The sequence below is a fragment of the Bradyrhizobium sp. WSM4873 genome, from assembly GCF_055811355.1.
In genome coordinates this window covers 1-41,628 of the sequence record NZ_JBVVPS010000048.1, presented here as the reverse complement: position 1 = coordinate 41,628, position 41,628 = coordinate 1, and the positions used below count along the sequence as shown (strand labels likewise).

The 41,628-nt window shown below is 59.3% G+C and carries 30 protein-coding genes and 5 pseudogenes; 19 read left to right on the top strand and 16 right to left on the bottom strand.

Features of this window, described 5'->3' with window-relative positions; translation table 11 throughout:
- Positions 1-21: 21 nt before the first annotated feature.
- The gene (locus tag AC0L21_RS35120; protein ID WP_473266350.1) at positions 22-1,371 is read right to left on the bottom strand and encodes a competence protein CoiA family protein; all 1,350 of its coding nucleotides are present in this window, start codon (positions 1,369-1,371) and stop codon (positions 22-24) included.
- Positions 1,372-1,859: 488 nt separating this feature from the next.
- On the opposite strand from AC0L21_RS35120, the gene AC0L21_RS35115 reads away from it, so the two are divergent.
- The 7 genes from AC0L21_RS35115 to AC0L21_RS35085 all read left to right on the top strand — a co-directional run bounded on the left by AC0L21_RS35115 (position 1,860) and on the right by AC0L21_RS35085 (position 15,412).
- Positions 1,860-3,155: an AAA family ATPase gene (locus AC0L21_RS35115; protein WP_473266348.1), complete on the top strand. Its 1,296-nt coding sequence runs from the start codon at positions 1,860-1,862 to the stop codon at positions 3,153-3,155.
- On the top strand, positions 3,145-5,661 hold the full coding sequence (locus AC0L21_RS35110) for a S8 family peptidase (protein WP_473266345.1): 2,517 nt from the start codon (positions 3,145-3,147) through the stop codon (positions 5,659-5,661). Before AC0L21_RS35115 ends, AC0L21_RS35110 begins: the two co-directional genes overlap by 11 nt.
- Positions 5,662-5,679: 18 nt before the next feature.
- On the top strand, positions 5,680-7,638 hold the full coding sequence (locus tag AC0L21_RS35105) for an nSTAND3 domain-containing NTPase (protein WP_473266343.1): 1,959 nt from the start codon (positions 5,680-5,682) through the stop codon (positions 7,636-7,638).
- Positions 7,635-7,979, top strand: coding sequence for a hypothetical protein (locus AC0L21_RS35100; protein WP_473266340.1), 345 nt, complete (start codon positions 7,635-7,637; stop codon positions 7,977-7,979). Before AC0L21_RS35105 ends, AC0L21_RS35100 begins: the two co-directional genes overlap by 4 nt.
- 279 nt (positions 7,980-8,258) lie before the next feature.
- On the top strand, positions 8,259-10,016 hold the full coding sequence (locus tag AC0L21_RS35095) for an SIR2 family protein (RefSeq protein ID WP_473266338.1): 1,758 nt from the start codon (positions 8,259-8,261) through the stop codon (positions 10,014-10,016).
- Positions 10,016-11,467, top strand: coding sequence for an argonaute/piwi family protein (locus AC0L21_RS35090; protein WP_473266335.1), 1,452 nt, complete (start codon positions 10,016-10,018; stop codon positions 11,465-11,467). The genes AC0L21_RS35095 and AC0L21_RS35090 overlap by 1 nt, the downstream gene beginning before the upstream one ends.
- A gap of 150 nt (positions 11,468-11,617) precedes the next feature.
- Positions 11,618-15,412 (top strand): CHAT domain-containing protein, encoded by a 3,795-nt coding sequence (locus AC0L21_RS35085; RefSeq protein ID WP_473266332.1) that lies wholly within the window; start codon positions 11,618-11,620, stop codon positions 15,410-15,412.
- Positions 15,413-15,759: 347 nt separating this feature from the next.
- Here AC0L21_RS35085 and AC0L21_RS35080 read toward each other — a convergent pair whose 3' ends face one another.
- Both AC0L21_RS35080 and AC0L21_RS35075 read right to left on the bottom strand, forming a co-directional pair.
- Positions 15,760-17,850 (bottom strand): hypothetical protein, encoded by a 2,091-nt coding sequence (locus tag AC0L21_RS35080; protein ID WP_473266329.1) that lies wholly within the window; start codon positions 17,848-17,850, stop codon positions 15,760-15,762.
- Complete coding sequence (locus AC0L21_RS35075) at positions 17,816-19,162, bottom strand: hypothetical protein (protein ID WP_473266326.1); 1,347 nt, start codon at positions 19,160-19,162, stop codon at positions 17,816-17,818. Before AC0L21_RS35075 ends, AC0L21_RS35080 begins: the two co-directional genes overlap by 35 nt.
- Positions 19,163-19,437: 275 nt before the next feature.
- Between AC0L21_RS35075 and AC0L21_RS35070 the strand changes: the two genes are divergently transcribed.
- Positions 19,438-21,063, top strand: a complete 1,626-nt coding sequence (locus tag AC0L21_RS35070; protein WP_473266324.1) for a hypothetical protein — start codon at positions 19,438-19,440, stop codon at positions 21,061-21,063.
- Between the two features lie 78 nt (positions 21,064-21,141).
- Here AC0L21_RS35070 and AC0L21_RS35065 read toward each other — a convergent pair whose 3' ends face one another.
- Both AC0L21_RS35065 and AC0L21_RS35060 read right to left on the bottom strand, forming a co-directional pair.
- A complete protein-coding gene (locus AC0L21_RS35065; RefSeq protein ID WP_473266322.1) occupies positions 21,142-21,279 on the bottom strand; it encodes a hypothetical protein in 138 nt (45 codons plus the stop codon).
- Between the two features lie 463 nt (positions 21,280-21,742).
- Positions 21,743-22,936 (bottom strand): HNH endonuclease, encoded by a 1,194-nt coding sequence (locus AC0L21_RS35060; RefSeq protein WP_473266320.1) that lies wholly within the window; start codon positions 22,934-22,936, stop codon positions 21,743-21,745.
- Positions 22,937-23,616: 680 nt separating this feature from the next.
- Here AC0L21_RS35060 and AC0L21_RS35055 point away from each other — a divergent pair.
- Complete coding sequence (locus AC0L21_RS35055; protein ID WP_473266353.1) at positions 23,617-23,712, top strand: DUF5334 family protein; 96 nt, start codon at positions 23,617-23,619, stop codon at positions 23,710-23,712.
- On the opposite strand, the gene AC0L21_RS35050 is transcribed toward AC0L21_RS35055, so the two are convergent.
- Both AC0L21_RS35050 and AC0L21_RS35045 read right to left on the bottom strand, forming a co-directional pair.
- A complete protein-coding gene (locus AC0L21_RS35050) occupies positions 23,709-24,329 on the bottom strand; it encodes a class I SAM-dependent methyltransferase (protein WP_473266318.1) in 621 nt (206 codons plus the stop codon). The two genes, AC0L21_RS35055 and AC0L21_RS35050, sit on opposite strands and share 4 nt — an antisense overlap.
- Before the next feature lie 8 nt (positions 24,330-24,337).
- A complete protein-coding gene (locus tag AC0L21_RS35045) occupies positions 24,338-24,874 on the bottom strand; it encodes a hypothetical protein (RefSeq protein ID WP_473266316.1) in 537 nt (178 codons plus the stop codon).
- 1,074 nt (positions 24,875-25,948) lie between these two features.
- On the opposite strand from AC0L21_RS35045, the gene AC0L21_RS35040 reads away from it, so the two are divergent.
- From AC0L21_RS35040 to AC0L21_RS35030, 3 genes are all read left to right on the top strand, one after another.
- A complete protein-coding gene (locus AC0L21_RS35040) occupies positions 25,949-26,245 on the top strand; it encodes a hypothetical protein (RefSeq protein ID WP_473266313.1) in 297 nt (98 codons plus the stop codon).
- Between the two features lie 77 nt (positions 26,246-26,322).
- On the top strand, positions 26,323-26,544 hold the full coding sequence (locus tag AC0L21_RS35035; RefSeq protein WP_473266311.1) for a hypothetical protein: 222 nt from the start codon (positions 26,323-26,325) through the stop codon (positions 26,542-26,544).
- Between the two features lie 2 nt (positions 26,545-26,546).
- Positions 26,547-26,768, top strand: coding sequence for a hypothetical protein (locus tag AC0L21_RS35030; RefSeq protein WP_473266309.1), 222 nt, complete (start codon positions 26,547-26,549; stop codon positions 26,766-26,768).
- Between the two features lie 819 nt (positions 26,769-27,587).
- On the opposite strand, the pseudogene AC0L21_RS35025 reads toward AC0L21_RS35030, so the two are convergent.
- Positions 27,588-27,937: pseudogene (locus tag AC0L21_RS35025) on the bottom strand (hypothetical protein).
- A gap of 949 nt (positions 27,938-28,886) precedes the next feature.
- Between AC0L21_RS35025 and AC0L21_RS35020 the strand changes: the two are divergent.
- Genes AC0L21_RS35020 through AC0L21_RS35010 form a run of 3 tightly spaced genes read left to right on the top strand, consistent with a single transcriptional unit; the run spans position 28,887 to position 30,574 of the window.
- Positions 28,887-29,603 carry a hypothetical protein gene (locus AC0L21_RS35020; RefSeq protein WP_473266307.1) on the top strand — a complete coding sequence of 239 codons (717 nt, stop codon included), beginning with the start codon at positions 28,887-28,889 and terminating at the stop codon, positions 29,601-29,603.
- A complete protein-coding gene (locus tag AC0L21_RS35015; protein WP_473266306.1) occupies positions 29,597-30,292 on the top strand; it encodes a PAS domain-containing protein in 696 nt (231 codons plus the stop codon). The genes AC0L21_RS35020 and AC0L21_RS35015 overlap by 7 nt, the downstream gene beginning before the upstream one ends.
- Positions 30,293-30,313: 21 nt before the next feature.
- On the top strand, positions 30,314-30,574 hold the full coding sequence (locus AC0L21_RS35010; protein WP_473266305.1) for a hypothetical protein: 261 nt from the start codon (positions 30,314-30,316) through the stop codon (positions 30,572-30,574).
- Between the two features lie 638 nt (positions 30,575-31,212).
- Here the strand turns inward: AC0L21_RS35010 and AC0L21_RS35005 are convergent.
- Together AC0L21_RS35005 and AC0L21_RS35000 are read right to left on the bottom strand one after the other, a co-directional pair.
- Positions 31,213-32,496, bottom strand: a complete 1,284-nt coding sequence (locus AC0L21_RS35005; RefSeq protein ID WP_473266303.1) for a type II toxin-antitoxin system HipA family toxin — start codon at positions 32,494-32,496, stop codon at positions 31,213-31,215.
- Positions 32,493-32,780: a helix-turn-helix domain-containing protein gene (locus AC0L21_RS35000; protein ID WP_473266301.1), complete on the bottom strand. Its 288-nt coding sequence runs from the start codon at positions 32,778-32,780 to the stop codon at positions 32,493-32,495. Before AC0L21_RS35000 ends, AC0L21_RS35005 begins: the two co-directional genes overlap by 4 nt.
- A gap of 346 nt (positions 32,781-33,126) precedes the next feature.
- On the opposite strand from AC0L21_RS35000, the gene AC0L21_RS34995 reads away from it, so the two are divergent.
- Positions 33,127-33,273, top strand: coding sequence for a hypothetical protein (locus AC0L21_RS34995; RefSeq protein ID WP_473266299.1), 147 nt, complete (start codon positions 33,127-33,129; stop codon positions 33,271-33,273).
- Positions 33,274-33,282: 9 nt separating this feature from the next.
- On the opposite strand, the pseudogene AC0L21_RS34990 reads toward AC0L21_RS34995, so the two are convergent.
- The 4 genes and pseudogenes from AC0L21_RS34990 to AC0L21_RS34975 form a co-directional block, all read right to left on the bottom strand.
- Positions 33,283-33,760 (bottom strand): annotated as a pseudogene (locus AC0L21_RS34990) (ABC transporter permease).
- A gap of 377 nt (positions 33,761-34,137) precedes the next feature.
- Positions 34,138-34,996, bottom strand: a pseudogene (locus AC0L21_RS34985) (ABC transporter ATP-binding protein).
- Positions 34,993-36,063, bottom strand: coding sequence for an ABC transporter substrate-binding protein (locus AC0L21_RS34980; RefSeq protein ID WP_473266297.1), 1,071 nt, complete (start codon positions 36,061-36,063; stop codon positions 34,993-34,995). The pseudogene AC0L21_RS34985 and the gene AC0L21_RS34980 overlap by 4 nt, the downstream one beginning before the upstream one ends.
- A 26-nt stretch (positions 36,064-36,089) precedes the next feature.
- Positions 36,090-36,623 (bottom strand): annotated as a pseudogene (locus tag AC0L21_RS34975) (TauD/TfdA dioxygenase family protein); the annotation flags it as partial.
- Between the two features lie 14 nt (positions 36,624-36,637).
- On the opposite strand from AC0L21_RS34975, the gene AC0L21_RS34970 reads away from it, so the two are divergent.
- Positions 36,638-37,090 (top strand): aminotransferase class III-fold pyridoxal phosphate-dependent enzyme, encoded by a 453-nt coding sequence (locus AC0L21_RS34970; RefSeq protein ID WP_473266295.1) that lies wholly within the window; start codon positions 36,638-36,640, stop codon positions 37,088-37,090.
- 18 nt (positions 37,091-37,108) lie between these two features.
- Here the strand turns inward: AC0L21_RS34970 and AC0L21_RS34965 are convergent, their stop codons facing one another.
- On the bottom strand, positions 37,109-37,777 hold the full coding sequence (locus tag AC0L21_RS34965) for a helix-turn-helix transcriptional regulator (protein WP_259219221.1): 669 nt from the start codon (positions 37,775-37,777) through the stop codon (positions 37,109-37,111).
- Between the two features lie 1,434 nt (positions 37,778-39,211).
- On the opposite strand from AC0L21_RS34965, the gene AC0L21_RS34960 reads away from it, so the two are divergent.
- Complete coding sequence (locus AC0L21_RS34960) at positions 39,212-39,901, top strand: methyltransferase (RefSeq protein ID WP_259219220.1); 690 nt, start codon at positions 39,212-39,214, stop codon at positions 39,899-39,901.
- 941 nt (positions 39,902-40,842) lie between these two features.
- Positions 40,843-41,142, top strand: a complete 300-nt coding sequence (locus AC0L21_RS34955; RefSeq protein ID WP_310473296.1) for a Dabb family protein — start codon at positions 40,843-40,845, stop codon at positions 41,140-41,142.
- Between the two features lie 192 nt (positions 41,143-41,334).
- On the opposite strand, the pseudogene AC0L21_RS34950 reads toward AC0L21_RS34955, so the two are convergent.
- Positions 41,335-41,628: pseudogene (locus AC0L21_RS34950) on the bottom strand (IS256 family transposase); the annotation flags it as partial.

Below are 41,628 nucleotides of genomic sequence, written 5' to 3'. Positions count from 1 at the left end.
TTGTGCCTCTTCCTGATCCAGCTATCGCATACGCTTGCCTGTCCGCTCCCGCTCAATTCGGCTTCTTAACGGACGACACTTTAGTGACGAAGCGTCGTTGACGGTCGCCCACCCCGGGAGCGCATCGAGGTAATTGAGTTCGTCACGGATCACGGGGTCGAGCGCTTCCGGGAGCAGATGTCTGAGAAGACGCCACTCCACTGATGATTTCTCGTCCTCTTGGTCTTCGGCGCCGTGACGGCGCAGATGGTCACCGACCCTGGTGGCAAGCAGATCTGCCATCGATGTATTCGTAATGAGCTGGATCAGCAGATTGGTGTAGGGCGCGAGCGTTCCAGAATGCAGGTAAGTGTTAAGCATTGCGCGAATGTTCGGGTGACCGCTCGCATAATTGCGTTCCTTGCCATTGGCCGTCGCGACGATCGAGAAAGCTGCGGCGACGAGCAGGCTCTGTGGGCGCTCAAGTTCACACAGTGGCGCAAAGTGATCCCAAGGCGCCAACGCCTCGAACCAAGGACGACGCCTTCGTTCGATCTCCGCCAAGAGGGGTGGCGCGATCCGGTCTTCGTGAAACGGAAGCTTCGACCTTGGGATCGACAGTTCGTCAAAGCGGACGAGCTTTGGCGCATCGAAGCCCTCCTCGTTCCGTAGATAGCAGGTCAACACGAGTGTTTTCTGCTCCTTGGACGCCGCGATTGCCGTGGGGTCGAGGACGAAGGCATTGCCACGATGCCGACGGATCACATCGCGAAAACTCTGTTGAATGTCGGCAGACGTGTCCATGCCGAACAGAATCCAGAGCAGCGGAATCCCTTCATACTCATAGTGCTTGCAGCGCGCCGAAATCTCCGTCTGGAAGGTGCCCGACAGCTGAAATTCAATTGCGAAAGCACCGTAGCCGGCCCATTCGACATAGATATCGGGGTAGCGGCCATGCTCGTTCTCTGTCGGCGGCAGATATTCGGCAATCATGTGCCTCGTATGGCGTCCATCGAGAGCGACAAGCTCTGCAATCTGCTCGCACATCAGACGGTGAAAATTTGATTCTTGGCGCCCCTGATACTGCGCGGCACGGACGTCGTCGGGCATGGCGTTACGCCCATGGTGCCAGGGACAGTCCGGATCGCTCCCGCTATAGTGCGCGAACAACGGACGGCTCGTTCCGCCTAAGCGTGCTGTTCGGATGTAGACCTCGCCCTCGCAGGCCATGCAGCGTGCAATAAGCCCGTCTTTGCCGTGACGCCGGTCCGTGATGCGGTCGCGCAGCAGACCCCATCTGTCTTCTGGCATAGCGAGCAGGTCTCGGGCCGTGATCGGTCCGATGCCTTCAAGCACGGCGGCTTCGATGATTCGTTGGGGCTTCCGCACCATCCGACCAATTACCCTATAGCCAATTTGCGCTGATCCAGACCATGGGCTCAGCAAGGATCTTTGACTGAGATGTCAAGCGTGAAAGCCTCGCGAACTGACGACAACGCAACATGTGCGTCGTCAAGGATGATGTCTCCGACCTTGGCGACCTGTTGCCCCCACCCGCGTACGCTGAACTTACTCCGACCATTGAATAGCGTGTTGTTGGCATCCACGAGCATGCCTTTGCAGTTGTGAAACTCGGCAGGCAGCGGGTGATCCTTTGCATATGGTGGAGCTGGGATCCCATGTTCCTTGCTTTCGACGAAACCTGCTCGACCAATTGTTGCGTTGGGATAGAGCCCTGGCTCTCGCGCCTAGCTCAGCGCCAACTGCGCCATCAGCACAGCCACAAGCGTTTGGCTAACTCCAAGCGCTCCGGCGACTGCGACCCCTAAGCCGTACTCGGCGCGCGCTTCGACCGGGGAGCTGCTCTGCCACATTTTGGCTTGGAGCCGGCGAATCAGCCTTTTTCTCATTGCATAATTTTGGCTCATCGCGCATATTTGCGCAACCTAAACGCATACGGTCCGCTATTGGTGCAACATTTCTCCGTCATCCAGTCCCTTTGCCGCCTAGGGCTCAAAGCTCAAGACCCGGCTTTTCGCCAGCAGGTCGAGCGGTTGCACGAGCGGCTGGTCAAGGCCGGCGATACCAAGGATGCCGAGACGTTGGCGCGGCTGCTCAATGCCGCGACGACCGCCACAGTCATGCAACCGACCAAGGTTGAGCTATCGCGCTTCCACATCACCGGCGAGCCGCTGACGCCGCAGGTGCACCCGCCCGTCGATCGCGAAACATCGCAGGCCCTGTGTCGCATCGTGCTCAAACCGTCAGAGATTGCCCGACATCCTGTCTTGAGCGAGCGCAGCAGCAAGGCGGTTTCCGACCTCTTAGCCGAATGGAAAACGTTCGAGCGCTTGAATGCGCTCGGCGTGCCCCCCGGCCGGTCGCTGCTGATTTTCGGACCGCCGGGCTCCGGTAAGACCTTGACCGCTTTTCACATCGCAGCCGCGCTCGGCCTGCCGGTGATCGACGCGCGTATCGATGGGCTGATCAGTTCGTTCCTCGGCACCACGGCCCGCAACATCGCGAACCTGTTCGCCTTCGCCAATCGCTACCGCTGCGTGCTGCTCCTCGACGAATTCGATGCCATCGCAAAGCTCCGTGACGACCCGCAAGAGGTCGGAGAGATCAAGCGCGTCGTCAACAGCCTTCTGCAAAGCCTCGATGCACGTGCCGATATCGGCATCACCATCGCCATCACCAACCATCACCGGCTGCTCGACACCGCTGTCTGGCGACGCTTCGACACGCAGGTGCAGCTAGGCTTGCCCGACGAGGAGGCGCGCGCCGAGATGCTGGCGCAGTTCCTGAAGCCTCTCGCCGTCAATGAGGCCTTCGTGCAGCTCATGACCTATGTTGCGGACGGCGCCTCGGGCGCCGATCTGAAACGCTACGCCAACGCCATCAAGCGACAGATTGCATTGCGGGGCGAGGAAGCTTCGCCAACCCATCAGTTCAAGGCGTTGTGCGAGGTGCTCGCTCGCGAGCCGTCGATGCGCGTCCATCCGCGCGCCCAGCTGATGATTGATGACATCGAGGCGTTCGTCGCTTCTGCGATGCATGATCCGGCATTCGCGGTGAAGCAGAAGCCGCTTGCTTCGCTCATCGACGTCAACCAGGCAACCGTCAGCCGCTGGCTTGCGCGCGCAGCGCCTTCGGAGGCGCGTCGTGCCCAATAATCCCGTCCAGTTTGTCACTAACGGTGAAGACTATATCCAGGATCGCGATCCCGGCCGCAAAGGCGCGGAGAAGGATTTTTTCGAGGATCGCGATGCGGACTTCCGAGCGCACCAGGATGCACTTGTGCAGACGTTGGAGACGATCAATCAGGCCATCACGCGCGCCGGCTATGGCCCCGCGACCTATGTGCGCGTGACCTTGCGCGAAGCCGCACTTGCAAAATCCTACCGCCCGAACTCCGCGCTGTTCACGCCCGACCGTTTTCCGTGCGTCGGCGCTGGCGCAATCGGTGAAATCTTTTTCTTCCTGCCGCAGGTGCAGTTTCCCGAACTCGCCGCCCGCATCCGCAGGGCCGAGGCCACGGTCCCCGTCAACACGTCCCGCACCGGACGCGTCTACCGCACGACCACGCGCTTGCGCTCCGAAGTCGGCGCGATCGAAAGCATCGAAATCCTGCCCGCGACTGATAAGCGCCTGTTCTCGGCTGCCGAGGCCGTGCAGGCCTTCGTCGATCCCAGCGCATTTCCCGGCTATCAGGTCGAGCTATTCGAGGTTCCGCCTCTTAATGCGATCGAAACCGACCGCTGGGGACGGCGGCAGCTCTTCGAGAGCCTGTTCAAGCTGCTCACCTCGCTCGGCAATGGGACACGCAGCTATTTGCTCCCCGCTGTCGGCCGCACTCCGATGCTGGAAGTGCAACTGACGCGCTCGCCTGACGAGCCCGCGCTGCTCGACCTCAGCCAGCTCGTAACGACCAGTGCTGATTTGCCGACAACGGTGCCGGAGGTCGATACCTCCCTTGATCGCCACGAAGCCGCGCTCGATCGCCTCGCCAGTCATCCGCTGGTGCGCAGGATCGATCCGCCCGTGCGCCTCACATTGGATCAGGCGCTTCGCCCGACCGAAGCGCGCGCTTTCGCTCTGCCCGCTCCAGCCGCAGGCAGCAGCTACCCCAAGATCGGCATAATCGACAGCGGCGTCGGCGCGGCCTTCGCCGCCTGGACACTCGGACGCTTCGATCACCTGACGGCTGACCAAGTCGACACCGCACACGGCAGCAATGTCGCTGGCATCGTCGTCGCCGGGCAGGCCGCCAACGGACCAGCTATCGCGCCCGAACGCGACGGCTGTCAGGTCTACGATATCGCGCTCTTTCCCAAGCTGCCCTTCAATTCTGTCTACAGCGGCGGCTTCAGCGATTTCCTCGAAGAAGTCGAGCAAGGCATTCGCGAGGCCAAGGACGAACACGGCATCCGCGTCTTCAACATGTCGATCAACACCTGGAACGCCGTCCAGCGTCATAGCTATTCGACACTCGCCGCCCGCCTCGATGCGATCGCGGATCGACTTGGCGTGCTCATCGTCAATTCGGCCGGAAATCTGAAACCTGCCGACGCCCGAACGCCGTGGCAGAACACGCCACGGGACAATCTCGCTTATTTTGCTGCCCGCACATCGCCCGACACGATCTGTCAGCCGACGGAATCGGTGCGCGGTCTCTCCATCGGCGCTCTCAATTGTCCGGGCGGGCCGCAAATCGCCGATACGCCCGCCCGCTACAGTCGCCGCGGTCCGGGTCTGCAAGTCGGCATCAAACCCGACCTCGTTCATTACGGCGGTAGTGGCGCACTCGCCGCAGGGCATCCGACCGGGCTCGTATCAAGCAAGGCCGACGGGGCAGCAATGCATGTCTGCGGCACATCCTTCGCAGCCCCGCTCATTGCGCGCACGCTCGCCGAACTCGACCTCTCGACCTCGCATTTTCTGACGCCGCGAACCTTGCGAGCGCTGGCCATTCATCATGCGGATACGCCAGAGCCGATGACGAAGCGTGGACTGAAAGACCTTGCGCGCCAACTTACCGGCTTCGGTCGCCCGCCATCAGCCGCCGAGATGCTGGAAACGCCGGATCATCGCATCACCATGGTCTTCGAAGGCAGCTTGCCCAAGGGCGCCGATCGTCCGCAGATCATGCGGTACGAATTCGCGTGGCCGGCAGCCCTCGTCGACGCCGCGACGCAGGCCTGTTCGGGACGCGTCCGCATGACGCTCGTCTATGATCCGCCGCTCGATCCTGCCTTCGGTGCCGAGTTCGCGCGCGTCAATCTCGATGCCGCGCTCAAGCAGCAGCAGCCCATCCCGCGCAAGGATGGCCAGCCGTCTTTCTCGGACCAAACAACGATGCTCGGATTGCCCCAGACCAGCGGCCTGCCTGTGCGCGAACGCGCTTTGATCGATCACGGCCTCAAATGGTGGCCGACCAAAAAATACGTGGCCAATCTCGACGGCAAGGGCACTAGCGCGAACTGGCGTCTAGAAATCTCGAGCCTGACTCGCGCCGAAGCAACCTATCCCACTGAGGGCGTTCCGTTCGCACTGATCCTGACGCTGGAAGACGAAAGCGCCACGAAGCCGATTTTCCAGACGTTCCGCCAATATCTGCAAACCCGTGCCACGGCCGTCTCCGACATCCAGGTCGCGCACCGTGTGCGCCAACGCGCCTAAAGACCTGACGAGACCACAATGGCTGACTACGACTTTCACCAGCTCTCGCCAGACGACCTCGAGATCCTCGCGCGCGACCTGCTGCAAGCGCATTGGGGTGTCACGATCGAAAGCTTCAAGACCGGCAAGGACGGCGGAATCGATCTGCGATATGCCGCCGGCACCGGCAAGATCATCGTTCAAGTGAAGCACTTCGTCCGAACCGGACTTGCGGGTCTGATGAGGGAGTTGGCCAAAGAAGCCGCGAAGGTCCGCCGCCTTAAACCAACCCGCTACGTTCTGGTCACGTCGGTTCCGCTATCGGCTGTCAATAAGGATGCCATCGTCTCGCTCATTGGAGCCGAGGTGCTGAAGCCGAGCGACGTTATCGGCCAGGAAGGTCTGAACAATCTGCTCGGTCAGCACCCCGAGATCGAAGGCAAACACTTTAAGCTTTGGCTCGCCAGCCGCGCCGTTCTCGACCGCGTCCTGCACAACGCCGCAGTCACGCGAAGCGAATTCAAGGCCCGTCAGGTTCACGACGAGGCCCGACGCTACGTTCAAAGCGGTGCGTATCCACAAGCCCAGAAGATGCTCAATGAGCAGCGCGTCGTCGTCGTGGCAGGGCCGCCCGGCGTCGGCAAAACCACACTGGCCAATCTTCTGCTCTACGAACACCTCGCGCGCGGCTTCCAGGCCGTGGTGATCCAGCGCGACATTGAAGAAGGGCTCTCCCTCTTTCAGCCCGGCACGCCACAGATTTTCTATTTTGATGACTTTATGGGAGCGACCTTCCTCGGCGACAGGTCGTCCGCGCTCACGGGCACCAGCGACAAAGCCCTCCTCGAATTCATCGCGATGGTGCGCTCGACGCCGACGGCGAGAATGGTTCTCACGACGCGCGAGCACATCTACTCGCTTGCGATGGATAAGTCGGAGCGGTTGCGCCACTCCGACATCGACGATCTGCGTGTCTACCTGCGTATGCCAAACTACTCCTTCGCGCAGAGGGCCCGCATCCTCTACAATCATTTGTATTTCAGCGACCTGCCGGCCGAATATCAGGATGAACTTCTTCGGGGCGACTATTACCTTCGCATCATCAAGCACGAGAAATTCAATCCGCGTTTGATCGAATGGTTGTCCAGCTTCCGCCGATTGCGCAGCGTTGCCGTCCGCGACTATCGGACCTTCATCGACAATTTGCTGCGTGATCCTTCCGAAATCTGGCGTCATGCCTATGAACAGGAAGTCACCGACGCCGGACGGTCAATGTTGCTGGTTCTCTTCTCCATGGGCGGCAAGGCAGCGGGGGTCGCGCTGAAGCCGGCCTTCATCAGACTGCACGAGCACCGCGCCCGGCGTTATGGGTTCGCGACCCGACCTGAGGACTTCAGGTCGGCGCTGCGAGAGATAGCAGGCACCTTCATCAAGCCGTTCGGCACCCATGGTGTTGAGGTCATCGACCCGTCCGTTCTCGACCTCTTGAACGCAATTGTCCGTCGAACCCCGGAGAATGCGATCGACGTGGTGGCCGCAGCTCACAATTTCGATCAGATCGAACATGTGTGGACCTTTGCGAAAGCGCAGAGCAGCGGCGCCGTCCTGGACGCTTTTCGGCACAACGACGGCCCGATTGCCGCCTCGCTCGCGCAGCGCATGACCGAAGGCCGCCGCATTGACATGGGTAAGGGCGCGGTCGGCTACCGAGGTCCGACATTCGAACGGCGATTGACGGTCGTCATCGACATGGCAGATCGGCTTGGGTCGTCCTCGATCGCGTCCCTCATCGCGCCGCTTTTCGCGCGTCTCCAACAAGAATGGATCACCGAGCGGCCCGACATCAATGACGGCGTTGACACGCTTCGCGCGCTCGATGGCGCGCGCTCTGTCGATCCCGTCACTTTGGATGCCATGACGGCCGCGATCAAAGCCGCTTTGCTCGAAGATGTTCAAGATGGGTGTCGCTCTGACGAGTTGCGCGAGCTGATCGTGTGATCGACACCTCCGACGCCGATGCCGATGCCGCGCTTTCGCCAGCCCGCGCGGCATTCGACGCATATTGCGCAGGAACGTTTCAGGACGAGCTGCGCGAATGCCGCTCGCGTGAACAATTCGACGGTCTCGTTGAGGATCTTGAGCTCTTCCGCGACCAGCTCGGGGTTGATGTGTCTTCGCTACTGACACGAGTGGAAGAGGCGAAAGGCGAATTCGAGGAGCATGAGGACGCCTATGCCGACCACATGCAGGACGAATATAAGGAGCGATGGCGTGACGAACGCGCCAGCGAGCGGAGCGTGTCCGACATGTTCGGCTCCCTTCGCGGGGATCGGAGCTGAAGCCGCGCAGCCCCGTTCAAGCAATAAAATTGGGCTGCGAATGGTGTTGACGAATAAGGTATGCGAATAAGGTACAAAGTAGTTTGAAGGGAATGACTTTACAGCCATTTGCCATCTTGAGCGTATTTCGGGATCGGTTGAAGGAATAACACCATCAAGCCATTTAAAACCATCTCCGCCGCGCAACTCGCGACCGCCTTCGATCTCAGGCCAAACCTGGTGGCGTGGTTCCTCGGCGCTGGTGCATCGGCCGCCTCCGGCATTCCGACAGGCTATGCCATGATCCAGGATTTCAAGGCGCAAATCTTCTGTCGTGAGAACAACCTGTCGAAGCGTGAGATCGATACGGGAGATCCAATCTGGATCGAGCGAATCGACGCCTTCTTCCGACGAACCTCGCTGTTGCCGCCTGACGGTGACCCGACGGAATATGCGAAAGCCTTCGAAGCGGTCTATCCGGAGCCCCGCCATCGCAGGCAATACATCGACGATGCGATTTCTCGGGGCACGCCAAGCTTCGGACACAAGGTGCTTGGAAGCCTGATGGCGGCCGGCAAAATCAACTGCGTTTTCACAACGAATTTCGATCCGCTCATCGAGGAGTCGGCGCTTTCGGCAAATGCAATTCTCCCAAACGACGACCAAAACCGCCCCACGGTGGCGGCTATCGATTCCGCCGACCGCGCCATGCGGTGTCTCAATGAATCCGATTGGCCGTTGGTCGCGAAGCTCCACGGCGATTATCAATCGATCGCAATCAAGAATACTGGATCGGAATTGGAGAACCAGGACGCCCGTATGCGGCATGTGCTCGTAGAAGCTGGTAAACGGTTCGGATTGATCTTCGTCGGGTATAGCGGACGCGACGCCTCGATCATGGAGGCCTTGAACACGGTTCTTGACGCGCCGTCGCCATTTCCCAACGGATTGTATTGGCTCACTTCGTCAGCTTCGCGCTTGCTGCCCGCTGTCACTGAATTCCTACGCCGGGCGCAGACGGCCGGTGTGGACGTGGCAACTGTCGAGTGTGCAACCTTTGATGAACTTGCGGCCGAAATTATCAAGACGACCGATCTTCCCCAACCACTCTTCGATCGAGTGATGGAAGCGCGCCCGACACCGCGCCTGGTGGCGGTGCAATTGCCGACCATCGACGCCCGGGCCTTTCCAGTCCTGCGCTATTCCTCGCTACTAATCGAAAACATGCCGCGTACTGCCCGTCGTGTGAAACTCGCACAGCATACGACCTCGCCTGTCGTCCGGGAGATATTGAAGGAGAAAGGCGTCAAAGCGATAGTTGCGGCGCAGGGGCGAGAACTGGCCGTTTTTGGCAGGGATCAAGACATGCTCGATGCGCTTGAGCCGCTTGGAGCAACGCTAGGCGGCGAAGTCGAGCTCGATCCGATCGCCGACAGTTGGGCCATGGGTCTTTTATATGACGCGCTGGTCAGAGGTTTGGCGCGCCGCCTTCCGCTAATTCCGCGCTACAAGCGCGCCGGACATTCCGTCGTCATAGTGTCACCACGCGAGGGAGACGATCCTGAACGAGCGCGCCGGAATGCACAGCTGCTGTCCAACCTTCGAAACGCCTACAAGAGCGACCTCACGGGCATTGTTCCCGGTCTCGGTTTTTCATTTCAGGAAGGTCTTTTCTTGAAGCTAGAACTCGTCAATGGGCGATGGTGGTGCGGTTTCGAGCCCTACACCTTCGTCCATATTCCGCGGCCAGAAATCCCCCAGCATGGCAATCCAGATCATACGGAATTCCCCGACGCGGATCCTATGGGTGCGCGTCCTGACCGGGGTGGCGATACGGCAGGCGACTGGCGCCGGGAACGCTGGGCACAGCGGTACAACAGGAACTGGGCGAGTATCATTTCGGAGTGGGCACAGCTGCTCAGCAACACCAGCGGCGGGACGAAGCGCGCATTTGGGCTGGACGATGGAACCGGAATCGATGCCGTGTTCGAGGTCTCATCTATCACGGGCTGGAGCCGCCCCGGCCATCACCACGTCTATTTCGATAGGACTACGTGATGAGCAGTCCAGCCCTTTTAACAAAGCTTCCTCCGTTCACGCTGCTGGACGAGCCGGACCTGTGCTTTTCGCCCTCTGATGCAACGCATGTCGATGTTCATCCGCTTCGCGGGCTTGCGAATTTCGGACCCTATTCGAAGGGGGCGTTCGGCAGCTTCACTTCGCGCATCATGATCGCAACCGTGGGCCCGGACAGCGCCTTCAAGCGACGTGGTGAGTTGATGTTGTCGCTGCGCAACGCGCATCGCCCGACCGACAGGTCCGAATATGTCCCGCACTATCCAGGGTTCGAGCGACTGTTCCATGTCGTGCTCGACGCGGCACCGCGCGACGCTCACATCAAATGGCCCGAGCATCTGCACGAACTGCCCGGTGAGGGCGATGCTCAAGCGAGGCTCTTTCTCGCAATGGAGGCCGCGCTTCGGCGTCTCGATTTGGTTCGCAATGAATTTGACGTTGTACTTGTCCACTTTCCGGACAGCTGGAACACGGCCACACGCGGTAAATGTTTTGACGCCCATGACTCGCTCAAGGCACTAGGCGCTAAGTATAATATTCCGACGCAGGTATTGAACGACCGGGCGTTTACATTCACGCACAAAGCGTCACTTGCATGGCGATTGGCAACCGCACTTTACGTTAAGGCCGCCGGCACCCCGTGGAAACTAGCTCCGTTGAAAGGCGTGCCTCCAGACACAGCCTATATCGGGCTTGCTTACGCTCTCCGCGGCGACCAGCGGGACGCGCATTATGTGACGTGTTGCTCGCAGGTGTTCGACATGGACGGCGGCGGCATGCAATTCGTGGCCTTCGAAGCTCAAGACCCTGTTGCCGATGTCATCGAAGCGCGCAGAAATCCGTTTCTCAGCCGCGACGATATGCGCGCCGTTCTCGCTCGTAGCCTATCACTTTACCAAGGGCGTAATGGAGGCAATCTGCCTAAGCGGATGGTCATACACAAAACTACGGCCTTCAAGGACAGCGAGATCGAAGGCGCGTTCGATGCGCTGGCTGGCGTCGCGGAGATCGAGTGCGTCGAGGTCAGTTCGGCATCCTGCTGGCGTGGCGTCTGGCTGATTGAGACGGGCGTACAACGAGCACCGAGCAAGCCGTCGGGCTACCCGGTGCCTCGCGGAACGATGGTCATTCGTTCCGGCAATTCTGCACTGGTCTGGGTTGCCGGCAATGCGCCAGAGGTCTCGACCAAGGGCGATTATTATCAGGGTAAGAAGAGCATCCCGCGACCGCTACAGTTGATCCGTCATGCGGGCAGAGGGCCGCTTGAATTGACGGCTCACGAGGCGCTGGCATTGACCAAGATGGATTGGAATAATGACGCTCTCTACGACCCGGTGCCAGTCAGCATCCGATACTCGCAACGGCTCGCGCGAACGATCGCGAACGTCCCGGACTTACCGCGCAACGTCTATCCGTATCGCCTGTTCATGTAAGCGTCGAAGTCACCAAACGCTCGTCTGCGGGCTCCAACAAAAGCAATCAACGGTGCTGTTTACTACACCTAGCAACCCCTTCCAGCGGCGAGATCGTGCATAAGCAAATAAATGGCACGGCAGCAATGAAATCTATGGAGCCGATGCCAGATGAGCGAAGATATCGAAAATCAAGAAAGTAATTCTGCCGACATCTCTCTCGAACACTTCTTTCGGCAAAACGGATTAGGTTTTGGTGGCGGAGACATATTCTGCATCGGCGGCGGATCAATAATCTCGCGTGTCGGTAAGATTATTCCTCTTCTTCTCTCGTTTTACGATGAGCATAAAAAGTCGCCATTGAGCCAGATCATTGTGATCGCACCCCCCGGGTCTGGTCGGCGGTTAGAACATTTGAAGGCGCAGCTGGATGCCGGAATTGAGAAGGGCGAACTACGTCCGCCCGAAGCCAACCATCCTGACCAACGATTTCGATTTGTCGAACTGTCCGACTTGCGATCTCAGTCAGTTATAGATGCGCTCCAGGAAGTTCCGGAGAAATGCGCGATCATTGTCTTTGATGCCGCTGAATTTAGAAACCAGAAAGTCGAAGCGGTATCTGCCGGAACAAGCCTAGCGGAGGATTTTTGGGTTCCGCAGGTTCAATCTCTGTGTTCGGATTTGCTTACGATAGCGACGAGTATGAGTTGCTACATCGTGCTCGATACGGGCGAGCTCGTCCCGAGACGATCAGCTAACATCGAACTCTTGAAATCGCTCGACAATGTTGGCCTCCTTGCTGGCGAAATGCCCGATAGCACGGAATCGGTCCTCGGCGACAACATCGCTAGGTGGGATCAGCTCATTGCAGAAGGGCGTATCGGTGTGGTCATCCGCGATATTGAAGCGTTCGATTTGAGCCAGGAAGAAAAGGCCTTCCAGCGCGTTCAAGTGTTTCATCGAGGCGGCTTGCATGGCAAAGCTCTCGAAGAGATCGAGAAATACCCCATCACTGCCACTGATTCATTCGTGCTGGCGAAGTTGGCTCGCATTGCAGCTGACGCTGGGGCGATCTTATTAGCTGCCAAATTCCTGGAGCCTGCGATCAATGGTCTCAACAACGTGGAAGGGCTTGCCCTTGCAGTCGATACGGCCGCCAAAATCTCGGAGCCGGATCTTGAAGCACAAGCGGCCGCTCGTCTTGAAACATTATTCCCGGAACACGCGATCCTAGTGGAGCGGGCCTGGAGGCAGCTTGGCCGTGCAGGAGACTATGATGGTCTTGCCGCTTTGGCGACGAGCCAAGGCAACGCGCGAACGAGCGATCTTTTTACCGCACTTTCCGCATTGCTGCCCAAACAAGGAATTCCTGACTATGCCGCGATCGAAGCGGGTTTGTCGAAACGCTTCGAAGACCGAGTCCAGCACATCAATGCTATCCTGACACGCGATGCGCGGCTGCGCCGCTTGCCGATCCACGCACTGGATATTGCAACGCGTCGACCGATTGTGTCGGCAATCACCGCGCGATCGGTTATTGACGTGGTTGAAGAGTTGGCGCTCGATCGTGACGAAAAAGGCCAGCTTCGGGTTTCAGCTGAAGAACTCAAGTCCCCGATTGCCCGCGTCATCGAATATCTAGCGAGCAATACGACCGACACGCATACCCGCACGCGTTTGCTTCATGTTTTGTCGCTCGACGTCACCGGCACTCTAGGCATAGCTTTGGTCGCAGCTATAGTGCTCGATTTCCTAGGACGGCCGCTCGATCTGATCGATGACGACGATGAGCAAGGCTTTTCTGCTGAAGAGTTCTCGACAAAAATTGGCGCACTCAAGCAGGTTTTCCGATGGCTATCCGAACAATCGCCGATCTCTCTCGACCGTATCGTGCTGCCAAAAGAGTTGCTAACTGAGCCGGCGGATAAGCTGGCACCCGCGGTCATGCGGATGATTCAACATACAAGCGGTCAGATTCAAGACGATGCTGACGTCAATCAAATGATGATGTGGGTGGGCCTTGGCATCGGGATTAACGTCCACACAGCGTCGCAAAGTCACGACCTTCCGATGATCCGCGTCGCGGCCGGCGCTTATGCAACGGCTGGGCGCGTTCAACTTGCGCGAGACATGGCCGAGCAAGCACTGAGGTTGGGTCAAAACACCTCAGCCCGGATGCGAATGAGCTGGTTTGCCGTAGCCGATATCTACCAACGGTTGGGAAACAAACTTGAAAGCTTGATCGCGTTCGCGTGCGCCGTCGCCGGCGATACAACTGTGACTAGCGAGGAGGCGTGGCACGAGATCAACGGGTTGGTACGTCTGTTGAGAGACATTGGTTTGATACCGACGGCCCGGCAGATTCACGCCAAGGGAGGTGAAGTTTTAGAGCGCATGGGATTGGCCAAGGCTAATGCGCATCGCCATGAGTTTATGTCGTTGTCTTTGGATGTGACAGAAGCAATAAGGAAGCCCGACGATCTTGAGGCGAGACTTCCTAGCCTTCTAGACCGGGCGGCACAGGCTGGCCAACAAGCTATCGACCGCTTTGATGTCGTCGATCCAGCAACGATCTTACTGGGACAATTGATAGCTTGGTCGCGGTTAGCGAACGTGGAGATCTCGAAATCTGTTGTCGGTTTATTCGAGAAGCTTTTGCCGAAGGCAAGTCAACCCGTCGCAGCGATAGCCCTTAGTCTTTCATCGAACCAACCTGATGCAAACGGCATCCTAAAGATCCATCGAAATATCGAAAGCGCACGCTATGCGGACGACAGTGGCTTCGATGCGCGTTCTACTGCAATCGCGGCACATCGTCTGTTAGCCACGGACGCGGCGATAGAGGATGTGGTCATATCGACATTCGCCGTGGAAATGCTCGCCGACAGAGCGATCCCGGCGCCAGGTTGGCAAATCACGTCCAAGCCACTTCCCGGACTGGAGAAGATCGAGGATGCAGGGGATATCGCGAGAGGCCTCTCTCAGGAAGGTATATCGGTTGTCTTGTTAGGAACTGATACCGAGCAACGTTTGACGCGTATCGACTGGGTTGATGGGCATGAGAGCGTTACGAAGGAAGCGAGCGATGTTTTCTCCGTCAGTGATTATCGTGATTGGACCAGTGAGTTTCCTTTTCGCTACGGGATCGACGAAAGGACAGTCAATCTATTTTACAACACTACCGATCGTCTGCGCGTTACTGACATGCCAGACGGCCCCGTCGTCGTGGTTGCCGATGCAGAGTTGCAACAACTGCCCAGTAATATCATTCGGATAGGTGACGACTTTGCGGGCCAGAAACGACCGATGGCTTCTGCGCCTTCGCTTTCTTGGCTCAAGGCCGCGCGTGCAAATCCACCCGCTACAAACGGTCGAATGGTCGCCTGGATTTCTCAAGAAGATAGGCTTGGCGAGACCTTCGTTGCAATCGCGGCGCGAATAAGCGAGGCGCTAGAGAAACACGGGATCGGACTTGATACCGGGCCAGTCATTCCAAGCAATCTCGCAGAATCCGAGCTTGTCATAGTCACCGCCCACGGAGGACTTGGTCTTGATGGACGTTTTTTCCAGAGGGTCAGCGATGAAGGTCGCCTTGTCACGACCGGCCGGGAACTTGCAGCGTCACTCCGTAATGTCGGTGTTGTCGTTCTCTTCGTTTGCAGTGGTGGGCGGGCGGATAAGGTGCCCGACGCTGTCACCACGACAGGACTGGCGAAGGCCATTCTCGATCAGGGTTGTTCAGCGGTCGTGGCATCGCCTTGGCCATTGGATTCTGTTGTTACCTACCAGTGGCTGCCAACATTCCTTGATAACTGGATGACCGGTATGACTTTGATTGAAGCAAACTTCCTAGCAAACCAACATGTTGCAAAGGCACTCGGTGCTGAGCCAGCTAAGGCCTTGGCCATGCACGTGTATGGTGATCCTCTGAGGCTTCATCGCAGTAAGTCAAAGGAAGTCGGATGATTTATCTGTGTGGTTGATTTTCGGCTCGATGGCGAGAACGCTACCGCCCGCGCGCCAATACAATACGATTCCAGAAGAGAAGAATGCGCTTCGGCGCTCATAGCGCGGAATGGCCATTTTGCTGATAGCCTGGAAGCGTAGCAGGCCGGTAGGACGACGCACGCGCCGCCCAGCTCGCCTTCGGTGCGGCTGTAAATGCCGTCCACTATCTTGAACTCATCGGTTCCGAAATCTGCGTCCAGCAACGGCTTCGCTGGTCGACGCCGCTCAAACTGCCGGCGGAATGGCCGGGAGATGAGCCTGAGCCTTTAGCTCGGCCTGATCAAGTAGTAGGCTAACGTTGCTTTTCACGAACGCTTTGGCAAGAGATCCAGATATCCCGTGTCACCGATGGAAGCGAGGTAATTGATCGCCTCTATGATGAGGTTTGTGATCTCGGGCGCATTCACCGCGAGGCCGTTGACGAAGATGGCCCGCATGCTGGCTCCCTGCGTCATATACGTCCACGCGTCGGCATGCTTGCATTTGATGAGGGCAGCAAGCGCACGCGCCGCACGATCCGGGAGCTTGGGCGAGGCCTTCGCCAGCCGGTCGAGAACACTGTAAGGATCGCTTGGTGCAAAGCCGGCCTCAGCCGCGGCGGCAATTTGGCTGATAAGCCATTCATCGGAGATGCCCTTCCTGAAAACGAATTGTCCGAGCGCGCCGATTTCCTCGCGGAAGCTGTCGGGTGTAGATGACGCTTTGGCCGCGGCAAGGCGCCTTTCCCAGTACGACACCGCACGCGCGCGAAGCGGCTCGGGCAAATTCTTCGGCGGCAGTTCGAACTGCCCGCCCAGAAACCACATGGCGTGCTGAAGCGCACGCGAAGGCGCCGTATTCCAGAAGCGCTCAAACAACGCGTCGGGCAAGGCATCGCCAATGTAGAGAATGACAAGATACTCGGCGAGCCGGTCGTCAACATGCCGCTGGTCGCGGGCGTAGCCAGGATCGTTTAGCGCATCAATCTCGGTCTCGTAGCAGCGCTGCATCGCGCAAGCGAGGACACTCACCGGGCCATTGTCGGCGCTAAGATGCGCATGCCATGCCGCGTCGCTTAGCGTACGCGACTTCTCCGGAAAAAGCGTTTCGAGGTGACGCTTGAGCCAGTCTTCATCGAAAAAGAAGAGCCATTGGAGAAACCGCCCGAGAATGGCGCGTGGAATGCGGCCATCGGCCGACATATCGGCCAGCTCTGCTTCCAGGACCCGCCTAACTGCCGGCAGCTTCTCAATCATGCCGCGCGGCGGTTTGCCGATAGCGGCTTCATCGACCTTGCTCATCCAGAACAGGAAGTACATGAGGAGCTGCACGGCAGCGCCGCGTGACGTCGATCGCGCGCCGTGATGCGGGAACTGGCGATAGCCCTCTTCGAAGTCATCGGAATCCGGTTTGCGCGGCGCGCTGCGGTAAAGCGCCAGAATGAGACTTTGAACACGCGACGCGTCGGCGGCGGCGATTCCCTCGTTGCCCCGCCCGAGGCCGGACGTAAGCACGTCGATGGCAGCCTTGCGGGCCCAGGACCAGTCGGGATCGTCGCCTTCCATGCCACTTGCGCCAGACCGGGAATCTGAATACGTGATCGCCTCAACGAGGTTGAGCACACCAGCCCACGCGATGCTGTTTCCATTGTTTGAAGCAAGTGAGAGTCCTTCAAGCAGCCGTCGCACATAGATTGGAGCCAGGCTGGCAAACGTTGCTGCATCTGTGGAATAGCGGAGCGGGTCGGCATTGACCGCCTCGCGCAGTTGCTGAGCAAGCGCGGTCGTCGTTTCGCGTTTTTCTTCCGCAGTTGGTCGCCATGTCTGAAGAAACGCCACGATCTCTTCGATCGGACGCGAAGAGAAATCAGGTGCAGTCAACGGGCTCACATCGGGCTCGTCAAACTTACGCAGCCATGCATCCGGGTCGCCAAGCTTTTCGGCGGCCAGCCGCCGCTCCTCGGGCACCACGTCGCGCCAATGCCAGATGATGTCCCTGACGATAGAGGCGTCGCGCGCATTCTGCTCTTCGGCCGTCGGCGGTCGCTTTTCGACTTCCTCGAAGCGCTTGTTCATTGGTTCACGGAAGCGCTCAGGTACAGCATCGACGAAAGCGAGCATATCCGATTGTATCTTGGGTGATAGCGATGGAAACCAACTGCGCGCGAGTTCCCCGTACTCCAGTCGCGCCCACGTGGCGTCGATGAGCTCCTTGTCCGCCAGAAGCGCTTGCGCGGTCTCTGGCGCCGAGCCGGGCCCGAACGAAAGCACGTGCAGTGCGATGCGGATGAAAAGTTTCCATCCATAGCCTTTGATGCAGGCTACCACATTGGCCGTGTTTGACGGCTCGATTTCGATCACAAGCTTGGCGGCACGGGTCAACTCACCGACGAGAGCATCGATGACGTCGTGCTTCACGCCGTGCCGTCACGCCGCCAGACAGGTAGTAACTGTAGTCGTGCGGGGGCTCGTTCGACACTTTACCTGACGCTCGGAGCGCTTGATCGAGCAGCCAAGCGAGCAAATGCACGGCTTCCAGTTTGCAAACGGGAGCAATGGCGCGGACGGTCTCGGGCAGAAAATGCTCGTACATGTGCCGGCTGAACAGCGTGGCGAGCCGGCCATTCTCGGAAAAAACCTGAAATAGCGCCTGCGCGATCCGTAGCGCCGCATCGCCCTGGCCGTCCGTTGCGAGATTGCGGATCAGATCGTGCGGGCTCTGCGCCATGATAAAGCGCGCCTTTGGCGTCAGCCACCCCTCGGCGACGTCAACGAGAGACGCGGCTTCAGCGGCAGGAAGGGCGGCCAGGATTTCCATACCCGCCAGTTGCACATCCGGATGGGTGGAACGTGCGACGCGTTTGAGCGCTTCAGCGACTTGCGCCCGGCCAGCATCGTCGGCTGTCTTGGCCATGCGAAGCAAGTAGCGGCCTGCCGGCCACTGGCGCAACGGGAGGCTGTTGCCGGAAGTCTCGTCTTCCTCGGACGAAGGCGCAGTCAGCAGATTTCGCTGCATGAGATGCGGGAGCCAGTCCGGCGTTTCGAGCTCGTTGAAGAAATGCCACAGCAACGGCAGCGCGCCCGGGATCTCCTTGGAAAAGCTGGTGACCGCAGCGCTTCGGTTCGGCATCGCCACCAGTTGGTCGATCCTGTGCATGAAGGCGGCATATTTTCCTTGGAGAGCAATCATCAGGCCGCGAAGCACCACATCGAACGGTGCCTGCCACGCGGCGCGAAAAGCGTCATCGACCGTCGTGGAGTGGTGCAGCGCGCGCCCCCCATGGGCCTGCCCGTGGGCTTGCGAGATGGATTTCCATGCCCGCGCGATATCGCCGTCCGGTGCGAGGTCGAGGCGCGTGACGATTTTCTCTATTTCTTCCTTGTGACTGAGGCGCGGCCTCAATTGGCTTGAGGCGCGCAGCACAAGGTCGTCTCCATATCCAAGCGTCCGCAGTGCCGTTTTTGCTGCCTCCAATTTCTTGAGCTCTTCTTCCGTCGGCTGAATAGCTACGTCCATCGGGACATCGAGCGTTTGCCGGAGGATGGATTCGAGCTCGCGCAGGGCGTGCGCGGCCAGCGGGGCAGAAACGCGCAAGGGCAAGCCGCCAGCCGCGAGCCGGCAGAAATCGACATAGCGGTCTGCGAATCGCTTGCCGAGAAGTCGTCGAACCAGGGCTGTCGTGTCCTGCTGCTCGCGCGAAAGATCTGCTGTTTGACTGGGATCGTCCATAAGGGCTCAAAAAGGCATCGGTCAGACAGCGGAGAATAGCGCTCGCGGGTCCGGAAGACTAATTTTCGAGGCTGCCTCTTGTTATTGCGGCCGATGGATAGCCCTTGGCTGCAAACCGGCCTGGGCTTGCGCATGACTGGTCACCCCATCGCAGCGGGTGCGCTGAGCCATGACCGCCACTGCCGATATCTGCCATTGACTCTAGGGCCGGGAAAGCGCGGGATTCTGGATGCGAATCAGTAGGCCCGCCGGCGTGCCGGGAGGAGTTTTTGCGTATGCGATTTCGCAACCTTGAGAAATATCAGACCGGGAAGACGGGCAGCACGCTTCAGCTAAGCATCCCGCTACCTCAAACGCCTGACGGTCGGGTCTATCGATACTCGCCCAATGAAAATGCGCATCCGCGCCATTTTGTGCTCGGGCAGCGGGTCGACGGCTTTCCGTTGCCTGAAAGCATGACGCCGAGGATGACGCACCAGCCAGGTATTCCGGAGACGGTCTGTCCTTACAGCGGCATTGTCGCAGAGGATGATGACTTTACTCACCCCGACGATCGCGCCGCTGCCTTAAAGCTGGTGGAGCACGCGTTTCATGCCGACGCTGCTGCGCAATTCCATGACATGTTTGCGGATATCGGAAGGAAATTTTCGAGCAGCAAATTCATCAAGGTCGAGACGGGGCCGCGGCCGGTCGCCAAACCCGTTCCGCGCTTCGCGCGCAGCGATCTTTTGCGCGAACTGGTTTGCGACGAGTGCGGACGGGACTATGGCGTATTCGCCATCTCGCTCTTCTGTCCCGATTGCGGCGCACCGAATATCCATCTCCACTTCGCCCGCGAGGCTGCGCTGGTCCGCGAGCAAGTGAAGCTGGCTGACAGCCTTGGCGAAGATCAGAGCGAATTAGCGTATCGATTGCTGGGCAACGCGCACGAGGATGTACTGACCGCTTTCGAGGCCACGCTGAAGACGATCTATCATCATAACGTGGCGACGCGTCCGGAAGGCTCGCCCGAGGTGAAGCCAGTCGGAAATGCCTTTCAGAACATCGAGCGCGGGCGGAAGCGTTTTGGTGAGTTTGCGTTCGATCCGTATGGCGCTCTGTCGCCGGACGAGTTGGCGGTACTGACGCTAAATATTCAGAAGCGTCATGTCATCGGGCATAATCTTGGCGTCGCGGATGCCGCCTTTGCCGAGCACGCGGCCGATGCCCGTGTGGGCGAGACGGTCCCGCTGGTCGGCGATGATATTCTTCAATTCGCGGAGATAGCCCAGATGGTCGTCAACGGCATCGATGGCTGGCTGGCGAATGGCGCGCAGCCGCCAGTCGAGAACGTGACGAGCAGTCCGGTGGTTGCGCTCGCGGCCAGGGAGTCTGCGCCGTTGAAAATTGGTGAACTCAGCCCGCTGGCTATCAAGATAGGCTTGTGGGCGTCTAAGGAATCTACGCATGGCTACAGCGATTTTGTACCTGAAGACGAGTTGATCGCCGCATTTCCGAACGTCACGATTGATGAACTTGGTTTTGCGGTCGCCGAGCTCGCAAGGGACGACTTCGTGAACACGACGTCGTACATCGGCCCGCGCCTCCCGCGCATCACCACGACTCCCAACCTGTACTTCACGTTCGATCCTTATGCACTTCAGACAGATCCGGCCGTCGATGCCGCGACGCTCGTGGATCTGGTAAAGGACAAGAAGGATTTCATCGGTGCGGCCGCGCTCCATGAAGAATCTGGATGGCCGCTCCGCCGCTTCAATCCCGCATTCGCCTATATCCTCACGCAGATCGACGACCAGCGCGTGTCGAAAACTAATGTCCCTGACTATCCGGCTTATGGGTTCGTCATGATGGACAGTGACCGCGTCGATCTGCATCGCTTTGCGTCGCGCATGCGCGGATAGGCAAATCGGTAGGCATAGACCCGGGTCAGCGCAAAAACGGCGGCCACTGCATCTCCCAGTGACCGCCCGCAACAAGGCCTAGAAGCGGCTCATCTGGCCGTTTACACCCAATACGCCCCCGCCGCGCTGCCCGCGCTTCTTGCGCTGTTCGGTCGCAACCGCAACTTTCAGCGTCTTCAGGGCTTCGGCGAGCTTGTCGAGCTCATCGAGGCTCACGGCGGGCAGGCGTTGCTTGAGGGCTTCAGTTCTTCAGTCATGGCGATTTTCTCCTTGCCATCCGGCGCAGCCAAAGCGACTGCGAACCAAATTAGTATCCGACGAAAAGAAATCGCCCCGTTCGGAAGTCTAATCATAAGATATTGATGTTATTTAGCTTTATGGGCTAAACGGGCGTTCGTCTATTACATCGCGCCAGCGCAGTTTGGACGATCCGGCGCTGCCGCGAGGCGCTTAGACGGTTTCGCGGAACACGTTCGCCCCGGCGGGGCGGGCACCAGATAATCCGCACAGGTTATGTTGTGACGACGGCAAGGGCGTCCCCGCGCGCCTCGGCGCGCGGTCAGGTCCTACGGCGCCGAAGGCGGAGCCCCGGACGGGTCTCCGCCCTGGCGGGTAACGGCCCTTGACGCAAGCCGTGGTAATGCAGCGCTCCGCGATCCTACGTACCTCACCCGCCAGACTAAACCGGAGTCGATTGCGCTACCGTCAGCACATGGCTGATATAGGCAAGGGCAAGTTGACGTGCGGCGGTATCGTTCAGCCCAGTGACATGCTTCCACCACGGCGTCGCACGATCGGCAAACAGCTCCTTTAGCTTCTCCAAATGCTCCGCGGTCAGTGGTTGATCCGGCACGCCGCCGCAGTTTGCCCAGGCGAAGTTCAGGCTGTCGCGGATCACTCTGTCACGCTCGGCTGCTTGGTGCGCTTCCAATGCTGGTCCGAACACAGCGCCGAAGGCTTCTTGCCGCTTTTCCGCGTCGTCCCGCTCGTAGTTATAGATCGCCTGGACATCCGCGACGTCGAAGTCGAGGCGAACCTCAACTTTGAGGGTCTCGCTGGTGCGGGGATCTAACGCGTAGACGGATGTCCGGCGGTCCCCGGAATAGTTGCGACCGAGGCAGACGACGGCGCGATGGATGCCGAAGTATTCTACGTAGCCAAGAATCAAACCTGTCTCTGGATTAGCATCAATCGCAACGCAGTGTAGGGGTGTCCCCGGTAGCCGGCCACTCACCAAATCATCGGCGTAATAATATCCGAAGCAAGGCTCCGCATCGGCTTGGCGTAGATAAGACAAGGCATCGCGGCATAGATCGATAGGAAGATGGGCGTTGTGGGCCAGCGCCAAGGCACTTTTGACGAGAGACCTGCCAGACAATGGGCCCCCAAAGTCCAGATCAATGCGCATCACACCATTCGCGTATGATTGTCGGGTCTCGGCGCCGGCCAAGGCCGCTTCGACGTCCAACTTCGGATATTTGCGCTTTATCCCATTCAGAACATCGCGCGCTTGGGCGACCGACCCCGCCTTCACCTGGATACTCTCACCGCTCGGGGTCAGCGTGCGATTGATCTCCGGCCGAGCCATTTCCAGCTGACCGCCGGCATTCAGCAGGAGGTTCTCACCGGCAGTGGTGATGACCGCCATGCGCAAAGTGCGTCCGCGTTGACGCTTTACGCCGAAATGGAGAGCCAGAGGCCGAAGCTGCTTCTCAAGCGCCGCATCCCAAGTGTGACCTGAGCGGTTATTGCAGTCACCGTGCAGGAATGCGCGAACTGTTTGGCGCCCGCCGATCGCGCCGGGAAGAACGTGCTCCTCGGAGTCGTTGTCAGGCTCAATGTCCCGGCCGCAAATGGCGCAGATGGGTTGCACTCGCTCTCCAATACGCAAACGACGTTCGGGCATGGAGCTTGCAAACGTACCTGCCTGCTCTCACCTTGGTGCGCTCTCCGCCTAAAGTGACGCGCACATCGTCACACAGCGGCTCCGACCTCACCAAAAAAACAGCCCCCGGGTCTGTCTACGCCGTCCACGCGCGCCCCGGGCGGGGCAAAGGCGCGCGACGGCCGGCTCCGAAAAAACAGCCCCGAATTCGGGACGCTTTCCAATCAAACACAGCGGAAGCAACACGCAGAATCCATAGGGCGAACGAGATTAACAAAACGGACGTACAATCTACAAGAAAGCTCGTGATAAAGGATTAGCGCACGCGAGGGCGTAGTCGCTCCAAAAATTACATCGCAATTTCAATTACATATGTGTTCGCACTTTTATTCACTCCGGCGCGCCAGTAAAATCAAGCGCTTAGTTGATTTCTGATCTTCTTCCTCTCCGGCCAGGTAAGCACCGGGTAAGCAGCAGGATTGCCATCGTGATACGCGGAAGCTTTTTGCTCGCGGTTGTAAGCGCGTCCATTACTTGCACTCAAGCATTCGCATGGCACGGCACCAACGCAACCACCGGATCGAGCGTGGAAATCGAACGAGGCCAACTTGTTCGATCCGTCGAACGATCGAGGTGTACGACAGCGAGCGGGCTACAAGGAGTACGATGTGGACAGCATTCGACGGTCCGGCCGATCCGTTGAGATCGAGGCCACGGATACCGAGACTGGAGAAAGCACCACTCTCGAAATGGACGGAGACTAGTTTTTGTAGTCTTCCGGCCGCTCCAGGGCTTTTCTACAGGGCGGCACCCACACCAATCGTGGAGGGTGCTTGGCCCTTTTCTCCCAAACAAGCCAAGCATAGCCTGTCGCGGTGGAAGCCTTTCGGTCGAGCCTACCCTTTACCATCGGAACGCGCTCAGTGAATTGGGCGAACTTGTTCGGGGGCGTTTGCTCAAAAATCTCACGGTAGCGCCCCACGCTCTCGATAAACACCGTTCGCGCCAGGATGGCCACACCATGTCGGGCCCCGATTAGTGCTCGCTTAATGAAATCCTCTGCGAGCCTGAACGGAGGGTTGGTGATGACCCAATCGACAGAGCCCGCCTCCAAGGGAGACGTCAGGAAGTCGGCAACAGAGCCATAGCCGTACGGATGGACATCCGAGGCCTTCACCTTTCCGAAGTACTCTTTGAGTGTTCGAGCCATATGACCGGCGCCACACGCCGGCTCCAAGCAAGTCAATTTTCGGAATGGACCTACGTCGCCAATCACATGCTCCATGAGAGCGCGAGTTGCCCAAGGTGGTGTTGGGAAGTTGTCAAGACTGTCTGCTGCTTCGATCCGCTGAGCCATCACGGCGTGCGACGTATTCTGCATTTTGCCCCTCAGATCCGCTCAAGCAGCTCATGAAGCTTCTGGCGGAAGTAAACATTTGCAGTCTCAACCAGATCGTACACAGCGAAGCCGAAGTGATTGTTAAGCTCGGCCCCAATCAACGAATACGGACGAGGCAGCGACCGAATCCCGTAATAGAAGATAACACGGGCTTCTGCTTTCACGGGATTTAACTTGAAGGTCTCCCCATAGCTCTTGAGAAGCATCTGTGTAACCGTGAGGTCGCGGCGGATCGATCGGATTTTCCCAGCATCGAACGCGCCATTTCCGCGCTTGATCTCATAGGCGCGAAGCGTCTTGTCTGCGTCGTCGAATGCTATCATGTCGACCTGCAGCGTGCGGACCGCCTCGCCATATGGAAGGGTTGTGGACGAGTACGCTTCGTCAGTCTGCTGCCCACCGATCTGATCAGCAGCACGGGAGACCTTGAAAGCGTCCTCCCTCCAAACCTGATGTCGATTGCTTTCCCGAAGACTCTCTCGGATAGGGAGCGGGACGCTCGGCATACGGATGCTGATGCTAGCCAAGGGCTCCGCGCACACTGCCGCAGGCAACGCTAAAGACGCGGTGCGGCTGATGCAAAGAAGTTAGAAGAGAAGGAGTAAGTAAACTAGACAAGCAAACTGACCGCCTTCAGGCGGTTTTTTGCTGCCCATGAGCGGCGCTGATGCAGCAGGAGGCGTGCTGCTTGGTTCCCGCCCCGTTCGGTGCCCCGCAACTTTTTGTACTTAGGCTGTAGGGGGCGCCTAACGTGGTTTTCCGCCGGAACCCACTGGGCCGGATGGTTACTGCTTGCAGTGTCGCATATGGGAACCGATCGGGGCATGCTTCGATTAAAGTCCCGTCGTCGAATTCTGCCGGGTTTGGTCAAGATTCCGATTTAGCGCTGGTCGAAGGCGTCGCGTGCTGGAACAGCACAGTTTTAAGTCCTGCGATGATCAAATTTTTCAACGTCTCACAATCGTTCGGCGACAGGTGGGAAGCTGGCGCGAAGTCTTGCACTGCTAGGGACAGCGGCGCGCAATTCGTCATCAGTCGGGCAGTCATCGGTCGACCTCAATGCGATCGCTTACAGCTTGTCAAAGTGGATGCAATTCGACCTTCGATGTATCGGTTGAGGGTTACTTCAGCACGGGCGAACGGACGATGCGATCGGATCGCTACCTTAATTCCGCTGCGGATGTGATCCTGCGACCTTAGAGATCGATCGCCATCGCTCGATCACTCTAGCAACTGAGCAAAGAATTTCCCGCTCGTCCTGCTCGCTCGCCCCCGCTGTTTTTGAAAGCGCTGCAAGCGAGCGTAAACCGCTTGGCAGGTGCGGCCTAGCCGTTCGCCGACCTGCTCAGCTGTGGCACCTGCGCCAAAGAGCGAGAGCACTTCCGCCTCTTCGTCCGGCAACCACGGACGCGTCGATGTGCGATCGTTCGTCATTCGCAGTGCCTGCAATGTCTAGATGCGCGGCGGCGCCGGCGAGCGGCTCGGTTCAGGCGCACGATTAACGCGCGTCATCCACGCTGCTAGACGAGCGTACCTTCGCCTGAGAGCCGGAACGAACCAAGCAGATGCGTCCTCGTGATCCATGCTGCGGAACAATATCCATGAACCATTTAGAAAAGATTGCCGGCCGTTCCGGATCCGTAACTGATCGTAAACGATGCGATGGCAACAAACGACCATGGAAATCGAACACCCGCTTGAGACGATACGTCAAGGTCGGCAGGAAAAGCGCAGGCCGCTTTTTAATCAGTATCACCGGCAAATGCTCGATGCTCTTCGTGACCGCCATTGGGTATCTTCTGCGAAGCTTCCCGATCACCCCGGAACAACGCTCGCTCTTTTGCGAAACGGATGGATGGAGCGACGCTCAACCGGCGAAGGTCTCGAATATCGTATGACCGCGGCCGGTCTGACAGAACTTAGCCGTCCCCGATAATCCGCAAACCGGTGGGAAACGACGGACGTGTCAAAGGCCATGGCAATGATCGTCGCCAGTTACGTGAAGGTGCGGGACCAACGCGCTCTGGTCGACTTGCTGGCGCATCGGCGCAAGGTGCTCGCCCAGCTGCAAGCCGCGTCGGGCATCAACCCAGAGAACGCGGCCAAAGCAATCCAAGAGGAATTGGCGGTGATCGAAGCTGGCCTCGAAGAACTTAGACCTCCGCCCGGTTCGCTGCCTGAGAACGAATGGAGCTAGCGATGCGCGTTAACAAGATCAATTGGGACAAAATCGACCGGGTGACGGAGCCGGGTCGATACAAGTGCTTTTTCGGGTATCTGACCGTCACTTCAGAGGACATTGAAGTGTGGACGCGCTATCCCGACGCGACATTCACCTTGATTGCCCGGTCGACGACTGAGCAATCGGTGGGCGAAGATTACCGTCTAGGCGCGTTCGACATCGGCAATCCCGATCAGTAGGACGGCCCGCGGTCGTCGCCTGCGGCACAGCCCGACGGGCGTTGTCGCGAAGAGATCCGCGCCGGCGCTATCTCGCGGGTCGTGAACAAAAGCGGTAGCGGTCAAGAACCCGAAGCGTTTGGCGAGGCTCGCGCAGTCACAGCTCACGATGCATCTCGAAGTTTCGCAGCTGTTGCTCGTCAGGAATTCCGACGCAAGCCCTGACGTTCCTCCGTGGCCATTCACCGGTAAGTACATTCCGGTGCGGCTTCTCGGTTCCCGAATTAACTTCCGGCGAGGAGATCAAGCTTAACTTGAAGATTTGATTGCAGCGGCGCATCGGAGCGTTAGCTTTGTGCACCGGACATTGCCCCCGTCCGGGTCCGCGTCGCGCCATCATATTCGGCGTTGCGGCTTCGTTTGCTCGGCCACGCGCGCGAGTGTGATTTTGAAGAGGCTGTCAAAACACGAAACGCTCGTCCTCGTCGAGATGCGTCGACAGATTATCGCTCTGCGAACCCGGCACTTTGACAACCCCGCGTCACGTACCTGTTGAACCGGCTGCTGATCAAGACTGCATATCTCACCGAAGCAGAGAGCGCCGCTCAGGCGAAGCGGCTGTCGGACGCATTCACTGAAACGATGGCAGATGTCGAGAAGATCATCACAAAGGGCGATCAGACCCCATCGAGTAAGGCTAACAAGTAGATCCGATTGCGTAAGGCGAGCGCTGCGCTGATGCTACCCGTCGCCGCGGAGGTGGCTATGTCTCGCGTAACCGCCGCCTTCGCGGGCAAGGGGCCGCCGCCGTCACAAGCGGCGGCCCCGCCCGTAAGCGGCCTAGTAAGCACGCCGCGCTACTCGGGCAGGGACGGTAAGTCTCGGGGAAAGCCGGTGGGCAAACGCGAGCACTGCGGCTTCGTCGGTTTCGAGCGCGATCTTCTGGGCGAGCATCACGTCGCCAGCTGCCAGAGCCCGTTCGGGAACGAAACACCACCCGATCTTAGGCTGTCTTTCTTCATCAAGCTCCAAAACATTGTTCATGGTGCCCTGATGAATTCGATATTGTCGGCCAGTGTGAGAGCCCGTGACTTCGAAATAACCGCGGCATCAAACTGCGCACGCTGATCCGGAGATAGCCAATCGCGCAAAAGACGCCGCGCACGCGCTTCCGGCCCATTTTGCTCCATGAAGCTCCAATACAGCGAACGCAGGGCGCGCAAACGCGCACTACTGCCGACGCGGTTGCGTCTGAACAAAAACCTTTGCTGTGCCGTACGGCCGACATCGCCGGCCGACGTCCGAGTAGCAGCGGTAAATCCACGACCCCGAGGGGGGCTGGCCAAGGCTGAGCGGTGTCGAGCGACTCACATCGGCGCGTTTGAGTGCACAGCTCTGAATTCCCGCGCAAATTCTCACTCAGCGTTGGAGGGAGCGCGATCCGTTTGCAGGCGCCATAGCATCAAACGAGGATGCCGCCGGAACGCGGCGAACTGTCCCTCGATTTTGCTGGAAACGTGAGTCCGATCGCGGGACCAGCAGGAACTCGAGATTGGCTAGAAAGGGAGCGAAGCGGCGATTGCCGATCTCTATTCCTCGCGCAGAGGTCGTTCATGGGGAGTCATGATCTTGTCTCGAGCAGTTTCCTGGGGCTGACCGCAGTGGGAGTTGCGCTACTCTGCTCGAGCCTGCTTGTGGTCGTCTTCACATGAAGTGAGCCGTCGCTCGCGTGGCCCCTGTCTGCTCATCTAGTTCATAGGCTGGACGGGACTGCCTCCCTGGATTGGAGGCTCGCATCAGCGATCGCCGCTTGAACTGTGTAACCATGTACGTCAGTAGATTGAACCTGGCGCAATCTGCGGCTATGGCGCCGGAGAACATGGCATGCAGGTTTTCACTAAGTTCGGAATAGAAAACCTGATCGAACTCGTCCGGATGTATGGGGAGGCCCGGAGCCGCCTAAGCGCTCGCCGCCAGAATAATCCAATGAGCCCGCGGCCTACGCTGGGATGCGTACGCCCCAGTCTCCCCCGAAGACATGCTCTCCGACGCCGGCCGATCCTCAACTCACATTGCGCCCCGTAAACGCGCACAAGGTTGGAAAATCGGATAGTTTATGTTGCGCAGGTTTAAGCTGGGATGTGTCATGAATGCTGCGATCGCAGGTCTTGGAGCCGGGCCGGTCGTGCGGCCTTTGAAAAAATCTATCCGCTTGCCCGCGGAGTCGACGACCTGACAGTAGCCGAGAAACTCTATGCGATCGCCGGGTTTCTCGGAATTGTTACGGCCTTTCTTCTGGTCATGTCTGTCCAGACCGTGCGACTGCAGAATTCCTATCGCAATATGCAAGCCTCTACCGCTGCGGCGGCCATCAATTCCGGACTGGTCAACGCATCCATCTATGCGATAGTGATGGACTCACGCGGCATCTACATGTCCACCGAACGAGCCAAGGTGAAAGAGTTCGCGGACGGAATCCTCAAGCGCAACCACGAGCTTGCGGAGGTGATGAACGGCTGGGAGCCTACGGTCCGTTCTGAAGAGTTCGAACAGTTCGCATCCCTCAAACGGCGGATTGCCCAATTCATCGATTTCCGCCAGGAGTTGGTGCGCCGGGCGGTGGAGATTAGCCCCGCAGCTGCCCGCGAGTTTGAGGACACCGAAGCCAGCAGCACGGTTCGCAGCAGGTTGAATGCGCATCTGGAAGCGTTGCAGCGCGGCTACAACGAACGCACTCGCGAAGCAGATGGGCTCGCCGAACAGAATCGCTGTGCGGCAGGGTACCTGTTCATGCTGGGTTTGGCTGCGCTGGTACTTGCCGCGCTCAATGTTCTCGTGATCCGGGATTCATGCTAGCGCGTCTCTCAGACATTGGCCAGGCGACCGATCGTATCAGAACCGGGGACATCGGAAGCGAGGTGCCACATCTGCGAGGGCACGACGAAATCGGCCACCTGGCGCGCGCCGTGCAGAACTTCCGCGCTGCTGTCGCTAAAGTTTTTGAACTCGAACAGCTTGAATTGGACCTCAGCAAGCAGCGCGACGCCGCGATGGCCGAGCGCGACGCGTTCAACGAGAAGTACCAGGCCAAAAAGTGGCAGCTCTCCGCCGCTATCAACAGCATGCCGCAAGGCCTCATCATGCTCGACGGCAAGGCACGTGTGATTGCAATGAACAGCAACTACCGCCGGATGTATAATCTGCCCGAGACCATCGAGCCAGGGTCCTCGCTCGAGGAGATCCAGGAGCACGGGCTGTTCAGCGGCGACATCAAAAAGTACGTTTCGGCCATTCTCGTTCGCATCGGAAAGAAGGAGCCAGCAGCTTACGAGGTAAGGCTCAACGACGGCCGGATCGTCAGGATTCATGAACGGCCTATGGATGGAGGCGGCTGGGTCTCCGTCCAGGAGGACGTCACGGAACAGGGGCAGAAAGAGCGTATTCTCGGGCGTACCGAACGGCTGCTCGCCACGGTCGTCGAGAACGTGCGCGAAGGTATCATCGCCAAGGACGCGCGCAGTCAGCGCTATCTGTTCATCAACTAGGCGGCCGAACAGCAGATCGGCATGTCGCGTAGCGACCTCGTCGGCAAGAGCGCGCGAGGATTGTTTTCCCCGGAAACGGCCGAGCTGATCGAAAAGCGCGACCAGCAGCTACTTGCACAAAGCCAGCAGCTCGAGCCTATTGTCGATACGATCTGCAATCCAGTTCGTGGCCGCCGGGTGATCTCGTGGAGGCGTTTGCAGATTGGCGCCCCCGGGGAGGACTCGCACATGTTCGTGAGTATGGTCGAAGACCTCTCCGACCAGGTTGGGACCGCCGACTAGCAGCCCGCCTTACGTCACCCCGCGCGCAGGCGAATGCGGGCACTGTCGCTCACTTCTGTGCCAAATGGTTGGCTTCCGCCCGAGGAAGAGCTCTCCACCAGTGCTGTGCCTAGCTTGTCAGGTGTGTCGCTCTCGCAACGTCACAATTGTTGCATTGGCCTTCGAATCGTTTTTGACTTCACAGGGCGGCGAGTCCGGCGTTTGATTATGGCGGACCCCGGGGTAAGGTCTTTTATCTCGAAGATAGTTTGAGGCGGGTCCAAGAGGCCGCTGTCCAGCGCCAGCGGTCTCTTCGTTAGCTTCATCGGGAAAGTTCGTCCGATGCCGACGCAAGTATGGGCTCTCGCCACGTCAATCGGCTGGACAGTCGCCGTCGCCGTGATCCTGCTCTATTTGATCTTCGGACCTGGCTAATCCGGCGCCCAAAAGGGTGCGAACCTAAAGGTCATTGATTTGGGGCCCTGCCAAACAGCGAATTAGAAAAGCCCGCAGAGGAGAATCGCTGTCTGCCGGAGCCATGTCGTAAGGTGATGCTACCCGCAGCGACTACGCGGCTGCCATGGATCGCGAGGACCCACTGACATCGTCGACGTCGACAACGACATGTCTATCATGCTGCTGGCGGCCGTCCCCGGAAACTATGCCTGACCGAGCACTCGACGGCATTGCCCGGCTCTTGCGATCAGGTGCTCGGCCAGACGCCCGATGATGGCATCGTCCAATCCGTCTTTCCGCGCTTGCTTCCGTACGGCGGCTACAATATCCGGAAGCTGCTCGGCCATGGCAATCAGTCCGGCGATCACCTTGTCAGAATCGAGGCGCGTTTCGCGCGCGAACTTCTGCCAATCGCGCAAACTAATCTGGCCGAGCTTGTAATCACCGCCGATTTTCATCGCGAGCTTGATCTTCTGCAGATTGACGTCATCGTAGGGAAGAATGCTGGCGACGTCGTAGAGCGGGGCGAGCCGCACGTGAGGGCCTCCGGCCAGCAGCAGCGAATAATTTTTGGCATGAGCATCCGTACCCGCAATCAGCCAATTGAAGCCTAGAGCGTCGACAAAGGTGTCAACGTCGGCGACGCGATCCGTGGAGTAGGTGCGCAAAAGCTCGATCACATCGGCAGGGCTTGGTCCGCCATCGTTTTGATACTTCATGGTCGGCAGGATGCCGAGCGCCTGGCAGATATCTTCCTGGTGGACACGGACGATCTCGTTTCCAGTGAACTGCCGGTCGTAGCGCTCGATGACGATGGCGATTTCCTTTCCGAAATGCATCACCTGGGTGTCGGCGACGGGCAGACCGAGATTGCGCGCAAGTATGAGGCAGATATGTTCGTTTTCCGCGTGACCATCGAAATGGCCGGTCGGTGGTTTGAGGATATGCGTCGTCGGAATCCGCCCAGAGGGAATTCCCCATTTCCCCTTCTGCAGAAGCAAGGCGGTTTTAGGTTGGGCGCCCGCGAGGCTGAATTGTCCGGTATCGCGCGGCAACCGCCATGCGGCGTGATCGTCGCGTAAGGTTTGCAGGCGTTTGGCGATCGCCGCCTCGTCAAGCCATTCGACCATGTCATCAGCACCCCTTCGCAAGGCCTCCAGCCGATCGGGCGTGACGAACTGAACGGCACCCGCGCAGTCCTCGCCGACATAGGAAATAAGGGCAAACACGTTGCGCGCGGACACCTGAAATCTCCGGGCCCATCGTTCGAGCACGTGTTCGTTGTCGGGCAGAAGTCCCCAGAGGAAAGCCTGCACGGCGGAAGGACCGTGCTCTTCGGCCGCGAGCGGCATGGACAGCGACAGCGGATAGGCTCCTTCGGCCTGGCGCCAGTCCTTGTCATAGACAAGGGTGAGCCGGCCGCGGGCGTCATTGCGCACGCGGCCGATTTCCCGACCATCCAGCAGAGCAACAAGTTCGCTCGTCATGCCTTTTTCTTCCTGGCCTTGGCCACGATGGCGTTGATATCGACGGCTGGCCTGCTGGCCCCGCGGGCGGGCGCTTGTTCGGTGCCCGCATCCAGGCGAATGTCCAAGGCATCAAGGGCGCGAAGGATCAGCCCGAGCTCAGCGCGCGCGTGACCGTGCTCAACCTCGATCACCCATTGGCGGCTGACGCCAATGCGTTTGGCAAAAGTCGATTGATCGAGTTTGAGCTTCTTGCGCCGGTCGCGAAGGACGGCGCCGAGTTCGGCCGGTGTGCGTATGAGCATGGGATTTCCAAATGTCAGCCTTCGCTTACTTTAACATATGTCTGCGTTCGTTGACAATTCTATAATGTCAGCGCTCGATGACATTCTCGCATGTCGTCGATCGCTGACACAACGCGCAGGCGCAATTTACCAGCCAATAGAGCTGGATCGCATCGATATGGCCCCCAGCGCCGGCATCGGCTCCGGCTTCTTCACCGATTACGCACCTGGGTCGTGATCGGCCATTATGGGGGACAATTGTCTTCATCTATCAGGCGGTCACCCTCGAGGCGCGACTTTCCGACGGATGACAGGGGCAAGGTAATCAGGGGGCGACACCCACCATCCGATCCTGGACGACGGCGTCGTGATCTACGTCGGCGAGACGATCCTGGGCCGAATCACGATCGGCCGCGGACCGACCATCGGCGGCAATGTCTGGCTGATCCGTGACGTGCCGCCGACCAGCATGGTGAGGCAGGTCACCGCGCGGAACGTTCCGAGCAGCGCCTGATCCCATATCTCATGCCGTCACTGGCGCTTTCCACCGCATGAAGCGGCGCTCGAGTGCCTGCAGAATGGCATTGAACGCCAGACCGATGACGGTGATGCTGAGAATGCCGAAATACATCTGCGGAATCAGGAAGCTGTACTGGCTATTGATGATGAGATAGCCGAGGCCGGCCTTGGCGCCGACCATTTCGGCCGCCACGAGCACCAGCATGGCCGACGCGCTGGCGAGGCGTATCCCGACAAAGATGGTGGGAAGTGCTGCTGGCAGGATCACCTTGCTGCGGGGTTGCCCCCATGGTGCGCGCCGACTTGATCAGCAGCGGATCGACCTGCTTCACCGCGGCAACGGTGTTGAGCAGGAGTGGCCACGCGCAGCTATAGATTACCATCGTGATCTTCGACAGCTCGCCGATTCCGAGCAATAAGATGAAGACCGGCAGCATCGCAAGCGGCGCCGTGTTGCGGCAGATCTCGATGAACTGGTTCACGAGATTGCCAAGTCGCGCATACCAACCGACGGCCACGCCGAGCGGAACGATCAAGGCGACCGAAATCAGAAATTCGCTCAAGGCGCGCAGCAAGCTGGCGGAGACGTCAACGTAGAGCTCGCCGGTTTGCACAAGCTGCCAGCCCGCAGCGATGACCTCCGAGAAGGGTGGCAGGAACACGGGATCGATCAGCCCGAGCCTCGGAACCGCCTCCCACGCCGCCAACAGGGCAATCAACAGCAATGAGCGGTGCCCGAAGGCAGTCAGCCCGCGAGCCGCGGCGCGGATCCGGTCCAGCACCGGCGGGCGGGCTTTCCACGCGGGTGAGCGGCTCTCGGCGCCCGTGCGCAACCTCCAGCAATGTCAGGATCTCGAGGCTAGACATGGGTGACCTCCTCCACTTTTCGGTCGGCGCGCGCAACAGGGCCGGCGGCCAATTGTCCTTGCTGCGCTTTCAGCACTTCCTCGCGTAACAGGCTCCAGACCTCGTGGCGCACGCGGCCGAACTCAGGCAGCGAGCGCACGTCGTCGGCCTCGGTGCGCAGCACGTCCGGAATCTCGATGATCTGCTTGATCCGGCCCGGGCGTGACGTCATGACCGCCACCCGCTGGCCCAGCACGATGGCCTCATCGATACCGTGGGTGATGAAGACGATTGTCTTGCCGGTGGCGCGCCAGATCCGCAGCAGCTCGCCCTGCAGCGTCTCGCGCGTCTGGGCGTCGAGCGCGGCGAACGGCTCGTCCATCAGCAGCACCTCGGGATCGTAGGCGAGGCTTCGCGCGATCGCGACACGCTGCTTCATGCCGCCGGAGAGTTCATGCGGATAGCGGTCGGCAAAGCCGGACAACCCGACCAGGTCGAGGAAATGCCGCGCGACGTCGAGCCGCTGCTTGGCCTTGAGCCCGGCGATATCAAGGCCGAACTCGACATTCTGTTCGGCGGTGCGCCAAGGAAACAGCGCATACTGCTGGAACACGATGCCGCGGTCGCGACCGGGTCCTGCAATCGGCCGCCCATCGAGCAGAATACGGCCGCTGGTCGGCAGCGTGAGCCCGCCCAGCAGATCGAGCAAGGTGGATTTCCCGCAGCCGCTTGGGCCAACTAGGGCGAGGAATTCGCCGGAGATCCAGCGTGATGTCCTCCAGAGCGGTGAAGTGACGGCCTGGTCCGCCGCCCTCGCCGCGCACGACGAATTCCTTGCGGACATGCTCGAAACGGATCTTCACAGTGGTCATCGGGCCTCCACCGTCCTTCCAGGACGGAAATAGTTGAACGCATTGGTGTAGGTGTCGGAAGCCTTGACCTGGCCCGGCTTGAACAGGCCGTCCTTCACCAGCCACTCGATCCACATCTGGATCTCGCTATCCGAGATCAGGCCGCCCTTGGTCACAACGCCGGTGCTCTTCCAGTATTTGATCGAGGAGGCATCCTCGTTGCGCTTGCGCTCGGCGATGATCTTGTCGAACCGGGTCCGGACCTCTTCCGGCGGTGTGGTCTGGGCCCATTCGATGGCCCGCGAAATCCCCTCCACCAGCTTGCGCGAGGCATTGGGATTATCCTTGATGAATTTGTCTCGCAGCACGTAGGCACCGCCGGTGAACTGGCCGAACAGATCGGTGTCATTGAAAAGCGAGCGGATGCCTCCACGCTCGAGGGCTTTGTCGCGCAAGACGCCGCTTAGCGCACTCACCTCGACCTGGCCCTGGCGCAACGCTTGCTCGCTGCTCACCGGTGGGATCGCCACCAGGGTGACCTGCTTGGCCTCGCTCGCGCTGATGCCGGACCTAGCCAGGTACTCGCGCAATACGAATTCCAAATGTGCGCCCAGCGTGTTGACCGCCACCTTCTTGCCAATCAGGTCGCGCGCGGTCTTGATCGGGCTGTCGTCCTTCACGAAGGAGCCATAATAGGTATTGGCATCGGAGCCGTAATAGCCGACCACCGCCTTGACCGGGGCCTTCGCCGCGATCAGCTTGAGGATCGCCCCATAGAACGCGCCGCCGATGTCGATATCGCCGGTGACGACGGTCTGGATGTCCTGCGGCCCGCTGATGGTATTGCCGACCCATTTGAGCTTGAGCGGCGCGAGATAACCAAGGTCCTCGGCCAGCTCGATAAACGTCACCTGCCCGGCCGATCCCTGGTACCGGATCTCGGTCTTCTCGAGCGGCGGCTCGGCGAATGCCGGGGCCGTGAGGCCGAGCGCCACGGCGCCGGCCAACAAAACCCGCAACGTCATGCGGGTGGCACGTCCCAACCGGGCGCGCCTTGCGCGAAGCAATCGAAGTATAGCGTTCATCATTGCGAACTCTCCTGAGCGAATCCGGATCAAGCGGCTTTGGCGGTCTGGGGCTTGGATGTCTTGACGCGCATCACGCTGCGGCGACCATCGACGCTGAGCGGTACATCGCCATCGATGGTGACGCGGCGCACAACGCGGTGCTGGTCGCCATAGTCGTTGACCGCGTAATGTTGCGTGGCGCGATTGTCCCAGATCGCAACGTCGCCGGCCTCCCAGTTCCAGCGTACGGTGTTTTCCGGCGCCGTGATATGCGACTGGAACAGGTCGAACAGCTTCTGACCGTCGTATTTGGGCAGGCCGATGAAGCGCTGCACGAAATTTCCGAGCACGAGCGTGCGTTCGCCGGTCTCGGGATGGACGCGCACCACCGGATGCTCGGTCTCAAAGATCGTTCCGGTGAACACCTCGTCGAAGTGCTTCTTGTCCGCCTCGGTTGCCCGGGTCTTCACGGCGTAATCGTAAGCATTGCTGTGCACGGCCCACAGCTCGTCGGCAAGCTTGCGCAGCGGCGCCGGCAGGTCGAGATAAGCTGCCGCCGTGTTCGACCAGACGGTGTTTCCCGCTGGGCGCCACGATGATCGGCGATAAAATCGCCGAGGCGTTCGAGAGCGACGAGACGAGCTTCGGCTCGATCGGCCATGGCTACACGTATTCCGGCCATCCCGTCGGTTGCGCGGCCGCCATCGCCGCGCTTGCCGAAACAAAGCGGCTTAAGCTCGACACCAGGGCCGAGGCCTCCGGCGCCATCCTCAACGAGGCGCTCGCGGCTCTCAAGCAAAAGCGCGAGATCGTTGGCGACGTGCGTGGCAAGGGCTTGATGGCGGCGCTTGAGCTGGTCGCCGACCGCGGCAGCAAGAAGGCGCTCGACAAGAAGCGCGTCGGAAAGATCGCCGATTCCATCTACGATGCCGGCGTGATGGTGCGCGTCTCCGGCAGCAATATTATCCTCTCTCCGCCGTTGATTATTACGGCCGAGGACGCCAGGACGATCGCTCACGCGATCGACCACGGCCTTGCGACTGGTTGATGAAGGCAGGCGTGGCCGCTAATTCGGCCGCGCCATCAGCGCCACCACCGCGGAGCGCGTCTCCACGCCGAGCTTTTGAAAGATGTGGATGAGGTGCGTCTTCACGGTCGCCTGGCCGATCTTAAGGCACTCGCCGATCTCGCGATTGGTGCGGCCGCAGCACAACAGCCGCACCACATCCATCTCGCGGCTGGTCAGCGCGTAGCGCTGCCCGTCCTCGGACGCGGCGGCGCGGCCGACCAGGTTGAACTGGAGGTACTGGTGCATCTTCTCGGCGATGGTCACGGCGCCCTCCGGGATCCTGGCCTCCCTGTCCCATACGACGCTGATCCCGGCGACAATCTGGTCGTCGCACCGAAAGAAGAAATCGAGCATGTCGACGATGCCGCATCGGCGGATGAACGAGCGGTAGAGTGCTGTCTCGCCTGCTTGCTGGCCGGCCATCGTCTTACTCAGGCGCGCCACCGCAAGGTGACCCGCATGACTCGGATGCTGCGGGTCGAAGGCACTCATGCCGTCGAGATACTGTAGATGAAACGGCTCCGGAATGCGCGACAGGAGAAAGCGCCGGAGGTTGTAGCCCTCGTCGACTTCGTAAAACGCCGTCGCCGAGCCCTCCAGCATGGAATGGGCAAAATGCACGGCTTCGTTCGTTGCGGTGTCCGAGCGGCCCATGAGCATCAGCATGGCCAACCCTCCTCGATTCCACTCCATTCGGGACATCTGGTAGTCCCTCGCGCAGGCGACGCCGGGAGAGGCACTGCTCTTACTTAGGCAATTTCCGGGCCACAGATTTCAGTTGCCGCCGAGCCGAGGTCCGAGCCGGTCTGCTCCTCCAGCGATTGGCCGATTGACTGGACAGCGGCACCGGCACGTTCGCCGCATCCGGTTCGATCCTCGCACCAATTGCCGGCCTCGACGACCGATTGATTGCCGGACGCACAAGCCGCATCACATCGTGACGCCCTGCATTGAGACAAAACAAAATGAATTCGCATTGCGCGACGTTGCACAATGCGGGCAGCATCGATCTACTCGATCTTCAATTCGCACGCCACCTAGCGGGACCATTCCGACCGGTCCGATGGACATGCTCATCAGAGCGGAGAGCGCGACCATGGAACCTCGTTGACGTTCGACGAGCGCCTGCTCGCCTGCAGTGCCCGGGGCGGGATTGCTCGGATTCGCATCAGATGTGTCGCCCATTCCATGCCAGTTCGGGCAGCCCGATCGGCAACCAAGCCGGCGGCCGTGACGATCCGCGGCAACCGATCGGAGCCCCAGCCTTGGAGCCGCCTCCCACAGGAGCAATAAGGCGATGACCAACCGGGAGCGTCGTCCGAGGCTAGCCAATTGCGAGTTTTCGGAACGAAGCGGGCTCAGGAATGGCGCCGCTCCCCGGCGGCGGCGCGGCAGCTCCTGTTGCTTATCCGGGAATTGCCGTGCCGCTCGCGCAATATGGTGCGCTCCGCATTTCAAACACACGTACGGCTCAGCCCTTGTCCTATTCCGACATTTTGTTCTCAAGCGTACATTTATGGCGCGACAACCAGGATGAGAACGCGTCTCTCGCCTGATCGTCGCCGTCCAGACATCAGCGGCACGACGATGTTACGGAAGATGATGCCGATCGAGTGCTCGGGGCCTTCTGAAGGCTAAGCAGACAGCCGGACCGTGTGGCGAGCTCACGGTAGGGCGCTTGTGATCAGCGTCCCGGGGGCCGCGGACTTGTGCGCTCGATTGTATGGTTGGAACAGCCCGTAAACTGCGCTCTTCTGTCGCGTGAGGCACGATGATTCACGTCAAGGAGTTTGCAGCACTTCAATTTCAGCCGCCGTGCGGCCGCATGTCTAGACCCCGCTCGAAATTAATCCGGCCAACGCTTGGCATGGACGTTGCTATTGAGGGCTACGACACCAAGCGAGTGGGCGCGGCCAGATGAGCGATATCTTCCTTGGGCCATATCCGAGAGGTACAACACCGCGCCCGAGCGGATCAACCTTCTCAGCCCGATCATCGAGCTTAACGTTGAACGGCTTGCCGGTTTCGCACGCGTCTGGCCCCACCGTGTTGCTGCCCTGGACTACTGCCGCCGCGCGCTAAGCACTCATGGAGGTTGAAGTGATCACCCAACTCGGCGCATCCGTACGCAGCCAAACAACAGACGTCGATGCAATGTTGGCCGAACTGCGTTTGAACAATGATCCGCACGATGTCGAAGTCGGCGGCATGTCTTTGCACATCCTGCCCGGGGTTTTGTCACCGCGCCTAAGTCACGCACCGGACGCACTGATCTCGAAATGGCACATCGAGCCCGGCGCGGCGGTACTCGATCTTGGGTGCGGATCCGGTGTGCTGGGCCTTGCAGCACTCCGTGCCGGGGCAAGACGTCTAGTCGCTCTCGACATAAATCCGCAGGCGGTTCTCTCGACGAAGATAAACATCGAGCGATTAGGCTATGGGGATCGAGCAGAAGCCCTCGAGAGTGACACCTATGCTGCGCTACAACCTGGAGCACAATTTGATACCATTATCTTTGCCGCCCCCTATTGGAACCGCAAGGCCAATGACGATCTGGAGCGTTCGTGTTTCGATGAAGATCACAAGGTCATGGCCGCCGCGGTCGGAGGGGCGCACGTCTGGTTAAGTCCGAAGGGCGCGATGTATGTGATTTTCTCCGATCAAGGAGACGTTGGGCATGTCATGAACCTGATCGAGGAGAGCAAACTGCGCGTCAGAGACATGCATATTTTCCGACCGACCATTCCAGGCGGGCACGTCCGCATCGTTTGGAAGCTATCCGCACGATGAAAATCTATTGGCCAAGAAGCGCGCGGGACCCATCACGTCAGCGCTTGCCGGTGCAGTAGATCAGGCCAATTTGCATGTTCCCGACCGAGCTGAAATCGCTTGGCCGCGTGCAGCGAGTGCGCATCTCGATCGCGACCGTCGAGAGACATCGCAGCTCCGGTGCCGTGATCCAGACAATAGCCTCCCAGAACACACCGGTTGGCTTTACCGCGGAGTGCTAGGTGAGCATTAATCCCGCCCGGGCTCGAGCGGTTCGGCCGGACGCGTCTTGGGGAACGGGCACAATTCCTCGCCCTGACAGTGAGATCTGACGCTGTGGGCGAGATAGCGTTGCGGGCTCGATGCGCTACGCTACGACGATCGCGAACTTGTAAAACGAACTCGGCGGCAGGGGTGGACCATCGCCACGCAAGTTGAGTGTAGTTTCACGAGCGATCTCTCTGCGGTGATCAGCCGGCTAGCACTTTAAGAGTTGAAGTCATGCCTCGACATCAACGCTTCAGGGGTTGGCGGCGCTCTTTCCCCTCAGCTTTATGACGGCGCCTCGCCTGTATTCGACAAACGAGCCGCATTTTCCTGCAGTTCTTATGCCTCAATCCAGCAAGTGAGATCGTTTCATCGTCCGCGCAAAGCTAATGGCGTCGACGCAGTCATATACTTAAACTTGTCCCGGGGATTGATGATCAGGCGCTTTCTTACTGCATGGCGAAAACTGGTCTCAGACATGGTCCACCTTGCGGAGTAGCGGCCGAAGGAGATTCAGCTAAACACCAGGCAGTGCCATTGTGCAGGGCGCCTGCCGTGCGGTGGCCACTGGACGGCTGCCCGAGTCCTGCATGATTTGGCGAAGATGCTTCGCTTTCCGCGAAATCAAACCGCAATTATTCGGGACTACCGACGGCCAACTATGATTCGACACATCGTATTCTTCACCGCAAAAGATAAGGCATATATCGACAAAAGTCGAAGCCCTCTCCGTTCTCGCCAAAATCCCGTACGCACGCCGGCTTGAAGTCGCTCGCAACTGCAAGAGTGACCGGCTAAACGAAATTGACGTGATCGTCTACGGTGAGTTCGACAACGAAGGCCAGCTCGAACCCTATAAAGCGCACGAGGTTTACCAGCAATCGATCCGGCAGGTAAGCCGCTGCGAGAGCTACGTCTCGCGGGCGACTGCAGCATGTCTGCAGATGCGGAGCCAGTATGTTCGGCAGGCCCTCGCTACGGGCGTGGTTAGCTGACAGGCATATAGGGGTTTTTTGGTGATATAACGCTCGCCTTCGCCGGGCCGACTTACGATCATCCATATATCGCTGAGCGACAGAGTCATGCAGTAGTGGAACTGCAGTGGATTGAGCCCGTCACAGCCGTGCGAGGCGGAGATGTCCCGATCGCTGTTGAACTGCGTCGGGCCGACGTTGCCGGGATGAATGTTACGCGGCCCTCGTGACGTGGGCAACGGGCTTGATCGTCATGCGATCGTGGTGAGCCTGAAGGGCCGCACGCAGAAACGACAATTGCTTGTGCGCCTTCAACCGTCGGAAGCCCTTGTTGGCCTCGATCATGCCGGCCGCGACCCATCGCAAGGCCATGCCGGCATCGCGCCAGCGTTTGACGTTGCGTGTGACGCGGCGAATGGTGCCCATCATATTCTCGGCGATGTTGGTACAGGCGAGCGATCGACGAAGCTCCTTCGGCAGCTTCAACCGGACGACAGTCAGGATTTC

Coding starts and splice junctions, on each gene's coding strand:
- AC0L21_RS35120 (WP_473266350.1), bottom strand. CDS start 1,371: ATGGTGCGGAAGCCCCAACGAATCATCGAAGCCGCCGTGCTTGAAGGC.
- AC0L21_RS35105 (WP_473266343.1), top strand. CDS start 5,680: ATGGCTGACTACGACTTTCACCAGCTCTCGCCAGACGACCTCGAGATC.
- AC0L21_RS35095 (WP_473266338.1), top strand. CDS start 8,259: ATGATCCAGGATTTCAAGGCGCAAATCTTCTGTCGTGAGAACAACCTG.
- AC0L21_RS35090 (WP_473266335.1), top strand. CDS start 10,016: ATGAGCAGTCCAGCCCTTTTAACAAAGCTTCCTCCGTTCACGCTGCTG.
- AC0L21_RS35085 (WP_473266332.1), top strand. CDS start 11,618: ATGAGCGAAGATATCGAAAATCAAGAAAGTAATTCTGCCGACATCTCT.
- AC0L21_RS35075 (WP_473266326.1), bottom strand. CDS start 19,162: ATGGACGATCCCAGTCAAACAGCAGATCTTTCGCGCGAGCAGCAGGAC.
- AC0L21_RS35070 (WP_473266324.1), top strand. CDS start 19,438: ATGCGATTTCGCAACCTTGAGAAATATCAGACCGGGAAGACGGGCAGC.
- AC0L21_RS35050 (WP_473266318.1), bottom strand. CDS start 24,329: ATGCAGAATACGTCGCACGCCGTGATGGCTCAGCGGATCGAAGCAGCA.
- AC0L21_RS35040 (WP_473266313.1), top strand. CDS start 25,949: ATGAACCATTTAGAAAAGATTGCCGGCCGTTCCGGATCCGTAACTGAT.
- AC0L21_RS35035 (WP_473266311.1), top strand. CDS start 26,323: ATGGCAATGATCGTCGCCAGTTACGTGAAGGTGCGGGACCAACGCGCT.
- AC0L21_RS35030 (WP_473266309.1), top strand. CDS start 26,547: ATGCGCGTTAACAAGATCAATTGGGACAAAATCGACCGGGTGACGGAG.
- AC0L21_RS35020 (WP_473266307.1), top strand. CDS start 28,887: ATGTGTCATGAATGCTGCGATCGCAGGTCTTGGAGCCGGGCCGGTCGT.
- AC0L21_RS35015 (WP_473266306.1), top strand. CDS start 29,597: ATGCTAGCGCGTCTCTCAGACATTGGCCAGGCGACCGATCGTATCAGA.
- AC0L21_RS35010 (WP_473266305.1), top strand. CDS start 30,314: ATGTCGCGTAGCGACCTCGTCGGCAAGAGCGCGCGAGGATTGTTTTCC.
- AC0L21_RS35005 (WP_473266303.1), bottom strand. CDS start 32,496: ATGACGAGCGAACTTGTTGCTCTGCTGGATGGTCGGGAAATCGGCCGC.
- AC0L21_RS35000 (WP_473266301.1), bottom strand. CDS start 32,780: ATGCTCATACGCACACCGGCCGAACTCGGCGCCGTCCTTCGCGACCGG.
- AC0L21_RS34980 (WP_473266297.1), bottom strand. CDS start 36,063: ATGATGAACGCTATACTTCGATTGCTTCGCGCAAGGCGCGCCCGGTTG.
- AC0L21_RS34970 (WP_473266295.1), top strand. CDS start 36,638: ATGATCGGCGATAAAATCGCCGAGGCGTTCGAGAGCGACGAGACGAGC.
- AC0L21_RS34965 (WP_259219221.1), bottom strand. CDS start 37,777: ATGCTGATGCTCATGGGCCGCTCGGACACCGCAACGAACGAAGCCGTG.